The sequence below is a fragment of the Streptomyces sp. NPDC031121 genome, assembly GCF_055570615.1.
In genome coordinates this window covers 56717-113981 of record NZ_JBVIGV010000012.1, presented here as the reverse complement: position 1 = coordinate 113981, position 57265 = coordinate 56717, and the positions used below count along the sequence as shown (strand labels likewise).

Here is a 57265-nt window from a genome sequence, read left to right as displayed (position 1 = left end):
CAGGGGACGCGGCGCGGGTCAGTCGTGCGGGGCCTCCCCGCTCACCCGGTGGTCGGCGTGGCTGAGCGCCTCCAGGACCAGCCGCCGCAGGTGGCCGTCCGTCAGCCGGTAGTGGACGTACCGCCCCTCCTTGCGGGCCTCCACCAGCCGTGCGAGCCGCAGCTTCGCCAGGTGCTGGCTGACGGCCGTCCGCGAGGCGGCGCACTGCTCGGCCAGCGAGCCGACGTCGGACTCGCCCTGGGCGAGCAGCCACAGCAGGTGCAGGCGCGTGGCGTCGGACAGCAGGGCGAAGACGGCCGCCGCCTCGGCCAGCCGCGCACCGTCCGGCGCCCGCAGGTGCGAGGTGTCCGCAGGTGGCAGGGGATTGCTCGGGGGCATGGGGACAGCCTAGTGCTGTGACCGGTTGTCCCGGCCCGCAGCGCTTCCGGGCGACCGGGCCGGCGGGTGCGCCGGCGGCACCCGCCTGCTCGTCATGTGCGCATCTGCGCACCTGACGCTACGGTGGTGGGGAGAGCCCGCCCCGCCGAGCGGAAGGCCCCGCATGCTCCCGGTCCTGCGCAACCGCACCTACCGGCACCTGTTCGCCGCCCAGGTCGTCGCCCTCACGGGCACCGGCCTGGCCACGGTCGCCCTGGGACTCCTCGCCCACGACCTCGCCGGGCCCCGTGCCGGCTCCGTCCTCGGCACCGCCCTGGCGATCAAGATGGTGGCGTACGTGGCCGTCGCACCCGCCGTCGGCGCCCTCGCGCACCGGCTGCCGCGCCGCGCCCTCATGGCGGGCTCCGACCTCGCCCGCGCCGCCGTCGCCCTCTCCCTGCCGTTCGTCGACCGCGTCTGGCAGGTCTACCTGCTGGTCTTCCTGCTCCAGGCGGCCTCCGCCGCCTTCACCCCCACCTTCCAGGCAGTGATACCCGACGTCCTGCCCGACGAGCGCGACTACACCCGGGCCCTCTCCCTCTCCCGCCTCGCCTACGACCTGGAGACCCTGTTCAGCCCCGCCCTGGCCGCCGTCCTCCTCGCCGTCACGACCTACGACCGCCTCTTCCTCGGCACCGTCGCCGGCTTCCTCGCCTCCGCCGTCCTCGTCGTCTCCGCCGCCGTGCCGCGCCCGCCGGCCGCCGCACCGCCCCCCGACACCGCCGGGGCCGGGGGCGGCCGGCACGCCGGGCACGCCCACGCCCGCGCCGCCGCCGGCGTCCGCCTCCTCCTCGCCGCCCCGCAGCTGCGGGCGCTGCTCCTGCTGAACCTGACCGTGGCCGCGGCCGGCTCCCTCGTCACCGTCAACACCGTCGTCTGCGTCCGCGACCTGCTGGGCCGCGGCACGGGCGACGTCGCCCTCGCCCTCGGCGCGTACGGGGCCGGCTCGATGGCCGTCGCCCTGGCCCTGCCCCGCCTCCTCGACCGCGTCTGCGACCGCACCGTGATGCTGCGCGGCGGGGCCGCCCTGGCCGCCGTACTCGCCGCCGCCGGCGCCCTGACCGCGGCCGCGCCCGGATCCTGGCGGTGGCCCGCACTCCTCGCCGCGTGGGCGGCCCTCGGCGCCGCCGGGTCCGCGGTGCTCACCCCCGCGGGCCGCCTGGTGCGCCGGGCGGTTCCGGCCGGGCGGCGCACCGAGGCCTTCGCCGCGCAGTTCTCCCTCTCCCACGCCTGCTGGCTGCTGACCTACCCGCTGGCCGGCTGGGTCGGCGCCACCGCGGGCCTCACCGCGGCCGCCGCCGCCCTCGGGGTGCTCGCCGCCGGCTCCGTGCTCGCCGCCGCCGCACTGTGGTGCCCGTCCGCGGAGCCGGCCGGGCCGCCCGCCGGCCCCGCCCCGCGGCCCGGGCGCGCGCCCGTACCGGCTGCCGGGGGCCCGGCATCCGCAACGGGAAACCCGGCCGCCGGGGCCGGGCGGCTGCACCGCCTCCTCGCCCCCCGCCACGGCCGCTGACCGGTCCGGCCGCCGAGGTTTTCCACAGGCCGCGGCACGGTGTCGCCGCGGGTCGGTAGGCTGCCCGTCATGACCCTTACGGACGCGACCCCCGAGACCGGCGCCGCCCTGGAGGTGCTCCACCGCGTCTTCGGGTACGACTCCTTCCGCGGCGAGCAGCAGCACATCATCGAGCACGTCGCGGGCGGCGGCGACGCCCTGGTGCTGATGCCCACCGGCGGCGGCAAGTCGCTCTGCTACCAGATCCCCGCGCTGGTCCGGCGCGGCACCGGGGTGGTGGTCTCCCCGCTGATCGCCCTCATGCAGGACCAGGTCGACGCGCTGACGGCGCTCGGCGTCCGGGCCGGCTTCCTGAACTCCACCCAGGGCATCGACGAGCGGCGCACCGTCGAGCAGCTCTTCCTCGCGGGCGAGCTCGACCTGCTCTACCTCGCCCCCGAACGGCTCCGCACGGAGGGCACGCAGCGCCTCCTCGACCAGGGCGAGGTCTCCCTCTTCGCCATCGACGAGGCGCACTGCGTCGCCCAGTGGGGCCACGACTTCCGCCCCGACTACCTCGCGCTGTCGATGCTCCACGAGCGCTGGCCCGACGTCCCGCGGATCGCCCTGACCGCGACGGCCACCCCGGCGACGCACGCCGAGATCGCCGCCCGCCTCGGCCTGGAGGACGCCCGGCACTTCGTCGCCAGCTTCGACCGGCCCAACATCCAGTACCGGATCGCCGGGAAGGACAACCCGCTCAAGCAGCTCCTGGAGCTGATCCGCACCGAGCACGAGGGGGACGCCGGCGTCGTCTACTGCCTGTCGCGGTCCTCGGTGGAGAAGACCGCGGCGTCCCTGGTGGAACACGGCATCGACGCCGTCGCCTACCACGCCGGCATGGACGCCGCGACCCGCGCCGCGAACCAGTCCCGCTTCCTGCGCGAGGAGGGCGTCGTCGTCGTGGCGACGATCGCCTTCGGCATGGGCATCGACAAGCCCGACGTGCGCTTCGTCGCCCACCTCGACCTCCCCAAGTCCGTCGAGGGCTACTACCAGGAGACCGGCCGCGCCGGCCGCGACGGCGAACCCGCCACCGCCTGGCTCGCGTACGGCCTCCAGGACGTCGTCCAGCAGCGCAAGATGATCGAGGGCTCCGAGGGCGGCGACGCCCACCGCCGCTCGCTGACCGCACACCTCGACGCCATGCTCGCCCTGTGCGAGACCGTCGACTGCCGCCGGGTCCGGCTGCTCGCCTACTTCGGCCAGGAGTCCGGCCCCTGCGGCAACTGCGACACCTGCCTGACCCCCGCCGAGTCCTGGGACGGCACGGTCGCCGCGCAGAAACTCCTGTCGACGGTGTGGCGGCTCGCCCGCGAGCGCCGGCAGAAGTTCGGCGCCGGCCAGATCATCGACATCCTCCAGGGCAAGAAGACCGCCAAGGTCATCCAGTTCGACCACGACCGGCTGTCCGTCTTCGGCGTCGGGGCGGACCTCGGCACGGCCGAATGGCGCGGTGTCGTCCGCCAGCTCCTCGCCCTCGGCCTGCTCGCCGTCGAGGGCGAGTACGGGACGCTCGTCCTGACCGAGGCCAGCGGGGAGGTCCTCGGCGGCCGCCGGACCGTCCTCCTGCGCAAGGAGAAGGCACCGGCCGGCGGCCAGACCCGCAAGGTATCCGCAGGCCGCGGCGGCAAGGGCGCCCGCGTGCCCGCCGACCTCCCGGCGGCCGCCGTCCCCGTCTTCGAGGCCCTCCGGGCCTGGCGCGCCGCGACCGCCCGCGAACAGGGCGTCCCCGCGTACGTCGTCTTCCACGACGCGACGCTCCGGGAGATCGCCACCCGCCTCCCCGCGACCACGGCGGAACTGGGCACGGTGGGCGGCGTGGGCGAGGCGAAACTCGCCAAGTACGCGGAGGGCATCCTGGCGACCCTGGCCCCCCTGTCCGCGGCGGCCCCGGCAGCCGCAGAGGCCCCGAGTCCGGCCCCCGCAGCCCGCCCGCCGCACGACGACGAGCCCCCGCTGGACGAGGAACCCCCCTTCGACGCGGAGGAAACCGACCCGCCCTGGGACGACTGGGAGTAGGCCGGGCCCCACGTGAGGGACCCCGGGCGCGCCGCGGCCGCGGCGCGCCCGGGGAAGGTTCAGGGGGCCGGGCGGGCCAGGATGGCGCACGGGCGCGCCGCAGAGGCAAGATCGCCTCATGCCCCATCTCGGACTCGTGACCGTGGTCGTACGTGACTACGACGAAGCCATCGCCTTCTATCGGGACGCCCTCGGGTTCGAGCTCCGGGAAGACACCCGGATCGACGACGACAAGCGATGGGTGGTCGTCGCCCCGCCCGGGTCCCGGGAGACGGCCCTGCTCCTGGCCAGGGCCGCGACCGGCGATCAGGAGGCCCGTATCGGAGACCAGACCGGCGGCCGGGTCGGCTGGTTCCTCCACACCGACGCGTTCGACCGCGACCACGCGCGGATGCGGGCGGCCGGCGTCGTGTTCGAGGAGGCGCCCAGGCAGGAGCCGTACGGCATGGTCGCCGTCTTCCGGGACCTGTACGGCAACCGCTGGGACCTGCTCCAACTGCACCCGCCCGGTGACGCCGGACGGTAGCTGCCCCGCACGCTGCCGCTCTGCCGCGTACACGGCCCGCCTCATGCCGGCTGCCGCGAGGCCTGGGCCGGGCCTGTTCGGGCTGGGCCCGATGAGGGCGGAGTGGGCGCCGGCCGCCGGGCGCGCGAAGCCTGCGCCGCTGCTCCCTTCTGCTGGCGGCACGTCAATCTCCTTGGGCCGCAATTTGAGTTGGCCGGTCCGCCGGGGAGCGCGTCCGGCCGGATGCGCGCCGCGTCGGACCGGGCCGCGTCGCGGGTGCCGGTGACCGCATGCCGCTTGCGGCGGGTACCGAGTCTCCCGCCCCCGCCCCCGCCCGCGGGTGCGGGGAGCCCGCCCGACGGTGCCCTGCCGGGCCTCCCGTCGGCCAAAGCGCCTGCCTGTGAGGCGACTTCCGCCCTCCCGTGGCGCACCCCCGAGGCGCTCGGGTCGCCCGGGTGCGGGGCGCTTGGTCCCGGGCCAAGCTGGGGGCATGAGCGACGACCCCCCGGGCCGGCCCGCCACGGAGCTGCGCCTTGCCCTGGCGATGCGCGGAGGCGTCAGCCTCGCCGTGTGGATGGGCGGGGCGTGCTGTGAGACCGCGGCTCTGCGGGCCGCGGCTCCCGGGCGACGCCCGCAGGGCCGCGAGGGCGCCCAGCCGCCCGCCGCCGATGCCGCGGGCGAGCAGGGCGGGCCGGAAGGGGCGGAGGGAGCGCCGGGTGGGGAGGGGCTGTACTCGTCGGACACGCCGGCCGGCCCTGGGGCTGCAGGCAGTGCGGTCCGCCCAGGTGCCGCGGGCGGCGCCGAGGCCGCAGACCCGCCCGCCGGCGGCGGGCGGGGGGTGTACCGGGGGATGCTGGCGGCCTGCGGGTATCGGCATGTCGACATCGATGTGCTGGCGGGGACCAGTGCCGGAGGGCTCAACGGGGTGCTGATGGCCTGCCACCTGGTCTACGGGATGCCGTTCGGGCGGGGCGTACGCGACCTCTGGCTGGGGGTGGGAGATCTCGAGGGGCTGCTGCGGCACTCGCGGCCGTTCCTCGTCCCGGATTCCCTGCTCCGGGGAGACGAGGTCTTCCACCAGGAGCTGTGCAGCGCCCTCGGCCGGCTCGTCGACGAGGCGCCGCCCGGCTGGACGCCGCCCGCCTCGCTGCGGCTGATGCTGACCGCGACCCGGCTGCGGCCCCGCCCGGACCGGGTGCGGCCCACCCTCGGCGCGCCCCTGCCCGTCGGCCGGTCGCAGGCCTACTTCCGGTTCCGCCACCGCGCCGCCCTCACCGACTTCCCGGACGAGTCCACCGGCACCGCCCGGGACGCCGCCCTCGCCCGCCTGGCATACGCGGCGCGCGCCTCGTCGTCGTTCCCCGGCGCCTTCGAGCCGGCCCGGGTGTACGTCGGCCCCGGCTCGAAGCTTGCCTCCGCCGCCCCGGACGCCGTCGACATGCGCGGCGTCAGCAGCGAGACGGGCCGACCGGACCCCGACCTCGACGGCTGCGTCGAACTCGTCGACGGGGGAGTGCTCGACAACATCCCCGTCGCCTGGGCGGTGCGGGCCGTCGCCGCGGCCCCCGCGGTCCGGCCCGCCGAGCGCTGGCTGCTGTTCCTGCAGCCCGTCCCGCCGTTCCCGCCCGCCCCCGCGACGGGCGCGGCGGCCCGGCGCGGGGCCACCCGCCTCGTCCGTGCGGCCGCAGCCTCCTTCGCGGTGAAGGCCGGCGCCGAGTCCCTCCGCGACGACGCCCTCGAACTGGACGCCGCCGAGGCCGCGGCCCGGTACCGGCACTGCGCCGGCGGCGTCCTGCCCCCGCACCTCGACACGCTGGGCGAGACCGCCTTCGCCCGGCTGGGCCGCTACCGGCGCACCGTCGGCGCCGCCGAGGCCGCGCGGCTGATCCGGCTCCTCGCCGACCCGGCCGGAGTGACCGGCCCGGACCCCCTGCCGCTGCCCGCAGGCCCGGACCCGCTGGAACCGCTCGACGCGAAGGGCAGCGGCGCGGCCGAGCTGTTCGCCCGGCTGCGCGACCCCGCCGCCGCGGCCCGGCTCGTCCTGCCCGACGGGCGGGCCGCCCTGCCCCGGCCCGGCCATTCGCCGCTGCCCCTGGCCCGCACGGTGCGCCTGCTCATGGACTGGGTCCGGGCCTGGGAGGACGACGACCCGCGGGCCGACTCCGGAACGGTCCGGGAGCTGCGCCGCCGGCTCTACGCCGCCCGCTTCGCCGTCGCCGCCCTGATCGCTGCCCGGGACCGGCTGCTGCTCGCCGCCTACGGCGAGGCACTGGCCGGCGGGGAGCCGCCCGCCGACGCCGCCGCGCCCTACCGGAGCGCCACCCTCCGCCTGCGACGCCTCCTGACGGATCCTCCGCCACCCGGGGCTGACCCGGCGCAGTGGGAGGCCTGGGCGGTCGGCCTCGCCCGGGACGCCGGCGCCGCCACGGCCTCCGCCCCCACCGCCGACGCGGCCGGCGCGGCTCCTGAAGACCTCGCCGCCGCCCACGCCCCGCTGTGGCCGCTCCTGACCCACCTCGCCGGCCGGATCGGGCGGGCCGCGCCCCCCGGCCTCGACGGCTACGAGCCGCTGAGGGAAGCCGCGACGGCCCCGTACCCCGGGATGGCCGACGCCCTCGCCTTCGCGGAGGTGCTGCTGGGGCCGCTGCGCCCCGACCCGCTCGCCGAGCCCACCGGCATCTCCTTCCGCGCCGTCTCGGCGGCCGAGACCAGCTGGGCGACCCGCCGGGTCCTGGACGGCCTGGGCGAGGCCCCGCCGGCGAAGGACGTCGTCCGCGCCAAGCTCGGCGGCAACCAGCTGAACAACTTCGCGGCCTTCCTCAGCGTCCGCCGGCGGATGGGCGACTGGATGTGGGGCCGCCTCGACGGAGCCGCCTCCCTGGTCTCCGTCGTCGCCACCGACGAACGCCTGCAACGGTTCCTCGCCGCTGCCCCCGCCGCCGCCGGAGCCGGCGCCTCCCGCGCCGCCGACGCCCCCGCCGCCGCGGAAAGCCCCCGCGATCCCTCGGACCTCGTCGACCTGCCGAGGCTGGGCCGCCTCGTCGCCGGGGCGACCGGCCTGGGCGCACGGTTCACCGACGCCTGGGCCGCCGACCTCGCGGCCCGCTCCCCGCAGGCCGTCGGCCCCTGCCAGCGCGTACGCGACGTGCTGACCGAGCTGCGCCAGCGCGAGATCCTCGCGGAGGAGCTTCCGCTCCTCCTCGCACTCGGCGACGGCAACCGGCCGCCCGACCCGCTGCCCGACCCGCCGCCCCTCGACCCCGAGCACGTCGACGAGGCCCTCAAGGCGTTTGCCGCCACCGGGGCCGAAACCGTCGGCGGGCTGCTGCGCGCCCCCGACCCCCGCCGGGCCGCCCTGCGTGCCGGGCTCCTCGCCTGGCCGGCGGTGCAGCCGGCCGGCCGCCGCTGGAGCCGCCTGCCGCAGGGGGCGCTCGGGCTGCTGAAACCGCTGGTCTGGATGCCGCCGCTGAGCGGGGTGCTCGCCCCGTGGAACACCCTGGCCGCCGCCCTGCTGCTGTGGTCGGCCACCGCCTTCGCCACCGGCCGCTGGGGTTCGCTGCTGCCGCACGTCCCGATCTGCCTGTACGCCGCCCTCGCCCTGGCCTGCGGCGTACGCCAGGCCCTGCCGCGGGGCCTGCCGCCCCCGGCCCGCACGGCGCTGCCGCTCGCGGCGGCCGCCCTCCCGCCGGCCGCCCTCGCCGTCCTGCACGGCGCCCACACGCCCGCCCTCGGGCCCGCGGAGCGGACGGTGCTCGTCGGGGCCTGCTCCGCCCTGGCCGCGGCGGCCCTCCTGGCCGCCGGGACGGGCCGGTGGCCGCTGCTCCCGCCGGCGGCGCTGGCCGGGGGCGCCGCGGCCGCCCTCGTGCAGTTCGGCCGGGGCCCGCTCGGCGGCTGGTGGGGCGTGCTCGTCCTGTACACGGTGCTGCTGTGGACGACCTTCGCGCTGCCGTGGCTGTACCCGCGCGACCGGGCGCGTACGGCCCGCGACACAGGGCCGCCGGCCTAAGCCTCGGATAGGGTGAATCGGTACGCATCGGACCCTCCGGGGTGAGGTCGGTGAGGGTGGACACGAAGCAGTCGGCGAGCGGGGGCCCGGACCGGCCCACCGCGGCGGTCGGATACGCGGGGGTGCTCCGCGAGCTGCTGCCGATCGCCCTGTGGCGGGAGGACGCCGACGGGCGCGTCGTGGAGTGGTCGCTCGCCGCCCAGGACCTGCTGGGGCACCGCCCCGAGGACATCCTCGGCCGGTCCGGCGCCGACGTCCTCGTCCCCGACACCAACCACGAGCTCGCCCGCCAGCTCACCCGGCGCGTCCAGGCCGGAGAGACGGTCGTCGGCACCCTCCCCGTCCGCCACCGCGACGGGCACCGCGTCACCATGGAGATGTGGATCGTCCCCGCCGTCGACCGGCAGGGCCGCACCGGCGCCCTCCTCATCGCGGTGGAGACCAGCGAGGTCCTGCGGATGCGGGACTCCCTCGCCGCCCTCCAGAGCCTGTTCACCCAGTCGCCCATCGGGCTCGCGACCCTCGGCCCCGACCTGCGGTTCCTGCGCGTCAACGACGCCCTCGCCCGCATGAACGGCGTCAGCCCCGCCGACCACCTCGGCAAACGGCTCACCGAGGTCGTCCCCGGCGTCAACGCCGCCGCCCTGGAGGCGACCATGCAGCGGGTCCTCGAACGAGGCACCGCCGTCGTCGACGTCCGCCGCACCGGCCGCACCCCCGCCGACCCCGACCACGACCGGACCTGGTCCTGCTCCTACGCCCCGCTCCTCGACGGCGCCGGCCGCCCCCTCGGCCTGATCGCCTCCCTCATCGACATCACCGACAGCCAGCGGGCCCAGCTCGACGCCGAACGCGCCCGCCGCCGCTTCGCCGTCCTCGCCGAGGCCGGCACCCGCATCGGCACCACCCTCGACCTGCGGCAGACGGCCGAGGAGACCGCCCAGGTGCTCGTCCCGCGGCTCGCCGACTCCGCCGACGTCCAGCTCCTCGAAGCCGTCCTCGACGACGACGGCGCCGGCACCCACCGCGGCGTACTGCGCCGCCTCGCCGCCGTCTTCCCCGACCCCGCCGCCCCCACCAGGCGGCTCCTCCCCGGACAGACCTTCCGGATCCCCGCCGGGACCGTGTACGAGCAGGTCATCGCCGACGGCCGGCCCATGAACCTCTACCGCTCCGACATCCCCGCCCTCATCTCCGACCCGCGTGCCGAGGCCCTCCGCTCCTACCTCGCCGGCCTCGGGTCCGCCCGCCTCATCCCGCTCGTCGCCCGCGGCACCGTCCTCGGCGCCGTCACCGTCACCCGGCTGGCCTCCCGCGAACCCTTCGACGAGGAGGACTGCATCCTCATCGACGAGGTCGTCGCCCGCGCCGCGCTCAACATCGACAACGCCCGCATGTACACCAACCAGCGGCGCGCCGCCCTCACCCTCCAGCGCAGCCTCACCAACAGCCCCCTGCCCGACGTCACCGGCCTCGAACTGACCGGCCGCTACCTGCCCGCCAGCGACCACGACGTCGGCGGCGACTGGTACGACGCCATCCGCCTCCCCGGCGGCCGCACCGGCCTCGTCATCGGCGACGTCATGGGCCACGGCGTCCACGCCGCCGCCGTCATGGGCCAGCTCCGCACCGCCGTCCGCACCCTCGCCCGGCACGGCGTGCCCCCCGACCGGCTGCTGCGCTCCCTCGACGCCGTCGTCGCGGACCTCGGCGCCGACGAGATGGCCACCTGCGTGTACGCCGTCCACGACCCGGTGTCCGGCGGCTGCACCATCGCCCGCGCCGGCCACCCCCCGCCGGCCGTCGCCACCGGCGACGGCCGGGTCACCTTCCTCGACGGCCCGCCCGGCACCCCCCTCGGCACCGGGAACCGCGAATTCCGCACCGAGCGCATCGCCCTGCCGCCCGGCAGCCTCCTCGTCCTGTACACCGACGGGCTCATCGAAGCCCGCGACCGCGACCTCGACGAGGGCATGGCCCAGCTCGGCTGGGCCCTGCGCGACCCGCAGGGGCCCCTGGACCGGCTGTGCGACGCGATCCTCTCCGCCCTGCTGCCCGCCGCCCCCCAGGACGACGTCGCCCTCCTCCTCACCCGGACGACGGCCGGCCCGCCGCCCCCCACCTGACCCGCACCCGCGGCGGCAGCCGGGCCGCCGCCCGCTCCTCCGCCCCGCCCGTCACCAGGCCAGGTCCTCCAGCGCGTCCGGATCCGGCGCCGGACCCGGCGGCTCCACCGCCGTGAGCGGCAGCTCCGCCCAGATCACCTTCCCGCGCTCCGTGTACCGCGTCCCCCACCGGTCCGCGTACTGCGCCACGAGGAACAGCCCGCGGCCGCCCTCGTCGGTCGTCGCCGCGTACCGCAGGTGCGGCGAGGTGCTGCTCGCGTCGGACACCTCGCAGATCAGGCTGCGGTCGCGCAGCATCCGCACCCGGATCGGCGTGTTCCCGTACCGGATCGCGTTCGTGACCAGCTCGCTCAGGATCAGCTCCGCCGTGAACGCCACCTCGTCCAGCCCCCACTCGGCCAGCTTCGCCGCACTCGCCCCCCGCACCCGCGACACTGCCGCCGGATCCGGCGGAACCTCCCACTCCGCGATCCGGTCGGCCTCCAGCCGCCGCGTGTCCGCGATCAGCAGCGCGATGTCGTCACTCGGCGACGGGAACAGCAGCGCCGCCAGCACGTCCGCGCACTCCTCGTCCGGCGTACGCCGACCCGGCCGCCCCAGCACCTCGCCCAGCATCGCCAGCCCCGTGTCGAAGTCCCGGTCCCGGTCCTCCAGCAGCCCGTCCGTGAACAGCGCCAGCCGGCTCGACTCCGGCAGCCGCAGCTCCACCGCCTCGAACGGCATCCCGCCCACCCCCAGCGGCAGCCCGACCGGCACCTCCGGGAACTCCACCCGCCCGTCCGGCCACACCAGCGCCGGCCCCGGATGCCCGGCGCTCGCCATCGTGCACCGCCCCGACACCGGGTCGTACACCGCGTACAGGCACGTCGCCCCCGTGATCCCCGTCGGCTCCGCGGACCCGTCACCGCCGTAGCCGGACCCCGCCGCACCCGACTCGTTCTGGTCGATCCGGTCGATCAGCTCGTCCAGATGGCCCAGCAGCTCGTCCGGCGCCATGTCCAGCGTCGAGAAGTTGTGCACGGCCGTCCGCAGCCGCCCCATCGTCGCCGCCGCATGCACCCCGTGCCCCACCACGTCCCCCACGATCAGCGCCACCCGCGCCCCCGCCAGCGGGATCACGTCGAACCAGTCCCCGCCCACCCCCGCCTTCGCCGGCAGGTACCGGAACGCCGCATCCACCGCGTTCTGCTCCGGCAGCACCCGCGGCAGCAGGCTCTGCTGGAGCGTCACCGCCGTCGCATGCTCCCGCGTGTACCGGCGGGCGTTGTCGATGGAGACCGCCGCCCGCGCCCCCAGCTCCTCCGCGAACGACAGGTCCTCCTCGTCGAACGCCTCCGGCGTGTCCGCCCGCCAGAAGTTCGCCATCCCGAGCACCACACCCCGCGCCTGCAACGGCACCGAGATCAGCGAGTGCAGCCCGTAGTCCAACGCCGCCCGCGTCCCCGACTCGTCCTGCGCCCGCCACCCCATCGCCGCGTGCAGGTCCGCCGCCAGCACCGCCCGGCCCGCGTCCAGGGCCGCCGCCATCGGCGCCGTCGGCACCTCGAACCGGATCATGTCCCCGACCGGCTGGAGCGGCTGGTCGCTGCGCACCCCGCTCATCGCCGTACGCCGCATCCGCGTGTGCACCCCCGCCGCGAGCGCCGGATCCTCCCCGTGCAGCACCGGCTCCAGCAGCTCCACCGTCACGAAGTCCGCGAACCGGGGGACGGCCACCTCCGTCAGCTCCTCCGCCGTCCGCGCCACATCCAGCGTCGTCCCGATCCGCACCCCCGCCTCGTACAGCATCTGCAGCCGCTCCCGGGCCACCTCCGCACGCCCCGACAGCGCCGCCAGCTCCGTCGAGTCGCGCAGCGTCATCACACTGCCCGACGGATGCCCCCGGTACGGCTTCGTCGGCCGCACGTTCACCGCCAGCAGCCGGTCGCCCGCCAGGTGCACCTCGTCCGTCGCGATCCGCCCCGACAGCAGCAGCGCCGTCGTGCCCGGATCCAGCCCCAGATCGGAGACGTGCCGCTGCTCCGCGTCCTCCGGGAGGTCCAGCAGCCGCCGCGCCTCGTCGTTGGCCAGCAGCAGCCGGTGGTCGGCGCTGATGATCAGGACGCCCTCGCGGACCGCGTGCAGCACCGCCTCGTGGTGCTCGTTCATCCGCGCCATCTCCGCCGCCCCCAGCCCCCGCGTCTGGCGCCGCAGCCGCCGGCTGACCAGCGCCGCACCGCCCGTACCGAGCAGCAGGGCACCCGCGGCCGCGCCCAGCAGCAGCGGCAGCTGGCCCTCCACGGTGTCGGCGACGTTGCCGACCTCTATGCCGGTGGAGACCAGCCCGACCACCGCCCCGTCCGCGTCCCGTACGGGCACCACGGCGCGCACCGCGTCGCTGGGCTCCCCGCGGAACGTCTCGGTGAACGCCATGCCGCCGGTGGCGCGCGACAGGTCCCCGGAGGCCCGCCGGCCGATCAGCTCGGGCCGCGAGTCGGTGTAGCGGACGCCGTCGGGGGTCATCACCGCGACGAAGTCCACCCCGGACGCCTTGCGCGCGGTCTCCGCGAGCGGCTGCAGCACGGCCGTCGGATCCGGCGAGGCCAGGGCGGCGGGCAGCCCCGGCGCCTGCGCGAAGGCCGCGGCGGCGGCCAGGGAGCGGTTGCGTGCGTCGCGCTCACTGTCGTAGCGGGCCTGGAGCAACAAGGCGAGCGCGGCGGCGGCGATCACCAGCAGCACGATCACCGCCTGCAGCGCGAAGACCTGGCCGGCGACGCTGTGCGCACCCCGGGTGAAGCGCGCGACGAGTCCCGGGCTCTGCCCGGTCGGCTGCCGGGGCGGCGATCCCCTGGGTCGACCAAATCGTCCCGCCATGAGCCATTTCTAACACTGACCCGCCGATTCGCGCGTGGCCACGGCGGCGCGGAGGCGGGCGCGCGGGCGGGCGGGGGGCCCGGGAGGCGGGGCGGGCGCCGTCCGGGCGGGGCGGTGGGAGCGGTGCTCCGGGCGGGGGGACGGATGGGTCGGTGGGGCGGGCGGAAGGGGAGGGGGCTTCGGTGGGTCGGGGGTGGGGACTGGCGGGCAGCGCCCGCCCTCCTTCACTCCCGCCCGGCGGAACCGCCCTTCCCCATCCCGGCCGCGCCCCGCGCCCCGCCAGGGGGACGCAGGGCCGAAGCGGGCAGCCGCGCCGCCCGCTTCCGTCAGAGCATCTCCGCCGCGATGTTCGCCGCCACGCGTTCCAGCAGCGGGCCCGCGTTGGCGATGCAGGTTGCCGGGTCGGGCTCGATTTCCGTCAGCGGGTATGCCCGGCGGATGCCGGCCGCGCGGAGTGCCGACTGGTCCAGCAGGAGCCGCCCGCACACCGCGACGACCTCCTTGCCCGCGGCACGCGCCGCCGCGGCGACGCCCGCCGGGGCCTTGCCGTGCAGGGTCTGCTCGTCCAGCGAGCCCTCGCCGGTGATGACGAGCGTCGCCCGTTCCAGGGCGGGGGCGAAGCCCAGCACGTCCAGCATCAGCTCGATGCCGGGCCGGAAGCCCGCGCCGAGCAGCAGCGCGCCGTAGCCGATGCCGCCCGCGCCTCCGGCGCCGGGCGAGGCCGCGAGTTCCGCGGCCTTCGGGCCGATCGCCTGCTCCAGTACGCGCGCGTAGTGGGCGAGCGCCGCGTCGAGCGCCTCCACGTCCTCGGGCGTGGCGCCCTTCTGCGGCCCGTACACCGCCGCGCAGCCCTTGGGGCCGGTCAGCGGGTTGTCCACGTCGCTCGCCAGGACGAAGTCGACCTCCGCGAAGCGCGGGTCGATGCCCGACAGGTCGGCCGAGGCGAGTTCGGCCAGGGCGCCGCCTCCCGGGCCGACCGGTCGGCCGTCCGCGTCCAGGAACACCGCGCCCAGGGCGGCGAGCATGCCCGCTCCGCCGTCGGTGGTGGCGCTGCCGCCCACGCCGAAGACGATCGTGCGCGCCCCGGCGTCCAGGGCGGCCTTCAGGACCTCGCCGGACCCGTACGTGGTCGCCGTCAGCGGGGCGAAGACGCCCGGGGGGAGCAGCTGGAGGCCGGAGGCCTCCGCCATCTCGACCACGGCCGTGCCGTCGCGCAGGGCGAAGGCGGCCGTGACCGGTTCGCCGAGCGGCCCGGTGACCCGAACCTCCCGGCGTTCGAAACCGGCCGCCACGGCGGCCGCGACCGTGCCGTCGCCGCCGTCCGCGACGGGGAGGGTCTCGACCTCCACGCCCGGTACGGCCCTGCGAAGGCCGGCCGTCACCCGCTCGGCGACCTGAACGGCCGTGAGCGAGCCCTTGAACTTGTCCGCGGCGATCAGCACGCGCGCGGCCTCAGATACTGCTCCGTCCGTCACCTTGCCATCCCTTGCTTTCGAACAGTGCAGTCGCGCCCACCCCGAGCCTATCCGGAGGATCCTCTAAAGCCCATGCGTGGCCTGGGCCACACCCGGGCCGGACCCGGTGACGAATACCGACGAAAGGGCTCATGTCGGACCCGTCGGTCCTCTCATCCGCCCTCCCCGCCCCCCGCCTTCGGCCGTGGCCCGGTCGGTAGGGTGGCCGCGTGACCACCACGGATGACTACGCCGCGTACATTGCGAGCCTGCCCCGCGTCCTGGCGGGCGCCGCCGCGCTGTACCGGGACGCGGAGGGCCGCGTCCTGATCGTCGAGCCGAACTACCGGGAGGGCTGGGCGCTGCCAGGCGGCACGATCGAGTCCGACGCGGGGGAGTCCCCGCGGGCCGCCGCCCGGCGCGAGAGCGCCGAGGAGATCGGCCTCGACAGGCCGCTCGGCCGGCTGCTGGCCGTGGACTGGACGGTGGGCCCCGGTCGGCCCCCGCTGGTCGCATACCTCTTCGACGGCGGAGTCCTCGACGCCGACGACCTCGCGTCGATCCGGCTGCAGGAGGAGGAGCTGCTGTCCTGGCGGCTCGTCGCCCCCGCGGAACTCCCCGACCACCTGCTCGGGCCGCTCGGCCGGCGGGCCCGGGAGGCGTGCCGGGTGCTGGAGTCGGGCGAGGGCGCGGTGGAGCTGGAGAACGGCCGCCGCCCGCAGGCCTCCTGACGCCGGGTCGGTGACACGGCGCTTACACACGGCAGGACACAATCAAGCGATGATCACCATGTACGCCTGGCCGAGCACGGCCGACGGGCCGGACGCCCTGCCCATGGTCCACTTCACCACCGACCGCCAGGAGAGCGGCGAGGTCACCGCCGACGGCACCCCGGTCTGGCTGTTCGACACCGCGATACGCGAGGGCGGCTGGGCCCTCTTCAGCGACTTCGAGGGCTGGTCGGCCCCCGCCGAGGGCTGGCAGGCCTTCTACCGCCGCGAGGACGACCTGCTCGCCGTGTCCGGGCCCGGCCCCTGCGAGGGCTGGTACCAGGGCAACCTGGGGGCCGACGCGGACTGGGTGGAGGCGGCCGCCGCCCAGCAGAGCGTCGTCCTGCTCGCCGCCCCCGTCCAGCACCCCTCCCTCTTCGGCTACGCCGTGGAGGCGGGCGCCGCCTTCGCCCTGCTGGTGCCGCTGGCCGTCGTCTAGTGATCTGGTTCGGAGATGCGTGAGCAGTAGCGGCAGATGCGGTCGAGGATCTGGTCGGCGGTCTTGGTCCACTTGAAGGGCCGGGCGTCGTCGTTCCAGACCTTGGTCCAGTTCTCGAGTGCGGTCTTGAGGTCGTCGAGGGAGCAGAAGACTCCGCGTTCGAGGCAGCGTCGTTGCAGCTCGGCGAACCACCGCTCGACCTGGTTGATCCAGGACGAGTAGGTGGGGGTGAAGTGCAGCTGGAAGCGGGGGTGCGCGAGGAGCCACTTGTGCACCACGGGCGCTTTGTGGGCGGAGAGGTTGTCGCAGATGACGTGGACCGCCAGGCCCTTGTCGGTCTGGCGGTCGATCTCGTCGAGGAAGTCGCGGAAGTCCACGGCCCGGTGCTGGGCGGACAGTTTCGTGATCACCTTGCCCGTCGCGGTGTTCAGGGCGGCGAACAGGTCGACGGTGCCGTGGCGGACGTAGTCGAAGCTGCGACGCTCGGGCACTCCCGGGATTATCGGCAGGACCGGCGCGGTCCGCTCCAGAGCCTGGATCTGTGGTTTCTCGTCCACGGCGAAGACGACGGCGTTCGCCGGCGGGGCGAGGTAGAGGCCGACGACGTCGCGGATCTTGTCGATCAGGAACGGATCCGGGGAGACCTTGAAGGTCTCGGTCCGCCACGGTTGGAGGCCGAAGGCGTGCCAGATCCGCAACACGCTGGCAGGGGAAATGCCCACGACCTTGGCCAGTTCCCGCTTGGACCAGTGCGTCCCACCGGGAGGGGTCTCCTCCAGGGTGCGGACCACCACGTCTTCGACCTGGGCGTCGGTGATGGTCCGCGGCACCCCGGGCCGCGGTTCGTCCGCCAGCCCGTCGAGGCGGTCCCGCAGGAACCTCGTGCGCCACTTGGCGACGGTGCCCCGGTTGATCCCCAGCCGGGCGGCGACCGCCAGGTTGGGGCCGCCCTCCGCGCACGCCAGCACGATCCTCGCCCGCAGGGCCAGACCCTGCGCGGTCGTCCGGCGCTTGACCCAGTTGCTCAACACCTGCCGCTCGGTCTCACTCAGGACCAGCGGCTCCAGCCTGCTGTCACCCACAACCGACAGCAGACCGAAGCCAACCGGCACCCGTCAGGCAAACCCACGAATTGGTGCGCAAAGCGACTCACGTGGTGCCCAGCGAACTCACAACCAGCTCACTAGGGGTGCTGCGACAGTCCTGTGCGGTGCCCCGGGTGCCCGGTGCGTGCGCTCGGCGTGCCGGGACGAGGCCCTCGTACCGGGCGTACTCGGGGCTTCGGCCGGCGCGGCGGGAGTGCGTGCCGGGCGTCGTGGGGCCGTGCGGGACTGTCGCCACACCCCTGGCGCCGGAGCCCGGTCGCTCGGCCGCCGCCGGCCGGCCCCTCCCTCCGCCCCGCCGGTCAGAAGAGGGCCTCCGCGGCGGGGGCGGCGGCCGTCTTGCCGGACTCGTGCTGCAGCAGGCGGACCTTGCGGTCCAGGCCGCCGCCGTAGCCCGTCATGCCGCCCGAGGCGCCGATCACGCGGTGGCAGGGGACGATGATGCCGATCGGGTTCTTCCCGTTGGCGAGGCCGACGGCGCGGGACGCGTTCGGCTTGCCGAGTCGGGCCGCGAGCTCCCCGTACGACCAGGTCTGCCCGTACGGGATCTGCACCAGCTGGTCCCACACACTGCGCTGGAACTCGGTGCCCTCCATGCGCATCGGCAGGTCGAAGCGGGTCAGCTCCCCGGCGAAGTACGCGGCCAGCTGCCGCACGACCTCCGGGAACGGCTCCTCCTCGGCCGAGACCCGCGCGCCGAAGCTCTCCTCGGCGGGCCGGTGCCGCTGCCCGACCATGTAGAGCCCGCACAGGACGCCGTCCGAGGCGACCAGCGTGAGCGGCCCGTACGGGCTGTCGACGGCTGTGTGCTGCTTGGTGTGCGTCATGGCGCCGTGTGCTCCTCAGGCGGGCAGGTGGTTGATCGGGTGGTTGTCGGTGGCCCACAGGTACTGGACGGCGTACGCGCGCCAGGGCCGCCAAGCGGCCGCGCGGGCGGTGAGCGCGGCGGGCGTGGACGGCAGGCCGAGCTGTTTCGCGGCGCGCCGCAGGCCGAGGTCGGAGGGCAGGAAGGCATCGGGGTCGCCGAGCGCCCGCATCGCGATGACCTCGGTGGTCCACGGGCCGAAGCCGGGCAGGGCGGCGAGCCGGGCGCGGGCGTCCTCCCAGTCGCTGTCGACGCCCAGCGGCAGGGAGCCGTCGGCGAGGGCGGTGACGAGGGTGGTCAGGGTGGTGCGGCGGCTGCGCGGCAGGGCGAGCGCCTCCGGGTCGAGGCCGGCGAGGGCCTCTGGGGTGGGGAAGAGGCGGGTGAGCCCGCCGGCCGGGTCGGGGTCGGCGACGGGTTCGCCGTGGGCGGCGACGAGGCGCGCGGCGTGGGTGCGGGCCGCCGCGGTCGACACCTGCTGGCCCAGCACCGCCCGTACGGCGAATTCGGCGGCGTCGACCGTGCGCGGCACCCGGCGGCCGGGGGCCTTGTCGACGAGCGGCGCCAGCAGCGGGTCGGAGCGCAGCTGCCCGTCGACGGCCTCCGGGTCGGCGTCGAGGTCGAGGAGGCGGCGGCAGCGGCTGATGGCGATGGTGAGGTCGCGCAGGTCGGTGAGGGCGAGCTGGCAGCCGATGTGGTCGGGCTGCGGGGTGAGGGCGGCGACGCCGGTGCCGTAGGGCAGCCGCAGGGTGCGCCGGTAGGCGCCGGCCCGCCACTCCTCGACGCCGGGGACGGCGGTCGCGGCGAGGTGCCCGAAGAGGTTGTCCGGATTGAGCGGGGCGCGGAACGGCAGCCGAAGGCTGATCGTGCCCGGGATGCGGGGGCCCTGGCGGGCGGCGCAGGCGGCGCGGGCGCGCAGCTCGCCGGGGGCGAGGGCGAAGACCTCGCGGACGGTCTCGTTGAAGGTGCGGATGGAGGAGAAACCGGCGGCGAAGGCGATGTCGCCCATCGGCAGCTCGGAGGTCTCGATCAGCAGGCGGGCGGTCTGGGCGCGCTGGGCGCGGGCGAGTGCGAGCGGTCCGGCCCCGAGTTCGGCGTTCAGCTGCCGTTCCACCTGGCGGGTGGAGTAGCCGAGGCGGGAGGCGAGCCCGGGGACGCCCTCGCGGTCCACCACGCCGTCCTGGATGAGCCGTACGGCGCGGGCGACGGCGTCGGCGCGGGCGTTCCACTCGGGGGAGCCGGGCGAGGTGTCGGGCCGGCAGCGCTTGCAGGCGCGGTATCCGGCCTGCTGGCAGGCGGCCGCGCTCGGAAGGAAGGTCATGTTCTCGACCTTGGGCGGTACGGCCGGGCAGCTGGGCCGGCAGTAGATCCGCGTCGTCCGCACGGCGGTGAAGAACCAGCCGTCGAAGCGTGCGTCCTTCGACTGCACGGCCCTGACGCAGCGCTCGGTGTCGGTGTACATGGCTCCCAGCATTCCGGCCCGGCCGGCGCCGGGCTGGCGGTTTTCCGACATCAAGGCTACGCGGCCTGCCCCCGCCCGGGCCCCGTACGGACGGCCGCAGCCCCCGCCCCGCCCCCGCCGGGTACGCGAAGGGCCCCCGCTGCCTGGCGGCTGCGGGGGCCCTCGTCGGTGGTGCGGTGCCGTGGGCTACGGGAGCTGGGCTGCCCGGGCCTCGCGGCGGTTGTGCCGGAAGGTGTTGGCCCGGCGGGTGGTGGCGAACAGCGGGATGGTCGCCGCCAGGGCGATCTGCAGGGCGCAGCCGGTCTGCAGCAGCAGCTGGCCGCCGGGCGCGTCGAACGCCCACGCCGCGAGCAGGCCCATGGCGCTGATGATCCAGCTGAGCATCGCGACCGCGAGGACGCCTCGCGGCTTGGGGTACTCGACGCGGCTCACCATCAGCCACGCGACGCCGACGATCGCCAGCAGGGTCGGCGGGAAGGGCAGCTCCAGCAGCACGATCGAGACGACCGTGAGGGCGCCGAAGGGGCTGGGCATGCCCTGGAACATGCCGTCCTTCATCGTCACGCAGCTGAACCGGGCGAGTCGGAGCACGACCGCCAGCAGGACGACGATCGCCGCGAGCGCGGAGACCTTCTGGTGCGCGTCGTCGGCGACCATGCCGTACACGAGCACGAAGTACGCCGGCGCGAGCCCGAAGCTGATCAGGTCGGACAGGTTGTCCAGCTCGGCGCCCATCGGGGAGCTGCGCAGCTTGCGGGCGACGATGCCGTCGAAGAGGTCGAAGACCGCAGCGAGCAGCATCAGTATCACCGCGGTCGCCGCGCTGTGCCGGGCCATGCCGGACTCGCCGCTGCCGGTGAGGTGCGGGATGAGGATCCCGGTGGTGGTGAAGTACACCGCCATGAACCCGCACGTGGCGTTGCCGAGGGTGAGGGTGTCCGCTATCGACAGCCGCAGCGAGAGCGGCATGTCGTCCTCGGCGGCCTCCTCCTCGGCGGCCTCGGGCACCCAGCCTGTGGCGGGGGTCTCCGGGTCAGTCACGGTCAATTCGGGTCACCCCCGCGGTGGTGGTCTGACCGACCTCGACCGCGACCTCGACGCCCTCGGGGAGGTAGATGTCGACGCGGGAGCCGAAGCGGATCAGGCCGATGCGCTCGCCCTGCTCCACCTTGGTGCCGGCCGGCAGGTACGGGACGATACGGCGCGCCACGGCTCCGGCGATCTGCACCATCTCGATGTCGCCGAGCTCGGTGTCGAAGTGCCAGACGACGCGCTCGTTGTTCTCGCTCTCCTTGTTGAACGCCGGGACGAACCCGCCGGGGATGTGCTCCACGGACGTCACCGTGCCCGCGAGGGGCGCGCGGTTGACGTGGACGTTCAGCGGGCTCATGAAGATCGCGACGCGGGTGCGCCCGTCCTTCCACGGCATGATGCTCTGCACCACGCCGTCGGCGGGCGAGATGACGCGGCCCTCGGCGATCTCCCGCTCGGGGTCGCGGAAGAACCACAGCATGCCCGCGGCGAGAGCGGTGGCGGGCACGGCGGCCGCGGCCCAGCGTCCGGACGTGCGGGCCCGGGCGAGGCTGAGCGCCGCGGTGGCGACGGTCGGCAGAAGCCACGGCGATGCTCCGCGCGCGAGGCGTACGCCGAAGAGGCTGTCGCGAGGTGCAGAGGTTTGGCTGTGGGGCATGGATGACCTTCGTAGCGGTGGATTGCCGCGCCGCAAACAGGGGGACGGGACGGCGGCTTTACTGGAATGCTATCGGTTGCGCGCGACAACTGGGCAAGCCAGAAGCCGAGTCGATGCCCGCCAGCCAGTGACTGCCAGTGATCCTTTTGCGGCGGACCCCTGGAGGATCCGCCGCAAAAGGGACTTTCAGCCCTGGAGTCGGTACTCCTCGAGCAGGCGTCGCCCAATGATCATTTTCTGGATCTCGGCAGTACCTTCACCGATCAGCAGCATCGGCGCCTCCCGGTAGAGGCGCTCGATCTCGTACTCCTTCGAGAAGCCGTAGCCGCCGTGGATGCGGAACGCGTCCTCCACGACCTCCTTGCAGTATTCGGAGGCGAGGTACTTCGCCATCCCCGCTTCGAGGTCGTTTCGTTCCCCGGAGTCCTTTTTGCGAGCTGCGTTGACCATCATCACATGAGCGGCTTCCACCTTGGTAGCCATCTCGGCCAGCTTGAACTGGATGGCCTGGTGCTCGGCGATCGGCTTGCCGAAGGTGTGGCGCTGCTGCGCGTACGAGACGCCCAGCTCGAAGGCGCGCTGCGCGACGCCGCAGCCACGCGCCGCCACGTTGACCCGCCCGACCTCGACGCCGTCCATCATCTGGTAGAAGCCGCGGCCGGTCTGACCGCCGAGGACCCGATTGGCCGGAATGCGCAGTCCGTCCATGATGAGCTCGGTCGTGTCGACGCCCTTGTAGCCCATCTTGTCGATCTTCCCGGGGATGGTGAGGCCCGGCCGGACCTCGCCGAAGCCCGGCTCCTTCTCCACCAGGAAGGTCGTCATCGACTTGTGGGGCGCCGTCCCCTCGGGGTGTCCTTCGTCACTCCGGCACAGGACGGCCACCAGCGTCGAGGTGCCGCCGTTGGTCAGCCACATCTTCTGGCCGTTCAGGACGTACTCGTCGCCGTCCCTGACCGCCTTCGACGTGATCGCCGACACATCCGAGCCCAGCCCCGGCTCGGACATCGAGAACGCGCCCCGCACCTCGCCCAGCGCCATCCGCGGCAGGAAGTGGTCCTTCTGCTCCTGCGTGCCGTGCTGCTTGAGCATGTACGCGACGATGAAGTGCGTGTTGATGATGCCCGAGACGGACATCCAGCCGCGGGCTATCTCCTCCACGCACAGCGCGTACGTGAGCAGCGACTCACCGAGACCGCCGTACTCCTCGGGGATCATCAGCCCGAAGAGCCCGAGCTCCTTCAGCCCGTCGACGATCTGCTGCGGGTACTCGTCGCGGTGCTCCAGCTCGGTCGCGACCGGGATGATCTCCTTGTCCACGAACTCGCGGACGGTCTTGAGGATCTCCTGCTGGACGTCGGTGAGGCCGGCGGTCCGGGCGAGACGCGTCATGGCTTACTTCCCCTGTTCCTTCAGCTCGGGCCGGCCGGGCTGCTCGCCGCCGCGCTCCTTGGTGTACGTCTCGGTCGGGACCATCACCTTGCGCCGGAAGACGCAGACGAGGGTGCCGTCCTGCTTGTAGCCCTTGGTCTCGACGTGGACGATCCCGCGGTCGCTCTTCGACTTCGAGGGCGTCTTGTCCAGGACCGTCGTCTCGCCGTAGATCGTGTCGCCGTGGAAGGTCGGGGCGACGTGCCGCAGCGACTCGATCTCCAGGTTGGCGATGGCCTTGCCGGAGACGTCCGGCACGGACATGCCGAGCAGGAGCGAGTAGATGTAGTTGCCCACCACCACGTTGCGGCCGAAGTCCGTCGTCTTCTCGGCGTAGTTCGCGTCCATGTGGAGCGGGTGGTGGTTCATGGTGAGGAGGCAGAAGAGGTGGTCGTCGTACTCCGTGACCGTCTTCCCGGGCCAGTGCTTGTAGACGGCCCCGACCTCGAACTCCTCGTACGTGCGTCCGAACTGCATCGGGTCAGGCCTCCGGGATCTCGAACTTGCTGGTGCGCTGCATGCCGGCCGCCCGGCCCTTGCCGGCGATGACCAGGGCCATCTTGCGGCTGGCCTCGTCGATCATCTCGTCGCCGAGCATCGCCGAGCCCTTCTTGCCGCCCGCCTCGGACGTGCACCACTCGTACGCGTCCAGGATCAGCTCGGCGTGGTCGTAGTCCTCCTGCGAGGGGGAGAAGACCTCGTTGGCCGCCTCGACCTGGCCCGGGTGCAGCACCCACTTGCCGTCGAAGCCGAGCGCGGCGGCGCGGCCGGCGACCCCGCGGAAGCCGTCGACGTTCTTGATCTGGAGGTAGGGGCCGTCGATCGCCTGGAGGTCGTTGGCGCGGGCCGCCATCAGGATCTTCATCAGGATGTAGTGGTAGGCGTCCGCCGGGTAGCCGGGCGGCTGCTCGCCCACGACCAGCGACTTCATGTTGATGGACGCCATGAAGTCGGCCGGCCCGAAGATGATCGTCTCGATGCGCGGGGAGGCCTGCGCGATCGCGTTGACGTTGTTCAGGCCCTGCGCGTTCTCGATCTGCGCCTCGATGCCGATCCGGCCGACCTCGAAGCCCATGGTCTTCTCGATCTGCGTCAGCAGGAGGTCGAGCGCGACGACCTGCTCGGCGCTCTGCACCTTCGGCAGCATGATGCAGTCCAGGTTCTGGCCGGCGCCCTCCACCACCGTGACCACGTCGCGGTAGGTCCAGTGCGTGGTCCAGTCGTTCACCCGCACGACCCGGGTCTTGCCGGTCCAGTCGCCCTCGTTCAGGAACTTGACGATGGTGTGGCGGGCCTCCGGCTTGGCCAGCGGGGCGCAGGCGTCCTCCAGGTCCAGGAAGACCTGGTCGGCGGGCAGGCCCTGGGCCTTCTCCAGGAAGCGGGGGTTCGAGCCCGGGACGGCCAGGCAGGAGCGGCGGGGCCGCAGCCGGTTCACCGGGGCCGGGCCGGAAGGGGCGCCGTGGCCGGCGGGGGTGGTGGCGGGTGCCGGGTGGGCGGTCATGCGGGGACCTCCGTGCTGATGAGGGGGCTGAGCTTGTTGGCCTTGCGGATCTCGTCGACGATACGGCCGATGATCTCCGTGATACCGAAGTCCTTGGGGGTGAACACGGCGGCGACTCCGGCCGCCGTGAGTGCTTCCGCGTCCGTCTGGGGAATGATGCCGCCCAGCACCACGGGGATGTCGCCCGCCCCCGCCGTGCGCAGGCGCTCCAGGACGTCCGGGACGAGGGCACTGTGCGAGCCGGACAGGATGGACAGTCCCACGCAGTGGACGTCCTCCGCCAGCGCCGCCGCGGAGATCTCCTCCGGCGTCAGCCGGATGCCCTGGTAGACCACCTCGAAGCCGGCGTCGCGGGCGCGGACGGCGATCTGCTCGGCGCCGTTGGAGTGCCCGTCCAGGCCGGGCTTGCCGACCAGCAGGCGCAGCCGGCCGCTGCCGAGCTCCTCGGCGGTGCGGGCGACCTTCTCGCGGACGAGCGCGAGCGGGGTGCCCTCCTCGGCGGTCACGGCCACGGGCGCCGAGGAGACCCCGGTCGGGGCCCGGAACTCGCCGAAGACCTCGCGCAGGGCGTTCGCCCACTCGCCGGTGGTGACGCCGGCGCGGGCGCACTCCAGGGTGGCCTCCATCAGGTTCTCGGTGCCCGCCGCGGCCTGCTTCAGCCGGTCCAGGGCCTGGGAGACGGTCGGGAAGACGAACGGGTCGCCGCCGCCCTGCCGGTCCGAGGACTCCTGGCGCTCGGCGCGCCAGAGGCGGATCCGCTCGACGATCGTGTCCTCCACCGCCCCGTCCACCGTCATGATCGCGGTGTCCAGGTCGGCGGTCAGCGGGTTCGGCTCGGTCTGCTGGAAGCAGTTCACGCCGACGATCTTGTCCTCGCCGGCCTCGATCCGGGCGCGGCGCTCGGCGTGCGAGGAGACCAGCTGCGACTTCAGGTAGCCGGACTCGACGGCCGCCATGGCGCCGCCCATCTCCTGGATCCGGTCGATCTCGGCGAGGCACTCGGCGACCAGCGAGTCGACCTTCGCCTCGATGACGTGCGAGCCGGCGAAGATGTCGTCGTACTCCAGCAGGTCGCTCTCGTGGGCGAGGACCTGCTGGATGCGCAGCGACCACTGCTGGTCCCACGGCCGGGGCAGGCCGAGGGCCTCGTTCCAGGCGGGCAGCTGCACGGCGCGGGCGCGGGCGTCCTTGGACAGGGTGACCGCGAGCATCTCCAGCACGATGCGCTGGACGTTGTTCTCGGGCTGTGCCTCCGTCAGGCCCAGGGAGTTGACCTGGACGCCGTAGCGGAACCGCCGCTGCTTGGGGTCGGCGATGCCGTACCGCTCGCGGGTGATCGTGTCCCAGATGCGGCCGAAGGCCCGCATCTTGCACATCTCCTCGATGAAGCGGACGCCCGCGTTGACGAAGAAGGAGATGCGGGCGACCACCTCGCCGAAGCGCTCCTCGGGCACCTGCCCCGAGTCCCGCACCGAGTCCAGGACGGCGATGGCCGTGGCCATCGCGTAGCTGATCTCCTGGACCGGCGTGGCGCCCGCCTCCTGCAGGTGGTAGCTGCAGATGTTGATCGGGTTCCACTTGGGGATGTGGTTGACCGTGTAGGCGATCATGTCGGTCGTCAGGCGGAGGGAGGGCCCGGGCGGGAAGACGTGCGTCCCGCGCGAGAGGTACTCCTTGACGATGTCGTTCTGGGTGGTGCCCTGGAGCTTGGAGATGTCCGCGCCCTGCTCCTCGGCGGCCACCTGGTAGAGCGCCAGCAGCCACATGGCGGTGGCGTTGATCGTCATCGAGGTGTTCATCTGCTCCAGGGGGATGTCCTGGAACAGCCGCCGCATGTCGCCCAGGTGGGAGACGGGGACCCCGACCCGGCCGACCTCGCCGCGGGCGAGGATGTGGTCGGGGTCGTAGCCGGTCTGCGTCGGAAGGTCGAACGCGACCGAGAGGCCGGTCTGGCCCTTGGCGAGGTTGCGGCGGTAGAGCTCGTTGGACGCCTCGGCCGTGGAGTGGCCGGCGTACGTCCGCATGAGCCACGGACGGTCTTTCTGGCGCTCTGTCATCTCAGGCTGTCCCTTTGGCCCTTGATCGGTCCGACGACGGTTCGGGTCGGTCAGACGTTCCGGAAGCGGTTGATGGCGTCGACGTGCTGGGCGCGGAGCTCGTGGTCGCGGACGCCGAGGCCTTCCTCGGGGGCCAGGCAGAGCACGCCGACCTTGCCCTGGTGGACGTTGCGGTGCACGTCGTGGGCGGCCTGGCCGGTCTCCTCCAGGGAGTAGACCTTCGACAGGGTGGGGTGGATCTTGCCCTTGGCGATCAGGCGGTTGGCCTCCCACGCCTCGCGGTAGTTGGCGAAGTGCGAGCCGATGATCCGCTTCAGCGACATCCACAGGTAGCGGTTGTCGTACTCGTGCATGTAGCCCGAGGTGGAGGCGCAGGTGGTGATGGTGCCGCCCTTGCGGGTGACGTAGACGCTCGCGCCGAAGGTCTCGCGGCCGGGGTGCTCGAAGACGATGTCGATGTCCTCGCCGCCGGTCAGCTCGCGGATCTTCGAGCCGAAGCGCTTCCACTCGCGCGGGTCCTGGGTGCGCTCGTCCTTCCAGAACTTGTAGCCCTCGGCGTTGCGGTCGATGACCGCCTCGGCGCCCATGGAGCGGCAGATGTCGGCCTTCTCGGGGGAGGAGACGACGCAGATCGGGTTGGCGCCGCCGGCGAGGGCGAACTGGGTGGCGTAGGAGCCGAGGCCGCCGCTGGCGCCCCAGATCAGGACGTTGTCGCCCTGCTTCATGCCGGCGCCGTTGCCGGAGACGAGCTGGCGGTAGGCGGTGGAGTTGACCAGGCCGGGGGCGGCGGCCTCCTCCCAGCTGAGGTGGGCCGGCTTGGGCATCAGCTGGTTCGACTTGACCAGGGCGATCTCCGCGAGGCCGCCGAAGTTGGTCTCGAAGCCCCAGATGCGCTGCTCGGGGTCGAGCATCGTGTCGTTGTGGCCGTCGGAGGACTCCAGCTCGACGGACAGGCAGTGCGCGACGACCTCGTCGCCCGGCTTCCAGGAGTTGACGCCCGGGCCGGTGCGCAGGACGACGCCGGCCAGGTCGGAGCCGATGACGTGGTACGGCAGGTCGTGGCGCTTGGCGAGGTCGGAGACCCGGCCGTAGCGCTCCAGGAAGCCGAAGGTGGACAGCGGCTCGAAGATCGAGGTCCACACGGAGTTGTAGTTGACCGACGACGCCATGACGGCGACGAGGGCCTCGCCCGGGCCGAGCTCCGGCACCGGGACCTGGTCCAGGTGCAGGGACTTGCGCGGGTCCTTCTCGCGGGTGGTGAGTCCGGCGAACATCTCCGTCTCGTCCTTGTGGACGGTGATGGCGCGGTAGGACTCGGGGACCGGCAGGGCAGCGAAGTCCTCGGCCGTCGCGGACTGCGACTGGATCGCGTCCAGGATGTCCTTCACGGTGTTGCCTCCTGGGGGTGCGCCCCGGCGGGGCCGGGGGGAGCGCTGATGAGGGTGCGCTGGGGATGCGCGGGTGGCGTGTGTGGTGGGTGCTGCTGTGCCGTCGGTCCGGCCGGAGCGGTGGTGCGGGTGACGCCGGTGGTGCGGCGTGCATGCCTGGTGACGCAGGCGTCCGGGGCGCGTTCCGTGGCCGAGTGGGCCGGGACCGCGGGGACATCCGGACGTCTTCAACGTATGGCACCCCGTGTCACCCGGCAAGGCACGGCGTGCCAAAACTTTCTCTCATTTGCCGATTGACCTGCGCAGATGAGCGATGATCGATCAGAGTTACCGATGAGTAGGGGCAACTCGGACAAACGGAAGCGGCCGCTCCCGTGAAGGGAGCGGCCGCTGTGACGCGTATCGCTTCAAGTGGTCCCGGAGGCCCCCGGGGCACCGCCTAGGCGTTGCGCAAAGCCTCCTCGATCGTCCGCATGACCTCCTCCAGCGGGGCGTCCGTACGCGCCACCGCCACCAGCACCTCGTCCTGGGCGCGCACCGCCGCGGGCGGCGCGTCCGCGCCGGAGCCGGCGGGGGAGGGCACGGCCGCCAGGGCCCGACCGGCCCCGATGCCCGTCCCGAAGGTCTTGCGCACGATCGCGAACGCGTGGTCCAGCTGCGCCTCCACGTCCCCCTGGCCGCCCGAGCGCAGCCACCGCCGCAGCACGTGGTTGTGGGCCGTCACCACCGCGGACGCGGCCACCTCCGCCAGCAGCGGGTCGTCGTTGCCGTCGTGGTGCTCCGCCTCGTCGAAATGGGCCAGCAGGTAGCGGGTGAACAGCCGCTCGTACCGGGCGACGGAGGCGATCTCCCGCTCCCGCAGCGCCGGCACCTCCCGCGTCAGCCGGTAGCGCTCCACCGACACCGCCGGGGAGGCCGCGTACATCTTCATGACCTCCTTGATCCCGCGGCACACCGTGTCGAGCGGGTGCTCGTGGGCGGGGGCCGCGTCCAGCACGGCCTCGGCGCGGGTCAGGGTGTCGTCGTGGTCCGGGAAGATCGCCTCTTCCTTGGACCGGAAGTGCCGGAAGAAGGTCCTGCGCGCCACCCCCGCGGCCGCGGCGATCTCGTCGACCGTGGTCGCCTCGTACCCCTTCGTCGCGAACAGCTCCATCGCGGCGGTCGCGAGCTCGCGGCGCATCTTCAGGCGCTGGGCGGCCGCCTTGGTGCCGGCCGCGCTCTCCGGGCTGTCGGAGGCCGTGGCGGCGCGGGACGAGGTCTTGGCGGGCTGGGACATAGAGCGAAAGTACTTCATCCGCGCCGGGGCGCGCGCCTGAGGGGGGTGGGACGGAGGTGGAGGATGCGGGGGAGGGCCCGCACTGGGCTCGGAGGGAACGGCCCGCCGTGAGGGTCCGGCGGACCCGAGCAGCCCTCCCCACGCATCCGGCTCGGGTGCCCTCCGCTTACCGGCGGGCGTACTCACGGAATCCGCGGCCCGTCTTCCGGCCCAGGCAGCCGGCCGCGACCAGGTGCTCCAGCAGCGGGGACGGGGCCAGACCCGGGTCGCGGAACTCCTTGTGGAGGACCTTCTCGATCGCCAGGGAGACATCGAGGCCGACCACGTCGAGGAGCTCGAACGGGCCCATCGGGTAGCCGCCGCCCAGCCGCATCGCCGCGTCGATGTCGTCGATGCAGGCGTAGTGCTGCTCGACCATCTTGACCGCGTTGTTCAGGTACGGGAACAGCAGCGCGTTCACGATGAACCCGGCCCGGTCCCCGCAGTCGACCGGGTGCTTGCGGATCCGCGTGCAGACGGCGCGGACGGTGGCGTGGACGTCGTCCGAGGTGAGGACGGTCCGGACCACCTCGACGAGCTTCATCGCCGGCGCCGGGTTGAAGAAGTGCATGCCGACCACGTCCTGCGGGCGCGACGTCGCCCGGGCGCAGGCGATGACCGGCAGCGAGGACGTCGTGGTGGCCAGCACCGCGCCCGGCCGGCAGACCTTGTCGAGGGCGGCGAACAGCTCCTGCTTGACCGCCAGGTCCTCGGCGACCGCCTCGACCGCCAGGTCGACCTCCGCGAAAGCGTCCAGCGAACCGGCCGGCGCGATCCGCGCGAGGGTCTCCTGCGCCGCCTCCTCCGTCAGCCGGCCCTTGGACACCGCACGGTCCAGGGACTTGCCGATCGCCGCCTTCGCCGCCTCCGCCTTCTCCAGGCTGCGGCCCGCGAGGACCACCTCGTACCCGGCCTGCGCGAAGACCTGCGCGATCCCGCCCGCCATGGTCCCCGAGCCGGCCACGCCGACCCGCGAGACCGGCCGGCCCTCGCCGAGGCCCGCGCCGTCCAGCGGCGTCTGCGCGTCCCGCACGACGACCTGGCTGCCCGGGGCCTCGTACGTGTAGAAGCCGCGCCCGGACTTCTGGCCGGTCAGCCCGGCCTCCGCCAGATGTCCGAGGATCGGGGCGGGCGCGTGCAGCCGGTCGCCCGACGCCTCGTACATGGCCTCCAGGACGGTCCGCGCCGTGTCCACGCCGATCATGTCCAGCAGCGCCAGCGGGCCCATCGGCAGGCCGCAGCCGAGCCGCATCGCCGCGTCGATGTCCTCCCGGGAGGCGTACTTCGACTCGTACATCGCGGCGGCCTGGTTCAGGTAGCCGAACAGCAGGCCGTCGGCGACGAAACCGGGCCGGTCGCCGAGCGACACGGGCTCCTTGCCGAGCTCCCGCGCCAGGGCGGTGACCGCCTCCACGGCCGGCGGGGCCGTCAGGACGCTGGAGACCACCTCGACCAGCTTCATCGCGGGGGCCGGGTGGAAGAAGTGCAGGCCCAGGACCCGCTCCGGGCGCAGCGACTCGGCGGCGAGCCGGGTCACCGACAGGGCGTTCGTGCCCGTCGCGAGGATCGCGTCGGGGCGCACGACCGCGTCGAGCTCGGTGAAGATCCGGTGCTTGAGGTCGTAGTCCTCCGGCACGACCTCGACGACGAGGTCGGCGCCGGCGGCGGCCGCCAGCTCGCCGAAGGTCCGCAGCCGGGCCAGCACGGCCTCGCGCTCCTCCTCCGACAGGTCGCCGCGGGCGACCGAGCGGGCGGTCGCGGCGGCGAGGGACTCGGTGGCGCGGCGGGCGGCGGCCTCGCTGATGTCGATGCCGATGACCTCGCGGCCGGCACGGGCGAGCACCTCGGCGATGCCGGTGCCCATCGTGCCGAGGCCGACGACGGCGATGGTCTGCAGAGCGGGCTGACCGGACGTGGACGGAAGGTCCATCGCGGGACTCCAGTGGATGAGGGTGACGACTGGGGGCGGCGCGCGGCGCACGACACGCGGCCGGGGGAACACGGGGATTCCGCACAGGAAGCCGAAGCAGGGGCGGAGCGGAGGACGGCGGACCCTGTCCCGGGGCCGCGCCGCAAGCAGAGCGCCGTCCGCGGAAGGCGGCACGGGCGCACAGGGCGGTGCGAAGGGCGCCTCGCCGCCCGCAGGGACGGCCGGGGCACCGGACCGACTGGCACGGGGCGGCTGCGTCACCAGGCCTGCCCCGAACGTGTGAAGGCAGATTAACCCGCCGGTAACTCGTTGGCCAGAGCAAGGGAGATGCCGGACGGTGTGACGTACGCCGCGCCGCAGGCGCGGCGGGGCCGCGGCCGGCCGGGCGATCACCGCAAACGCCCCCGGGGCCGGCCCGCCAAGCCCTAGGGTGGGCCGGTGACCGACGTACCGGACGTACTGGAGCGCCTCCGGGCGGAAGCGGCGGGATCGCCCCGGTACGGGGAACTCCTCGACGCCGGACCCGACGACCTCGCGGCGGCCCTCACCCGCGCCGGCCTGCCCCTGTGGGCGCGGGAACTCGCCGCCTACCGGCTGGGCCTCGCCCGCGACGCCCGCGCGTTCGAACCGCTGGTGCTGCTCCTGAACCACCGCGACCCGCCGCGCTGCGCCGCCGCCGCCCACGCCCTGGCCGCGCTGGGCGACCAGCGGACCGCCCGCGCGGCGGCCGCCCTGGCCACCAACGAGCTGCGCACGGCGTACGCGCTCCACCCGGTCCGCCTCCTGGCGGCGCTGCGCGCGCCGGAGTCCGCGCCCGCCCTGATCCGCACCCTGTCGCGGCTGCTCTCCCCCCACGACCCGTACTGGCGGGTGGCCCTCGCCTGCGTGGAGGGCCTCGGCGAGCTGGCCGACGCGCGCGCCCGCGAGGTCCTCACCCGCGCCCAGGAGCACCCCCGCCTGGCGCCGGCGGCCACCCGCGCCCTCCGCGCACTGCCCTGAGCCGCCCCGGGGTCAGGGGCTGTCCGGTTCCGGGACGACGGCGAAGGCCTCCACCTCGACGAGCAGCTCGGGGCGGACGAGCGCGGCCACCTGCACCGCCGAGGAGGCCGGGAGCCGGCCGGCCGGCATCACCTCGTCGCGGGCCGCCCGCAGGGCCGGCAGGTGCGCCGTGTCCGTCACGAAGTACGTCAGCTTCACGACGTCGTCGAAACCGGCCCCGGCCGCAGCCAGGCACCGGCGCAGGTTCTCGAACACCTGCCGGGCCTGCGCGGCGGCGTCGCCGGCGCCGACCACCTCGCCCCGCTCGTCGAACGCGCACTGGCCGGACACGGCGACGAACCGCCCGGAGCCCCAGACGACGTGGCTGTACTGCGGGCTCGGGGCCATGCCCTCGGGCGCGGGGACACGGGTGATGTGCGGGGCGGCGGAGGCGCCGGCTGCCGTGGTCGTCATGGGCGCGATTGTGCCCGCCCGGTGATCAGCTCCGGAAGCCCAGGAGCCCGTGGAGGACCGCCCCGCCCGCCGACGGCGCCGCCTCGCGCGTACCGGCGGCCGGCTGCGGCGCGGGCTGCGCGGCGCACGTCGCGTCCGCCGCGGCGCCCGTCCGCAGGTAGGCGGCCACCTTCTCGTCCAGGCAGGCGTTCCCGCCCATCGACACCCCGTGGTTGCCGCCGCCGGCCTCCACGACCAGCGCCGACCCCTTCAGCTTGCCCCGCATGGCCAGGGCGCCGCCGAACGGCGTCGCCGCGTCCTCGGTGGCCTGGAGCAGAAGCGCCGGAGGGAGGTCGGCGTTGGCCACGTCCGGGGCCTTGAGGGGCCCCGTCTTCCAGAACGCGCAGGGGGCGTTGTACCAGGCGTTGTTCCAGGTCATGAAGGGGGCCGCGGCGTGGGTCCGCCACATGTCGGCCCGCCAGCGGTTCCAGTCCGCCGGCCAGGCCGAGTCGCGGCACTGCACCGCCGTGTAGACGCTGTACCCGTTGCCCGCCGTCGGCGCGACCGCCCCGAACTTCTCGTACGCCGCCACCATCGGCGCCGCCTGCCCGTCCGCCGCGTACTTCGAGAACGCCTCGGCCAGGACCGGCCAGTAGCCGTCGTAGTAGCCGCCCGGCATGTAGGTGTCCTCCAGCTCCGACGGGCCCACCTTGCCGCCGGCCGGCTCCGCGGCCAGGGCCGCGCGCATCGCGTACCAGCGCTCCTCCACCTCGTCCGGGTCGCTCCCGAGCCGGTAGACGGCGTCGTGCTCCGCGACCCAGGACAGGAACGCCCGGTGGCGGGCGTCGAAGGCCCGGTCCTGGGCGAGGTTGTCCTCGTACCAGACCCCGTCGGGATCGACCACCGAGTCCAGGACCATCCGGTGCACCCGGCCCGGGTGCAGCTTGGCGTACACCGCGCCGAGGTAGGTGCCGTAGGAGTAGCCGAAGTAGCTGAGCTTCGGCGCGCCGAGCGCCGCGCGGATCGCCTCCATGTCGCGGGCCGCCGAGACCGTGTCGATGTACGGCAGGACGTCCCCGTGCCTGGCCTGGCAGGCCTCGGCGAAGGCCCGCACCCGGTCCAGGTTGGCCTGCTCGGCCTGCAGGGTGCGGGGCACGGAGTCCGGGCGTACGGGGTCGAAGTGCCCGGCGGCGCAGTCGAGGGCGGGCTCGCTGCGGCCGACGCCGCGCGGGTCGAAGCCGATGACGTCGTACTGGGCGGCGACGTCCTTGGGCAGGGCGGAGGCGAGGTACGGGGCGAGGTTGCGGCCGCTGCCGCCCGGGCCGCCCGGGTTGACCAGCAGCGGGCCCTGGCTCCTGGCGGCGGTGTGCGGGACGCGCGTCAGGGCGAGGGTGATCCGGCGGCCCTGCGGGTCGGCGTGGTCGAGGGGGACCTGGAGGGAGGCGCACTGCAGGGACGGGTACCGGGTGGTCGCGCAGCCCGTCCACCGCAGGGCGGCGGCCGGCGCGGCGGCTTCCCCGGGGCCGGCGGCGGGCACGGCTCCTGCCGGTGCCGCCGCGGCCGCGGCCGCCGCGGCGGCGGTGGCGACCGCCACCGCGGCGGCGGCACGCTTCTTCAGGGGACTGCGCTTGTTCAACGGGTGCAGCATGGGGCCTCCCAGCCGAGGGTTCTGGGCGGAATCGTCCCGGAAACCCCGGCCGGGAAGGCGCCACTCGACGCCCGATTGGCCCGATGGGATGAGCCCCGCACGCCCGTCCGCGCTCACCGCGCCGCACATCGCACCGGAGCCCCGGCCGGCCCCCTCGCGCGGGGCAGGTGCCCCGCCCCGATTTTGGGGCTCCGCCCCCGAGGTGGTTGGCTTGCCGGCGTCGAGGCAACACAACTGCTGGAGGATCAGGTATGGCGCAGGTCGAGGCCACCACGGAGCGGATCATCGCGGCCGACGCGGAGACCGTGTTCGACACGCTGGCCGACTACACCGGTACCCGGCGCAAGCTGCTGCCCGAGCACTTCAGCGAGTACGAGGTGCGCGAGGGCGGCGACGGCGAGGGGACCCTCGTCCACTGGAAGCTCCAGGCCACCAGCAAGCGCGTCCGCGACTGCCTGCTCGACGTCAGCGAGCCGACCGACGGCCAGCTCGTGGAGAAGGACCGCAACTCCTCCATGGTCACCACCTGGACCGTCACCCCGGCCGGCGAGGGCAAGTCCAAGGCCGTGGTGACCACCGTCTGGAACGGCGCCGGCGGCATCGGCGGCTTCTTCGAGCGCACCTTCGCCCCCAAGGGCCTCGGCCGCATCTACGACACCGTCCTCGAGAACCTGGCGAACGAGGTCGAGTAGCGAACTCGGGCCCGGGACCGGCCCGTTGCAGGCCCGCCGCCTTCCGTCCGGGGCCGCGGCCGCGGGCGGGGCAGTGCCCCGGTGGCTCACCGGATCGGGTGGAATTCCCGGCACGGGTGAGCCGCCGGCGCCCGGGCGTGGTCCGCGGCCGCGGCGGCCCCGGAGGGCTAGGCTGGACGCCTGCGCGGGCGGGCGGGCCGCCCGGTCAGCCGGCGCCGCGCGCAGCCGACCGCCCAGGGGGCCCGATGAAGATCCTCGTCTCGGCCGACATGGAAGGCGCCACCGGCGTCACCTGGCCCGCCGACGTCCTGCCCGGCACTCCCCAGTGGGAGCGCTGCCGACCGATGTTCACCTCCGACGTGAACGCGGCCGTCCTCGGCTTCTTCGACGGCGGGGCCGACGAGGTGCTCGTCAACGAAGCACACTGGACCATGCGGAACCTGCTCCTCGAACAGCTCGACGAGCGGGCCGAGATGCTCACCGGCCGCCACAAGTCCCTCTCCATGGTGGAGGGCGTCCAGCACGGCGACGTCGACGGCATCGCCTTCGTCGGCTACCACTGCGGCGCCGGCTCCGAGGGCGTCCTCGCCCACACCTACCTCGCCAACTCCCTCACCGGCGTCTGGCTCGACGGCGTCCGCGCCAGCGAGGGCATGCTCAACGCCCGCGTCGTCGCCGAGTTCGGCGTTCCCGTCGTCCTCGTCACCGGCGACGACCTGACCTGCGCCGACGCCGCCGGGTACGCCCCGGACGCGCTGACCGTCGCCGTCAAGGACCACGTCTCCCGGTACGCCGCCGTCTGCCGCACCCCCGCCCGCACCGCCGCCGACATCCGGGCCGCCGCCAAGGCCGCCGCCGCCCTGGCCGTCCGCCGCGACCCGGTCCGCCGCGGCCCCCACACCGTGGAGATGGAGTTCGACGCGGAGCACCTGGCGATGGCCGCCACCGTCGTCCCCGGCGTCGAACGCGCCGGCGAGCGCAGGGCCGCGTACACCAGTGGGACGATGTACGAGGGGATCCGCACGTTCAAGGCGGTCACGACGGTCGTCTCCGCGGCCGTGGAGGAGCAGTATGGCTGACATGCCCGCTGTCACCCCCCAGTGCCCGGCCGCGCACACCCCGGCCGCGGAGCCGCCGGTCGAGGAGTCCCCGGTCGACCGGACCGCCCTCGACGAGGCCGTCGCCTTCACCTCGGACCTCATCCGCATCGACACCTCCAACAGGGGAGGCGGCGACTGCCGCGAGCGCCCCGCCGCCGAGTACGTCGCCGAGCGCCTCGCCGCGGCGGGCCTGGAGCCCGTCCTGCTGGAGCGCACCCCGGGCCGCACCAACGTCGTGGCCCGCATCCGCGGCAGCGACCCCGGCGCGGACGCCCTCCTCGTCCACGGCCACCTCGACGTGGTGCCCGCCGACCCCGCCGAGTGGAGCACCGACCCCTTCTCGGGGGAGGTCCGCGACGGGGTCGTGTGGGGCCGCGGCGCCGTCGACATGAAGAACACGGACGCCATGGTCCTGGCCGTGGTGCGCGCCTGGGCCCGCGCCGGCGCCGCCCCCCGCCGGGACATCGTCCTCGCGTACACCGCCGACGAGGAGGACAGCGCCGTCGACGGGGCGGGCTACCTCGCCGACCGCCACGCCGGCCTCTTCGAGGGCTGTACGGAGGGGCTCGGCGAGTCCGGGGCCTTCACCGTGCACAACGGCCCCCGCCAGCCCCTCTACCCGATCGCGGCCGGCGAACGCGGCACCGCCTGGCTCAAGCTGACCGCCCGCGGCACGACCGGGCACGGCTCGAAGCCCAACCCCGCCAACGCCGTCAGCCGGCTCGCCGCCGCCGTGGCCAGGATCGGCGAGCACACCTGGCCCGTCCGCCTCACCGACACCGTCGCCGCCTGCATCACGGAACTCGCCGCCCTGCAGGGCCTCCAGGTCGACCCGCGCGCCCGCGGCACCGACCTCGACGAGCTGCTGCACAAGCTCGGCCCGGCCGCGGCGCTCGTCGAGGCGACCCTGCGCAACAGCGCCAACCCGACCATGATGAGCGCCGGCTACAAGGTCAACGTCATCCCCGGCACCGCCACCGCCTACGTCGACGGCCGCACGCTGCCCGGCGGCGAGCAGGAGTTCCTCGCCACCCTGAACGAGCTGACCGGGCCCGACGTCGCCTGGGAGTTCCACCACCGCCAGCCCGCCCTCCAGGCACCCGTCGACAACCGGACGTTCGCCGTTCTGCGCGAGTCCGTCGAGCGCTTCGCACCCGACGGGCGGGTCGTCCCCTTCTGCATGGCCGGCGGCACCGACGCCAAGCAGTTCTCCCGCCTCGGCATCGCCGGCTACGGCTTCTCCCCGCTCAGACTCCCGCCCGGCTTCGACTACTGGTCCCTCTTCCACGGCGTCGACGAGCGCGTCCCGGTCGACGCCCTGCACTTCGGCGTCCGCGTCCTCGACCGCGCGCTGCGGACCCTGTGATGGGCGCCGCCCGGGAGGACCCCCCGGCCGCAGCCCCGCACGCCGCAGCCCCGCAGGCCGCCCCCGTCCGGGAGCAGCCGTACGGCAGCTGGCCCTCGCCCATCGACGCCGCTCTCGCCGCCTCCCTCGACGGCCGCCCCGAATACCTCGGCACCCTCGGCGGCGAGGTCTGGTGGACCGAGCCGCGCCCCGCCGAAGGCGGCCGCCGCACCCTGGTCCGGCGCCCCGCCGCCGGCGGCCCGCCCCGCGCGGCCCTGCCCGCCCCGTGGAACGTCCGCAGCGCGTTCACCGAGTACGGCGGCCGCCCCTGGGCGGGTGCCGAGCGGCCCAGCGGCGGCCCGCTCCTCGTCTTCGTCCACTTCGCCGACCAGCGCCTGTACGCCTGCGAGCCGGACGCGCCCGGCGGCCCCGCCCCCCGCCCCCTCACCCCGCCGTCCCCGCCCGGCCGCCCCCTGCGCTGGGCCGACCCGGTCCTGCGCGGCGGCGAGGCCTGGTGCGTCCTGGAGGAGTTCACCGGGCCCGCACCCACCGACGTCCGCCGCGTCCTGGCCGCCGTACCGCTGGACGGGTCGGCGGCCGGGGACCGCTCCCGCGTGCGGGAACTCACAGACGACCGGCACCGCTTCAGCACCGGGCCGCGCCTGTCGCCCGACGGCCGGCACGCGGTGCGGCTGGTCTGGGACCACCCCCGGATGCCCTGGGACGGCACCGAGGCGGAACTCTCCCGGATCACCGACGACGGCACCCTCGCCGACCCGCGCACCGTCCTCGGCGGCCCGGACGAGGCCGTCGCCCAGGTCGACTGGGCGCAGGACGGCACCCTGCTCGCGGTCAGCGACCGCAGCGGCTGGTGGAACCCGTACCGCGTCGACCCGGAGACCGGCGCGGCGGTGAACCTGTGCCCGCGGGAGGAGGAGTTCGGGGGCGCGCTGTGGCGGCCGGGGCTGAACTGGCTCGTCCCGCTGCCCGGGGCCGGCACGCGCACCGGCGGTCCGGCGGGCGGCCTCGTCGCCGTCCTGCACGGGCAGGGCTCCTGCGTCCTCGGCGTGCTGGACCCCGAGACCGGCGACCTCGTCGACGCCGCCGGGCCGTGGACGGCCTGGCAGCCGACGCTGGCCGCGCACGGCGACCTCGTGTACGGGGTCGCGGCCAGCCCCCGCACCGCCTACGAGGTGGTCGAGCTGGACACGCGCACCGGCCACGCCCGGGTGGTGGGTGCGCAGGCCCCCGCCCCGGTGGACCCGGCCTACTACCCGGAGCCGCAGACCCGCACGTTCCTCGGCCCGGACGACCGGGAGATCCACGCCCACGTCTACCCGCCGTACCATCCCGCGCGGCGGGCCCCCGCCGACGAGCTGCCGCCGTTCGCGGTGTGGGCGCACGGCGGCCCCACCGAGCACGTCCCGCCCGTCCTCGACCTGCACATCGCCTACTTCACCTCCCGCGGCATCGGAGTCGTCGAGGTCAACTACGGCGGCTCCACGGGCTACGGGCGCGCCTACCGGGAGCGGCTGCGCGAGCAGTGGGGCGTGGTCGACGTGGAGGACTGCGCGGCCGTGGCCCGGGCGCTCGCGGACGAGGGGACCGCGGACCCGGCCCGCCTCGCCATCCGCGGCGGCAGCGCGGGCGGCTGGACGGCCGCGGCGTCGCTGGCCTCGACGTCCCTGTACGCCTGCGCGGCGATCCGCTACCCGGTCCTGGACCTGCGCGGCTTCGCGGAGGAGACCCACGATCTGGAGTCCCGCTACGTCGAGGGGCTGGCCGGGCCGCCGCAGACCCTCGCCGTGGTCTGCCGGGAGCGCTCGCCCGTGGCCCGCGCCGACCGGATCACCGCCCCGTTCGTGCTGCTCCAGGGTCTGGACGACGCGGTGTGCCCGCCCGCGCAGGCGGAGCGGCTGCTGGCGGCGCTGCGCGGCAGGTCGGTGCCGCACGCGTACCTGGCCTTCGAGGGCGAGGGGCACGGGTTCCGCCGGGCGGAGACGATGGTCCGGGCGCTTGAGGCGGAACTGTCGCTGTACGCGCAGGTGTTCGGCATCGAGCGGACGGACGTGCCGCGGCTGCGGCTGGAGGCGGACTGACGGCGGCCCGCCGGCCCGCCCCGGCCGCGGTGCTCAGGCGGGGGAGTGCTGCCAGACGCGGAGCGGGCCCAGCGGGGCGAAGCCGTGCCGGGCGGCCGTCTCCAGGTCCTCCCCGCTCTCGTAGCCGACGACCGGAAGGCCGGGCCACAGGGCGGCGATCCGGTCGAGGGCGCCCGACCAGGCCTCGTCGGCGGGAACGCCCCCGGCCGTGAACACGTTGGAGATGCCGGCCACCCCGGCGGCCGCGCTCGCGACGGCCCCGGCGGCGATCCGGCCGTCGCCGGTCCGGCCCGCCAGGAAGGCGATGCCGTCCGTGAGCAGCCCGGGGCGGAAGAGGCCGGCCGGCTCCCCGCCGCTCCAGGCGGCCTCCCACCGCGCCAGTTCGGCGGGGCTGCCGGCCCGGGACCAGTGCAGGGAGCCGGGGCCGGCGGGCGGCCCGGCCGGGCGGTGGATCCACTGCGCCTCGAACAGCACCTCGAAGCCGGCGGGGGCCAGGTCGAGGACGGCGAAGGAGTCCTTGACCGAGCAGCCCGGCGCGTCCGTGTCGACGGCGGCGGCCAGCTCGGCGGCCGAGGCGCCGCGGGCCAGGGCCACGGCGTCCGGATAGTACGGCGGCGTGCGGCGCGGGCTGGTCCAGGCGTCGGCGGTGAAGGCGCCGCCGGGGCAGACCGCGGCGCACCACTCGGCGTTGTTGCGGACGGCGGCTTCCAGCAGCCCGCCGCCCGCGGGGGAGTAGGTGATCACAGCGGGATCCTGCCACGGCAACTACGCTGCGGGGATGCCGTTTTCCCCGTACCTCGTCGAAGGAGACCGGGTCGCGCTGCGGTCCTACCGGGCCGCCGACGGGCCCGAGTTCACCGCCCGCGTGCGCGAGAGCCGCGGACTGCACCACCCGTGGCTGTTCCCGCCGGACACGCTGGAGGCGTACGAGCCGTACGCGGCGCGGCTGTCCGGCGGCGACGGCGGCCGGGTCGGGTTCCTGGTGTGCGAGCGGGCGTCCGGCGCCATCGCCGGCTTCGTCAACGTCAACAACATCGTCCGCGGGTCCTTCCGGTGCGGGGCCCTGGGGTACGGGGCGTTCGCGCACGCCGCGGGACGCGGGCTGCTCGGCGAGGGCCTCGACCTGGTCCTCGCCCACGCCTTCGCCCCCCTCGCCGGCGGCGCCCCGGAGGGCGACGCGCGCGACACGGCGGGCCGGTCCGGCGCGGCCGGTCTCGGGCTGCACCGCCTGGAAGCCAACATCCAGCCGGGCAACACCGCCTCCATCGGGCTCGTCCGCAGCCGCGGCTTCCGACTGGAGGGCTTTTCCCCGGACTTCCTCCTCGTCGACGGAGCCTGGCGCGACCACGAGCGCTGGGCGATCACCGCGGGGGCCGCAGGGGCCTCTGGTCCGGGCGCCCGCAATGGCGCAGGATGATCCCATGCGAAGCCTCGTCCTGCTCGACGCACCCTCCAACCTCGGCCTGCGGCCGCCCACACCGGGCACCGTGCCCGGCGTGTACAAGCTGGCCGGCGCCCTGCGCGAGCAGGGCCTGCTGAGCCGGCTCGGCGCCCGGGAGGGCGGCGTCGTGGTGCCGCCCCGCTACGACCGGGGCGACTGGCGGGTGGGCGACGGCGTCTTCCACGCCGGGCCGCTCGCCGCGTACACCGTCGCCCTCGCCGACCGCATCGAGAAGCACCTCGCGGCCGGCGAGTTCCCGATCGTCCTCGGCGGCGACTGCTCCATCCAGCTGGGCGCCTCCCTGGCGCTGCGCCGGCTCGGCCGGTACGGGCTGGCGGCCATCGACGGCTCGGCCGACTTCCGCCACCCCGGCAACGAGGCCGTCAACGGGCCCGTCGGCGCGGCCGGCGGCGAGGAGCTCGCCCTCGCCACCGGCCGCGGCCAGGCCGACCTCACCGACCTGGAGGGCCGGGGCCCGTACCTGCGGGAGGAGGACGTCCGCCTCTTCGGGCTGCGCGACGGCGACGCCGACCTCCCCGAACTGCGCGCCGCCGGCATCCGCACCGCCACCGTCGGCGACATCCGCGCCCGCGGCGCCGCGGCCGCGGCCCGGGCGGCGCTGGGCGGACTGCACCCGCCCGTCACCGCCGGCTTCTGGGTGCATTTGGACGCCGACGTCCTCGACCCCTCGGTGATGCCCGCCGTCGACAGCCCCGATCCCGACGGCCTGCTCCCCGCCGAACTGGCCGACCTGCTGCGGGTCCTGATCGGCTCCCCGCGCTGCGTCGGACTCAACGTCACCATCTACGACCCCGACCTGGACCCCGACGGCCGGGCCGGCGCCCTCCTCGCGGACCTCGTCGTGGGGGCGTTCGCACAGCAGTCCGGGTGACGGCCGGCGCGTCCTGACGGCCCGCCCTCCCCGCCCCCGCGCTCGTCCGCCTCACGGGACGGGGATCCCGGAATGCGGACGCGGTGTGGCAGGCCGCACCGGGGGCGAGGAGAGTGGGCCCCGGGGGCGTCGGGCCGCGTCGGAGGCGGTGGGAGCATGCCGGAGCCACTCCTCGAACAGCACGCCGAGGCGCTCCGGCTCTTCGGAGCGCGGGTCCGCGCCGTGGCGGCCCGCCAGTGGGGCCTGCCCACGCCCTGCACCGAGTGGAGCGTGCGCGACCTCGTCAACCACGTCACCGCCGAACAGCTGTGGGTGCCTCCGCTGGTCACGGAGGGCTGCACCGTCGCCGAAGTCGGCGACCGCTTCGTCGGCGACGTCCTCGGCGACGACCCCGCCGCCGCCTGGGAACGGGCCGCGCGGGCGGCCCACACGGCCTTCGCCTCCCCCTGGGCGCTGGAGCGGATCGTCTCCCTCTCCTACGGGCCCTCGAAGGCGGCCGCGTACTGCGCGGAACTCACCGCCGACTGCGTCGTCCACGCCTGGGACCTCGCGCGCGCCGTCGGAGGCGACGACCGGCTGCCCGCCGGACTCGTCCGGTTCGCCCTCGACGAGATCACCCCGTACGCCGACGGGCTCGCCGCCGGAGGCATGTACAGGCCCCCGCTGGAGCCCCCGCCGGGCGCGGACGACCAGACCAGGCTCCTCGCCCTCACCGGCCGCAAGGCATGAGTGCGCCGGGTGCCCGCCCACAACAGGCGCATCCCGGCGATCGACCGTATAAAGGGCAGGGTCGAGCGGGGCAGCCTACGCGACGGGGAAGGCAGGGCGACGTGGCCGGGATGCAGCGCACCGCGGAAGGCCGGGGCCCGGTCCGGTTCGGGCCGCCCGCGCCGGCGCCCGGCCTGCCGGTGCTGCCCGAACTCACCGACGTCCTCGCCGCGGCCGCGGCCCGCTCGGACCCCGAGCCGCCCGGCGGCGCCCCGCACCTGCTGGAGGCGGCCGCCCGGCACTGGCAGCGGCGCGGCCTCCCCACCGCCCCCGACGAGGTCGCCGCCGGGCCCGGAGCGCCCGCGCTGCTGCTCGCGCTGCTCGGCGCGCACGGCGGCGACGTGATGCTGCCCCGGCCCTGCCCCGCCTGGTGGACCCCGCAGATCCGGCTGCTGGGGCGCCGCGCCTACCACGTGCCGACCCCGGCCGAGTGCGGCGGCGTACCGGACCCGTACGCCCTGCTGGAGACGGTGCGCCGGGTGCGCGCGGAAGGCGGCGACCCGCGGGTGCTGCTGCTGTCCGTCGCCGACGACCCGACCGCGACCGTACCGCCGCCCGAGCTGCTGCGGGAGGCCTGCGAGGCCGCCGAGTCCGCCGGGCTGTTCGTCGTCAGCGACGAGACCTGGCGCGACACCGTGCACGTCCCGCACCGCACCCTCGTCCTCAATCCGGCCGAGATGCTGCCCGGCGGGGCCGCCGTCCTGCTGGACCTGTCGGGCGCCCTGCTGCCCGCCGGGTGGCCCGCCGCCGTGGCCCGCCTCCCCGGCACCCCGCGCGGCACCTGGCTGCGGGCCCGGACCCTCGACGTGCTCGCCGCGACGGGCGCGCTCGTCGCCGGGCCCGTCGCCGCCGCGGCCGCGCACGCCCTGGACGAGCCGCCCGCCGTCGCCGACCGGGCCCGCCGGGCCGCGGCCCTGCACGGCGCGGTCGCCGGCGCCGTCCACCGCACGCTCCTCGCCGCCGGGGCCCTCGCCCGGCCCCCGCAGGCAGGCCGCCACGTCTACGCCGACCTGGACCCGCTGCGCGCCGGCCTCGCCCGGCACGGCATCCGCGACGCGATGGAGCTGGAGGACTGGCTCGGCGCCCGGCTCGGCGCCCCCGCCCCGGGCGGGCAGCGCTTCGCCGACGACCTCGGGTCGCTCCGGGTCCGCCTGTCCACCGGCCCACTGCTCGGCGCCACCCCCGGCGAGCGCCTCGCCGCCCTCACCTCCCGCGACCCGCTCGCCCTGCCGGCCATACGCGCCTCCCTCGACCGCCTCGGCACGGTCCTCGCCGGGCCGCCGCCATGACCACGCCCCGCCCGTACGCCCGCACCCCGGCCCGCCCGCCGCGGAACGCCGGGCCGCGGGCCCCGGCACCCGGCCGACGCCCCGACCGCATCCCGACCGCCGACCGCCACGACGAGCCCCATCCGCCGTGAACGGAGACTTCCTGATGAGGGATCAGACCGGCGCTCCCCCCGCCGCCCCGCGCCGCCCCCCGCAGCCACCCGGCACCGCGCCGCATCCGGGATTCCGCCCCGCCCGGCCCACCGCGGAGCCGGATCCCGCACCGCGGCCGCCCGCCGGCCCCGCCCCCGCCCCGCCGGCCCCGCGCCCCCTCGGCGAGCGCCGCCTGTGGCCCCGCTCCTTCGCCGACCGGCTCACCACCCCGATGCCGGGCCTGCGCGCCTACGCCCGCCTCGCCCGCGAAGGCGCCTTCCGGCCCGGCCCCGACGGGCTGGCCGGCATCCCCGACCTGCCCTGCGCGCCGGCCCCGCTGCCCGTCCTGGCGCCCGGCACGTCCTGCGTCACCTGGGCCGGCCACGCCAGCTGGGTCGTGCGGACCGGCGGCCTGACCGTGCTCACCGACCCCGTCTGGTCGCGCCGTATCCTCGCCACACCCGCCCGCATGACGCCCGTCGGCGTCCCCTGGGAGGACCTCCCGCCGGTCGACGCCGTCGTCATCAGCCACAACCACTACGACCACCTCGACGCCCCCACCCTGCGCCGGCTGCCCCGGCACACCCCGCTCTTCGTGCCCGCCGGGCTCGGCCGCTGGTGCCGCCGCCGCGGCTTCACCCGCGTCACCGAGCTCGACTGGTGGGAGGCGGCCGAACTGGACGGCGTACGCTTCGACTTCGTCCCCGCCCACCACTGGTCCAAGCGCACCCTGCTCGACACCTGCCGCAGCCTGTGGGGCGGCTGGATCCTCACCGACACCCGCTCGCCGGCCCCGCACAAGCTGTACTTCGCCGGGGACACCGGCTACGGCCACTGGTTCTCCGAGATCGGCCGCCGCCATCCCGGCATCGACCTGGCCCTGCTGCCGATCGGCGCGTACGCCCCGCGCTGGTGGCTGCGCGACGTCCACGCCGACCCCGAAGAGGCCGTCCGGGCCTGCACCGACGTCGGGGCCCGCCGCATGGCGCCCATGCACTGGGGGACGTTCGTGCTCTCCGCCGAACCCGTCACGGAGCCGCTGGAGCGCGTCCGGGCCGCCTGGGACCGCGCCGGCCTCGCCCGCGAGGACCTGTGGGACCTGTCGATCGGCGCGTCCCGCTGCTGGTGACCCCGCCCCGTCCGGTCGGCCCGTACGCCGTGCCCGGCGCTCCCGGCCCGCCTGTGTACGGGATGCCCGGCCCGTACGCCTGCTCGGCCCGTACGCCCGCCCGTGGACTGCGGTGTTCCCCGGCCCCGTACGCCCGCCGCGGCTCCCGCAAGGCCACCCCGCGGATGTCACCCCGCGGATGTCACCCCGCGCCCCCGCCCCGCAGCCGCCGCCACAGCCCGGGCACCGCGCCCGCCAGCAGCGCCAGGACGACCGCGGCCACCACGCCCTGCCAGGGCTCCGCGAACAGCGACCCGCCGAGGATCCCGATGAGCCCGTACGCCGCCGCCCACGCCGCGCACGCGGGCGCGTCACCGCGCGCGAACCGGCGCAGCGGCCATTGGGCCAGCAGGCAGGCCGCCATCACCGGGATCCGGCCGGCCGGCACCAGCCGCGACACCACCAGCACCTGCACCCCCCGCCGCTCCAGGCCCGCCCGCGCCTGCTCCAGCCGCTCCGGCGCGGTCCGCGCCCGCAGCCGCTCCAACCCCCGCGACCCGCCCGGCGACCGCACCCCGCGCCCGCCCAGCCAGTACAGGGCCAGGTCCCCGGCGAACGCGGCCAGCGCGGCCACACCGATCACCAGCAGCACCCCCAGCGGCGGCGAGGACCGGTGGAACGCCACCACCGCCGCCGAACTCACCAGCGCCCCCGTCGGCACCACCGGAACCAGCGCTCCCAGAGCCACCAGCAGGAACAGCGCCGGATACCCCACCGCCTGCTCGGCGGTCTCCGCCGGCACCGCGCCCGCCGCCCGCACCCAGCCCCCGGCCGCCGCCGCGACACCGCCCCTCACGGGAACCGCACCCGCTCGCCGTGGCCCGGCACCCGGACCGCCGAACCCGGCGCCAGCCGCCCCGCCAGCCGGGCGAACTCCTGCCCCGGCGCATGGAACTCGTGCGGCCGCACCGCATCCATCCCGATCGGCCAGTACGTCCCGTAGTGCACCGGCACCGCCGCGGCCGGCGCCAGCGCCGCCAGCGCCCGCGCCGCACCCGCCGCGTCCAGATGCCCCGGCCCCAGGTACGGGCCCCAGCCGCCCACCGGCAGCAGCGCCACGTCGACCGGCCCCACCTCCCCTGCCATCGCCGCGAACAGGCCCGTGTCCCCGGCGAAGTACGTCCGCCCGGCGCCCTCCACCACGAAGCCCAGCGCCCGCACCCGCTGCGGCCCCCACGGCAGCCGCCGCCCGTCGTGCCGCGCGCTGACCGCCCGCACCCGCACTCCCCGCCCGATCCCGACGACATCCCCCGGCACCGCCTCCGTCACGGCGAGCCCGCGCGCCCCGGCCAACCGCGCCAGGCCCGGCACCGCCCGCAGCGCGCCCCCCGGCACCACCAGCCGCGTGCCGGGCGCGAGCCGGGCCAGGGACGGCAGGTGCAGGTGGTCGGCGTGCAGGTGCGACACCACCGCCACGTCCGCCACGGCCGCATCGGGCGGCGGCAGCACCCCGCGCCGCCGCCGCAGGTGCGCCAGCCGCGGTGCGAACAGCGGGTCCGTCAGCACCCGCACCCCGGAGTCCTCCACCGTGCAGGCGGCATGACCCCACCAGGTGATCTCCACCGGCACCCGGCCTCCCCGTCGCAGTCGCAGGCCCCCGCACCGAGACTAAGCCCGCCACCCGGAGCCTGCCCCGGCACGGCGCCCGCCGATCCGACCCCGCAGCCCCCTCCTCCACGGCCGCGGATCGGAGTAGGGTCGGGCGGCATGGATGAGCTGCGCGTGGCCGCGATCGCCAGCCTGGCCCCGCTCGAGGACCTCGACACCGACCCCTTCGCGGTCGACACCCGGAGCCAGCACGCCATGTGCGCCCGCTGGGCCGCCGACCAGGGGTACGTCGTCACGAAGGAGTTCCTCGTCTACGGGCTGCGCGCCGACCACTGCGGCCTGTGGTGCGACGTGGAGGCCGGCCAGGTCGACCTGTTCGTCGCCCCCAACCGCCGTGTGCTCGCCCGCGCCCTGAGCTCCGTGGAGGAGTTCGCCGCCGAGTGCCGGCGGCGCGGCGTCCGGCTGGAGACCGCCGGGCTCGACGAGCCGTACTACACCGCGGCGATGAAGGCGGAGGTGCACCGGCGGCTGTCCATGCCGACCGCCGGCTACGACGGCACCTGACGCCGACCGCACCCCGGCCCGCACCGGCCCGCCCTTTCGCGCCCCGCCGCCCGCGCCCCGCGCACACCCGCGCGGCCGTCGTCCGCTCCCGCCCGGCCGCCGCCAACGGGCCGCTCCCGCCCCGCCTGTGCGACGCTGGAGGCGGCGGCGGGGGACCGCGGCCGGGGCGCGGGCCCCCGCAGGGCCCGCGGCGCCGGCCGGGGGAGACACGAGGCGGTGCGGCGTGCGGCGAGGACGGTGGCGGACGGCGGGCGGCGCCGCGGTGCGCGTGCTCACCGTCTGGGCGGTCTCCACCCTGACGATGCTCGTCCTGGCCGGGATCCTGCCGGACTTCCGGCTCCAGTCCGGCGACGGCGCCAGCATCACGCAGGCCGGCCTCGCCGCGGCCTGGGGCGCGGGCGCCTTCGGCCTCCTGAGCGCGCTCGTGTGGCCCGTCCTCGTACGGGCCCTGCTGCTCGTACCGGCCCTCGTCCTCGGCCTGCTCGTCTTCTTCCTCAACGGCTCCCTGCTGCTGATGGCGCTCAGCCTGGTCCCCTCCGGGCAGGGCCAGGCCGCCCCCGAGACCGCGGTCGTCGTCGCGGCCGCCATGTCCGCCGTCGCCTCGGCCACCTCCACCGCCCTCGCGGTCCGCGACGACGAGGCCTACCGCAGGCGCCTGTACCGGCTCGCCGACCGCCGGCGGCGCCGGCAGCGCCGCGCGGCCGCGCCCGGCCGGGAGCCGCCGCCGGGCCTGCTCTTCCTCCAGCTCGACGGGGTGGGCTGCCGCGTGCTGCGCGAGGCGGCCGCGAGCGGCACGATGCCGACGGCCGCGGCCTGGCTGGCCGCCGGCCACCGCGTCATGCCCTGGCGCACCGACTGGTCCAGCCAGACCGGCGCCAGCCAGCTCGGCATCCTGCACGGAACCACCCACGACGTGCCGGCGTTCCGCTGGTACGAGAAGGACACCGGCGAGGTGATGGTCTGCAACCGGCCCACCAGCGCCGCGGAACTCCAGCGTCGGGCCGTCGCCCGCACCGGCGACGGCGGGCTCCTCGCTCTCGACGGGGCCAGCCGGGGCAACCTGTTCACCGGCGGCGCCGACCAACTCGCGCTGGTGCTGTCGGTGTCGGCCCGCCGCGGACGTGCCAACCGCGCCGGCTACTTCGCGTACTTCTCCGACCCGGCCAACGCCGTCCGCACCGCGCTGTCCTTCACCGCCGAAGTCGGGCGCGAGATCGGCCAGTCGGTGCGGGCGAGGCTGCGCGGCGACCGGCCCCGCGTGTCCCGGGGCGGCCTGTACCCGCTGATCCGGGCCTTCGCGACCGTCGTCGAGCGGGACGTCGTCGTGGCCGCCGTCATCGGCGACATGCTCGCCGGCCGGGCCGCCGTCTACGCCGACCTCGTGGGCTACGACGAGGTCGCCCACCACTCGGGCCCGCGCGGGCGCGACACCGACCGGGTCCTGGCCCGACTGGACCGCAGCCTGGCCCTGATCGCGCGCGTCGCCGAGCACGCCCCGCGCGCCTACCGGATCGTGCTGCTGTCCGACCACGGGCAGAGCCCGGGGGAGACCTTCCTCGGCCGGTACGGCCTCACCCTCAAGGACCTGGTCCGGGCCGGCTGCGGACTGCCCGTCCCCCGCCGGGCGGGCCGCACCCCGAGCGGCGCCGAGGCCCGCGCCGCCGTCCTCGCGGCCCTGCACCGGCCCGTCGAGGAGGGCGAGGAGGCCCGGCGGCCCGGCCGCACCGACCCGGTCGTGCTGGCCTCGGGGAACCTGGCGGTGATCTCCTTCCCCGACGTGCCCGGCCGGGCCACCCGGGAGTGGATCGAGCGCTCCCACCCCGCCCTCCTGCCGACCCTCGCCAACCATCCCGGCATCGGCTTCCTGCTGGTCGACGGCCACGTCCTGGGACCCGGAGGCGCCTGCGCCCCGGTGTCCGACCCCGGCGCCGTGCAGGAGCTGCTCGCCGCGTACGGGCCGGGCGCGGCCGAGGCGGTCCGCCGCACCGACGCCTTCCCGCACGTCCCCGACATCATGGTCAACTCGGCGTACGACCCGGCCACCGGGGAGGTGCACGCCTTCGAGGAGCAGATCGGATCCCACGGCGGCCTGGGCGGGGAGCAGGGGCAGGCCTTCCTGATGTGGCCTGCGGACCTGCCGGACCCGGAGCCCGGACTGGTCGGCGCCGAGGCCGTGCACCGGGTCCTGCGGGGCTGGCTGCGGGAGGCGGACGGGCCGCAGGTCCCGATCGGCCCGGCCGCGCCGGCGAAAGCGGAGGATGCGCCACCGCCGAAGGATCCGCGGCCGCAGGCGCCGCCACACGGAATCCTTCCGCCCGCAGGGGTGCCCGTGCCGGACGAAAGCCGTTGATTTGGCGGCGCGGGCGGTGTGCCGCAGCATGTGTCGACCTGTCCGGCATGTGAAACACCCGAGGCGCGACCCGTGAGCACCACCCCTGCCATAACCCCGCCCGCCCCGACCGCGGCCCCCGGATCCCCGGCCGCCGAGGCCCGCGAGACCGACGGGGGGAGCGGGGGCCCGCACGCCCGCCGCTTCGGCCTCCCCATCGCGACCTGCCTGGTCATGGGGAACATCATCGGCGGCGGGATCTTCCTCCTGCCCGCCTCGGTGGCCCCCTTCGGCACCATCAGCCTCGTCGCCTTCGGCATCCTCACCCTCGGCGCGATCGCCCTCGCCCTGGTCTTCGGCCGCCTCGCCGAGCGCCTCCCCCACACCGGCGGCCCCTACGTCTACGCACGGGCCGCGTTCGGCGACTTCGCCGGCTTCCTCGCCGCCTGGACGTACTGGATCACCTCCTGGGTCTCCAACGCGGCCCTCGCCGTCGCCTCCGTCGGCTACCTGTCCGTCCTCTTCCCGGCCGTCGGCGACCACACCTGGTCGATGTGCCTGGCCGCCCTCGCCGTGCAGTGGCTGCCCGCGCTCGCCAACCTGGCCGGCACCCGCTGGGTGGGCACCGTCCAAGTCGTCGCGACCGTCCTGAAGTTCGCCCCGCTGCTGCTCGTCGCCGTCGGCGGCCTGTTCTTCTTCGACCCCGCCAACCTCGGCCCGTTCCAGGCCACCGGCCAGAGCCCCGTCGGCGCGCTGTCCGCCTCCGCCGCCATCCTGCTCTTCAGCTACCTCGGCGTGGAGTCCGCCGCCGTCAGCGCCGGCGAGGTCCGCGACCCGGCCCGCAACGTCGGCCGCGCCACCGTCCTCGGCACCATCGGCGCCGCCGTCGTCTACCTCCTGGGCACCCTCGCCGTCTTCGGCCTCGTCGCCCACGACCGGCTCGTCTCCTCCGAGGCGCCCTTCACCGACGCCGTGAACGCCATGTTCGGCGGCACCTGGGGCGGCACCGTCGTCGCCTGCGCCGCCGTCGTCTCCATGCTCGGCGCCCTCAACGGCTGGACCCTGCTCAGCGCCCAGACACCGTACGCCGCCGCCAAGGACGGCCTCTTCCCGAAGGCCTTCGAGACCAAGCGGCGCGGCGTGCCCGTCACCGGCGTCGTCGTCACCGTCCTGCTGGCCTCCGCCCTGACCGTCTACAACTACACGGCCGGCTCCGCGGGCGTCTTCGAGAGCCTCGTCCTGATCACCACCTTCACCGCGACCGTCCCCTACCTGCTCTCCACCGCCGCGCAGATCCACCTGCTGCTCACCGGCCGCTCCGAGCAGGTACACCGCGGCCGGCTCGTCCGCGACGGCGCCGTCGCCGCCCTCGCCTTCGCCTTCTCCATGTGGCTGGTGGCGGGCGCCGGATACGCCGCCGTCTACCAGGGCGTCCTCTTCCTCTTCGCGGGCGTCCCCGTCTACGCCGTGATGGCCGCCAGGAAGTCCCGCGCGACGGCCTCCTGAGCGCCCCCACCCCAAGCCGAAGGGCCCGGCAAACCCCCGAGGGGGTCGCCGGGCCCTTGCGTGCGCGCCGGTGCCGCCGTGACTAGTCGAGGTAGTCGCGCAGGACCTGGGAGCGGGACGGGTGGCGCAGCTTCGACATGGTCTTCGACTCGATCTGGCGGATGCGCTCGCGGGTGACCCCGTACACGCGGCCGATCTCGTCGAGGGTCTTCGGCTGGCCGTCGTTCAGGCCGTACCGCATGGACACGACACCCGCCTCGCGCTCGGACAGCGTGCCCAGGATGGACTGGAGCTGCTCCTGCAGGAAGGTGAAGGACACCGCGTCGGCCGGGACGACCGCCTCGGAGTCCTCGATGAGGTCGCCGAACTCGCTGTCGCCCTCCTCGCCCAGCGGGGTGTGCAGGGAGATCGGCTCACGGCCGTACTTCTGGACCTCGATGACCTTCTCCGGGGTCATGTCGAGCTCCTTGCCCAGCTCCTCCGGCGTGGGCTCGCGGCCGAGGTCCTGGAGCATCTGCCGCTGCACACGGGCGAGCTTGTTGATGATCTCGACCATGTGGACGGGGATGCGGATGGTGCGCGACTGGTCGGCCATGGCGCGGGTGATCGCCTGCCGGATCCACCACGTCGCGTACGTGGAGAACTTGAAGCCCTTGGTGTAGTCGAACTTCTCCACGGCGCGGATCAGGCCGACGTTGCCCTCCTGGATCAGGTCCAGGAAGAGCATGCCGCGGCCCGTGTACCGCTTGGCCAGCGAGACCACGAGGCGGAGGTTGGCCTCCAGCAGGTGGTTCTTCGCCCGGCGGCCGTCCTCGACGAGGATCTCCAGCTCGCGCCGGTACGCGGGCTTGAGGTCCTCCTCCTCTTCGAGCTTGTACTCGGAGAACAGGCCGGCCTCGATCCGCTTGGCGAGCTCGACCTCCTGCTCGGCGTTGAGCAGCGGCACCTTGCCGATCAGCTTCAGGTAGTCCTTGACCGGGTCGGCGGTGGCACCGGCCACCATCACCGTCTGCGCCGGGGCGTCGTCCTCGTCCTCGTCGGACAGCACGAAGCCCTGGCCGCTCGCCGGGGTCTCCTCCTCGACCTCGTCGACGAGCTCCTCGGTCGCCCAGTCCTCGCCCTCGACGGCCGGGTTCTCGGCGTCGTCGGCGTCCTTCGCGGTGGTCTTCTTCGCCGTCGTCTTCTTGGCGGCCGTCTTCTTCGCGGCGGCCTTCTTGACCGTCCGCTTCTTCGGCTCGGCGGCGGCAGCGGCCGCCGGGGCCTCGGCGGCGTCGGCCGGCGAAGCCGATATCGCCGCCGCCGGGGCGGCAGCGGCGGCCGCGGCGGAGGCCGCCGTCGCGGCGGCGGCGGCCGCGGCGGTCGCGGCCTTGCTCCGCGCGCCGATCGGCCGCGGCGCGGCCACGGCCTTCTTCGTCACGGTCCGGGCGGGGGCGGAGGCAGCCTTGCGGGGCTTCTTCGCGGCAGCCTTCGTGGCGGGGGCCGCGCTGACGTGGAGGGCGACACCCTCCTCGTCCAGGACCTGGTTCAGGCTGCGCAGGACCCGCTTCCACTGGTCCACCGGGATGCGGCCGGCCTCGAAGGCCTGGCGCACGTCGTCACCGTTGATGTGACCCTGCTCGCGGCCGCGCTCGACGAGAGCGACCAGGGCCTCCGATTCGGCGATCTCCGGAGGGAACGTACGGGACGGGCTGAGCGACACAAGGAGCCTCTCGTTGCGAACAGACAGGAAGTGGGCGGGACATCATCGCGCGGACTCGGGAAACAGACCCGACGGGGTCTGTATTCCGGGCCGCGCGAGGACACCTGTCGGTTCATCGCCTGCCCGAGTCGATTCGTTACGCGCTGAATTGAGTGAGCTGCGCCACGCTGTGTGCGGGCAACCTTTCGCCCGCAGAACCGTCCGCGCCACTCGCCCGCAAACCCTTCCCCGCCACCCGGCCGCGGAACCGGGCTCGGGCGGCCGTCCGCCGTTCGACTACAGTGGTCGCGGGCCGTGACTGGCGTTCGGGTGGATCACCACCGGGGAGCGGCCCGGCGTACGACCGTACGCCCGTGCGTACCCCGCGTACGCCGACTGCCGCGCGCCTGGGCGAACCGCGATCCCGCAGCGACGCCCAGGAGACCCCTATGACGACTGCCCAGACCGCCCGGCTCATGGACGGCACCGCCCTCGCCCGCCGCATCTCCGAGCAGACCGCCCTCCACGCCGCGAACCTCGCCCGGCGCACCGGAACCGCCCCCTGCCTGGCGACCGTGCTGGTCGGCGAGGACCCCGCCTCCGTCACCTACGTCCGGATGAAGCAGAACCGCTGCGCCAAGGCCGGCATCACCTCCCGGCACGTGGCGCTGCCCGCGGAGACGACGACCGAGGAGCTCGTCGCCACCATCACCGCCCTCTCCGAGGACCCGGAGATCAGCGGCATCCTGCTCCAGCACCCGGTGCCGCACCACATCGACGAGCGCGCCGCCTTCGAGGCCATCGCCCCCGGCAAGGACGTCGACGGCGTCACCATGCACTCCTTCGCCGCCATGGGCTTCGGCCTGCCCGGCTTCGTCTCCTGCACCCCCGGCGGCATCATGCGCCTGCTCGCCGCGTACGACGTCGACCTGACCGGCAAGCACGCCGTCGTCGTCGGCCGCAGCGCCATCCTCGGCAAGCCCGCCGGCATGCTGCTGCTGGAGCAGAACGCCACCGTCACCTACTGCCACTCCCGCACCAAGGACCTGTCCTCGATCGTCCGGCAGGCCGACGTCCTGGTCGCCGCCGTCGGCAAGGCCGAGTTCATCCGCGGCGACGACATCAAGCCCGGCGCCGTCGTCCTGGACGCCGGCTACAACGAGGGCAACGTCGGCGACGTCCACTTCGAGTCCGCCGCCGCCCGCGCCTCCCTGATCACCCCCGTGCCCGGCGGCGTCGGCCCGATGACCATCGCCGTCCTGCTGGAGCAGACCGTGCAGGCCGCCGCCGCCCAGGCCGGCCTCGCCCTCGCGGACCTCTGACCGCCGCGGGCCGCTGCCGCGCCCGCACCCCCCGTACCGCCGGAACGCCCCGGATCCCTCACCCCGGGGCGTTCCGGCCTTCCCGCGCCCGGGGAGCAGTCTCCGGTTCCGCCGGCGCGCGCCGCACCGCAGCCACGATCGGCGAGGAGCTGAACTCCCGGGCCAGCTCCGCCAGCGGCCGCGAATCCAGCCGGTGGGGGTCGTCGGGCCCCCGGTCCGCCGGCTCCCGGTGCTCCCCGACGCACCCCGCCATGTCGGCGGCGGCACGCCTGCGCACGGCAGCCGCGAGCATCGCCGCGTCCGCCACGACCGATGCCTGCGGCTCCCCGATCCCCTCGGCGCGCGCGGCCTCGTACGCCGTGAGCCGCACCCCGGGGTCGAACCAGCAGCCCAGCGCCAGGATCCCGTCGTCGATGACCGACTCGCGGTGGATCAGCCGGATCCCGATCGGGGACCACCAGGTCAGCGGCACCGTCATCACGCTCGGGGAGGCGAAGCCCCGCAGCTCCTTCCACAGCGGGCGCAGCGTCCGGTAGCGGCTGTAGTCCCGCCAGGCGGGCGAGCCGCCGACCAGCGGGACGATGAACCCCGAGCCCACCATCAGCGCCGCCGCCGCCGCGAACGGCGGGGCCACGTACGTCGACAGCGCGTCCCAGTCGCGGCCCGCCCAGCGCGCGCCGACCGCCGCCCACTTCGAGACCAGGTAGCACAGATCGAGGACCCCGCCCAGCACGATCAACGCCAGCCCGGTGCGCAGCGGACGCAGCCGGCGCAGCGAGGGGCCCACCCGCCGCAGCCACTTCCAGCACAGCACCGTCATCGCCGAACTGGCCGCCGTGTGCGCCAGCAGGTAGGAGACGATCATCTCGCGGACCCACGGCGTGTTCGCGTAGTACGTGTCGAGGTCCCGCAGCCGCTCGACGGGCGCCTCGCCCTGGACGAACAGCAGCACGATCAGCAGCGTGACCGCCCCGAACACGGCGACCGTCAGCCGCGTGGCCCGCCGCACCGCCGCCGGCGGCCCGCCGCTCCAGTGCAGCACCAGCACGACGCACGACCCCGAGAACGCCGTCAGCGCCCCGTACACCAGAGGCGCCGAGAAGTTGGTGATCCCGGTGAGGCGGTTGACCGCCGCGATCGTCGGGGGCGCCGCCAGGAACATCACGAGGCAGCCGGCGAACAGCACCGCGCACACCGCCCGCATCAGCGGCTGGTCCCAGCCGCGCCGCAGTGTCGGCGCCTTGATCAGCAGCGCCAGGATCATCACCGACCCCGGCACGTAGAGGATGAGCCCGTCCGTCATCGGGCCCGGCCGGCACGGCCCACCGGATCGACCGGGTCCACGGGGCCGGCGGCTTCGGCTTCGGCTTCGGCGTCGGCGCGGTCCGCGGGCCGGGAGGGCTCCGCGGCCCGGACGGCCCGTACGGGGTCCGCGTCCAGCCCCGCGACGGCCCGCTCCGCGGCCGTCAGCGGCGGGGCCTTCAGCGCCCCCCGGTCGGAGGCGCGCAGCACGTGCCACACCACCGACGGGCCCAGCCAGTGCGTCGGCGGACTGCTCATCGTGATGACCTGGAGGAACGCCGCCGTCAGCGCCTCCCGCGTGGTCGCCCCCGTCATCAGCCGGCTCACGTACGCGTTGAGCAGGCCCGTACCGGTCCGCGGCCGCATGCCCGTCGCCCCCGGGTACAGGATGTCCTGCGACGTCGCCAGCTCCCAGGCGGTCGCCACCTGCGGGGCCAGCGCCCGCTGCGCCTCCCGGCCGATCGACGGGTGGGCGAGCCCCTTGGCCCGCAGCAGCGCCCGTACCGCCAGCAGCCCTTGGGCGGCGACCGTCATGCCCTGCCCGTACAGCGGGTTGAAGGTGGCCACCGAGTCCCCGACCGCGAAGAACCCGTCGGGCAGGTCCGCCTTCTCGAAGTAGACGCGGCGGTTCGCGGTGCCCTGGGTGACGGCGACGTCCGTGAGCGGCCTGCGCCGTTCGAGGAGCTCGCCGACGATCGGGTCGCGGACGCTCTTGGCGAACGGGACGAACAGCTCCGGGTCCCCGGTCGGCTGCCCGCCTCGGGTCCCCGACAGCGTCGCCTGCCACCGGCCGCCCTCGACCGGCACGATCGTCGCGGTCCGGCCCGGGACGGGCACCCGCGGGTCCGACTGCACGTTGACGATGGGGAAGCCCCTCTCGTGCGCCCCCGGCGGCGCCTCGAACATCCGCGTCGCGTACACCAGCCCCGAGTCGACCTCCGCCTGCCGGATCCCGCCCACGCCGAGCTCCCGCAGCCACGCCCGGGAGCGCGAGCCGCGCCCGCTCGCGTCGACCACGAGGTCCGCGGTGACCAGCCGCCCCGCCGCCTCCGGGGTGTCGACGCGGACGCCGGTGACCCGCGCCGCCGTCCCCTCCAGGGCCCGCACCCGGCTCCGCTGGAGGGTCGCCACCCCGCGCAGGCCCGTCACCCGGGCGCGGACGACCGCGTCGAGGAGGTCCCGGCTGCACGAGATGGTGAACTGCTTCTCCCGGCACCGCGGGATCCAGCCCTGCGCCGTCATGGTGACCAGCTCGGCGGGCAGGCTGCGGCGCATCGCGCCCGCGGCGATCCACTCCTGCGTGATCCCCGGCAGGATCTTCTCGATCGCCCGCGCGCCGCCCGACCACAGGACGTGCACGTGCCGGGCCTGCGGAAGCCCGCGCCGCGGCACCGGGCCGTCGGGCAGCACGTCCGCGTCGATGATCGTGACCGTCGCGTGCTCGGCGAGCACGGCAGCGGCGAGGAGCCCGGCCATGCTGCCGCCGATGACGACGGCGTGGCGGGGCTGGGGGTAAGGGGCCATGGGGGCGCTGCTCTCTGTCGGGGCCGGCGGTCAGCGGCGCGGGGGGTGCGTCGGCGGCGTCGGCATCGGTGGCGGTACGGGGCGCGGCGCCTTGGGCCTGCGGCCTGCCGCGCCCTGCCTCACCGCGCCCTGCCTCACCGCGCCCATCCCAGCGCCGTTCCGATCCGCTCGATCTGCTCGCACTGCGCCTGCCGCGGCGGCTCCAGGAACCCCTTGAGGATCTTCCCGAGGTGCAGCCCGAACGTTTCGGCCCGGATCTCCGCCGGATCCTGCCGGTCCGCACGCGCGGCCGCCTGCCGTACGACACTCCCCAGCCCGGCCTGCGAGTTCAGCAGCTCCGCCAGGTCCCCGTGGCGGCCCGCGATCCGCGCGGCGACCGCCATGCCCGGGCCGTGGCTGTCACAGGTGCCCTCCTCCAGGTGCCACAGTTCGTGGCAGGCGATGACGAGCTGGTGCTCGGGCCGGGTCCGCTCCTCTATGACGAGCAGGTCGCGGTCGGCCATCTCCAGCCACAGCCCGCTGGCCGTGTCCGGCGGGAACCCGGCGAACCGGAAGTTCACCGGCCGGCCGCCGCGCCTGCGCCCGTACGCCGCGCACAGGCTCCCGA

The 57265-nt window shown here is 75.1% G+C and carries 45 protein-coding genes and 1 riboswitch (1 of these 46 only partly in view); of the genes, 21 read left to right on the top strand and 24 right to left on the bottom strand.

Going from position 1 to position 57265, the window contains the following annotated elements:
- Positions 1 to 18: 18 nt before the first annotated feature.
- Positions 19 to 378: an ArsR/SmtB family transcription factor gene (locus tag ACZ462_RS23200; protein ID WP_114054952.1), complete on the bottom strand. Its 360-nt coding sequence runs from the start codon at positions 376 to 378 to the stop codon at positions 19 to 21.
- Between the two features lie 163 nt (positions 379 to 541).
- Here ACZ462_RS23200 and ACZ462_RS23195 point away from each other — a divergent pair, with 163 nt between their 5' ends.
- From ACZ462_RS23195 to ACZ462_RS23175, 5 genes are all read left to right on the top strand, one after another.
- Complete coding sequence (locus tag ACZ462_RS23195; RefSeq protein ID WP_467804673.1) at positions 542 to 1927, top strand: MFS transporter; 1386 nt, start codon at positions 542 to 544, stop codon at positions 1925 to 1927.
- Positions 1928 to 1996: 69 nt separating this feature from the next.
- Entirely contained in the window at positions 1997 to 3988 is a 1992-nt protein-coding gene (gene recQ, locus ACZ462_RS23190; protein ID WP_467804674.1) for a DNA helicase RecQ, read from the top strand.
- 118 nt (positions 3989 to 4106) lie between these two features.
- Positions 4107 to 4514, top strand: coding sequence for a VOC family protein (locus ACZ462_RS23185; protein WP_467804675.1), 408 nt, complete (start codon positions 4107 to 4109; stop codon positions 4512 to 4514).
- A 469-nt stretch (positions 4515 to 4983) separates the two neighbouring features.
- Positions 4984 to 8499, top strand: coding sequence for a patatin-like protein (locus ACZ462_RS23180; protein ID WP_467804676.1), 3516 nt, complete (start codon positions 4984 to 4986; stop codon positions 8497 to 8499).
- A gap of 56 nt (positions 8500 to 8555) precedes the next feature.
- Positions 8556 to 10625 carry a SpoIIE family protein phosphatase gene (locus ACZ462_RS23175; protein WP_467804677.1) on the top strand — a complete coding sequence of 690 codons (2070 nt, stop codon included), beginning with the start codon at positions 8556 to 8558 and terminating at the stop codon, positions 10623 to 10625.
- Between the two features lie 51 nt (positions 10626 to 10676).
- On the opposite strand, the gene ACZ462_RS23170 is transcribed toward ACZ462_RS23175, so the two are convergent.
- Positions 10677 to 13478: a SpoIIE family protein phosphatase gene (locus tag ACZ462_RS23170; protein WP_467804678.1), complete on the bottom strand. Its 2802-nt coding sequence runs from the start codon at positions 13476 to 13478 to the stop codon at positions 10677 to 10679.
- A 326-nt stretch (positions 13479 to 13804) separates the two neighbouring features.
- Positions 13805 to 14953: a glycerate kinase gene (locus ACZ462_RS23165; protein WP_467804679.1), complete on the bottom strand. Its 1149-nt coding sequence runs from the start codon at positions 14951 to 14953 to the stop codon at positions 13805 to 13807.
- A 209-nt stretch (positions 14954 to 15162) separates the two neighbouring features.
- Between ACZ462_RS23165 and ACZ462_RS23160 the strand changes: the two genes are divergently transcribed.
- Both ACZ462_RS23160 and ACZ462_RS23155 read left to right on the top strand, forming a co-directional pair.
- Positions 15163 to 15663 (top strand): NUDIX domain-containing protein, encoded by a 501-nt coding sequence (locus ACZ462_RS23160; protein WP_467804680.1) that lies wholly within the window; start codon positions 15163 to 15165, stop codon positions 15661 to 15663.
- Positions 15664 to 15712: 49 nt separating this feature from the next.
- Positions 15713 to 16141: a hypothetical protein gene (locus ACZ462_RS23155; protein ID WP_467804681.1), complete on the top strand. Its 429-nt coding sequence runs from the start codon at positions 15713 to 15715 to the stop codon at positions 16139 to 16141.
- Here the strand turns inward: ACZ462_RS23155 and ACZ462_RS23150 are convergent.
- From ACZ462_RS23150 to ACZ462_RS23095, 12 genes are all read right to left on the bottom strand, one after another.
- Positions 16138 to 17223, bottom strand: a complete 1086-nt coding sequence (locus tag ACZ462_RS23150; protein WP_467804682.1) for an IS630 family transposase — start codon at positions 17221 to 17223, stop codon at positions 16138 to 16140. The two genes, ACZ462_RS23155 and ACZ462_RS23150, sit on opposite strands and share 4 nt — an antisense overlap.
- A 323-nt stretch (positions 17224 to 17546) precedes the next feature.
- Positions 17547 to 18071, bottom strand: coding sequence for a methylated-DNA--[protein]-cysteine S-methyltransferase (locus tag ACZ462_RS23145; protein ID WP_467804684.1), 525 nt, complete (start codon positions 18069 to 18071; stop codon positions 17547 to 17549).
- 15 nt (positions 18072 to 18086) lie between these two features.
- Positions 18087 to 19568 carry an AlkA N-terminal domain-containing protein gene (locus ACZ462_RS23140; protein WP_467804685.1) on the bottom strand — a complete coding sequence of 494 codons (1482 nt, stop codon included), beginning with the start codon at positions 19566 to 19568 and terminating at the stop codon, positions 18087 to 18089.
- Positions 19569 to 19754: 186 nt separating this feature from the next.
- Positions 19755 to 20576 (bottom strand): CDP-diacylglycerol--serine O-phosphatidyltransferase, encoded by an 822-nt coding sequence (pssA, locus tag ACZ462_RS23135; RefSeq protein WP_467804789.1) that lies wholly within the window; start codon positions 20574 to 20576, stop codon positions 19755 to 19757.
- A gap of 25 nt (positions 20577 to 20601) precedes the next feature.
- A complete protein-coding gene (locus ACZ462_RS23130) occupies positions 20602 to 21258 on the bottom strand; it encodes a phosphatidylserine decarboxylase (protein WP_467804686.1) in 657 nt (218 codons plus the stop codon).
- 186 nt (positions 21259 to 21444) lie between these two features.
- Positions 21445 to 22650 carry an acyl-CoA dehydrogenase family protein gene (locus ACZ462_RS23125; RefSeq protein WP_467804687.1) on the bottom strand — a complete coding sequence of 402 codons (1206 nt, stop codon included), beginning with the start codon at positions 22648 to 22650 and terminating at the stop codon, positions 21445 to 21447.
- A 3-nt stretch (positions 22651 to 22653) separates the two neighbouring features.
- Complete coding sequence (locus tag ACZ462_RS23120) at positions 22654 to 23166, bottom strand: MaoC family dehydratase (protein ID WP_125544020.1); 513 nt, start codon at positions 23164 to 23166, stop codon at positions 22654 to 22656.
- A 4-nt stretch (positions 23167 to 23170) separates the two neighbouring features.
- Positions 23171 to 24190 (bottom strand): HpcH/HpaI aldolase/citrate lyase family protein, encoded by a 1020-nt coding sequence (locus ACZ462_RS23115; protein ID WP_467804688.1) that lies wholly within the window; start codon positions 24188 to 24190, stop codon positions 23171 to 23173.
- On the bottom strand, positions 24187 to 26247 hold the full coding sequence (locus ACZ462_RS23110; RefSeq protein ID WP_467804689.1) for a protein meaA: 2061 nt from the start codon (positions 26245 to 26247) through the stop codon (positions 24187 to 24189). The genes ACZ462_RS23115 and ACZ462_RS23110 overlap by 4 nt, the downstream gene beginning before the upstream one ends.
- Before the next feature lie 50 nt (positions 26248 to 26297).
- Positions 26298 to 27635, bottom strand: a complete 1338-nt coding sequence (gene ccrA / locus ACZ462_RS23105; protein ID WP_467804691.1) for a crotonyl-CoA carboxylase/reductase — start codon at positions 27633 to 27635, stop codon at positions 26298 to 26300.
- A 439-nt stretch (positions 27636 to 28074) separates the two neighbouring features.
- Complete coding sequence (locus tag ACZ462_RS23100) at positions 28075 to 28911, bottom strand: TetR family transcriptional regulator (RefSeq protein WP_467804692.1); 837 nt, start codon at positions 28909 to 28911, stop codon at positions 28075 to 28077.
- Between the two features lie 166 nt (positions 28912 to 29077).
- Complete coding sequence (locus ACZ462_RS23095; protein ID WP_467804693.1) at positions 29078 to 30880, bottom strand: 3-hydroxyacyl-CoA dehydrogenase family protein; 1803 nt, start codon at positions 30878 to 30880, stop codon at positions 29078 to 29080.
- A gap of 438 nt (positions 30881 to 31318) precedes the next feature.
- Between ACZ462_RS23095 and ACZ462_RS23090 the strand changes: the two genes are divergently transcribed.
- Complete coding sequence (locus ACZ462_RS23090; protein WP_467804695.1) at positions 31319 to 31879, top strand: adenylosuccinate lyase; 561 nt, start codon at positions 31319 to 31321, stop codon at positions 31877 to 31879.
- 12 nt (positions 31880 to 31891) lie between these two features.
- On the opposite strand, the gene ACZ462_RS23085 is transcribed toward ACZ462_RS23090, so the two are convergent.
- Both ACZ462_RS23085 and ACZ462_RS23080 read right to left on the bottom strand, forming a co-directional pair.
- On the bottom strand, positions 31892 to 32332 hold the full coding sequence (locus ACZ462_RS23085) for a RidA family protein (protein ID WP_467804696.1): 441 nt from the start codon (positions 32330 to 32332) through the stop codon (positions 31892 to 31894).
- Positions 32333 to 32357: 25 nt separating this feature from the next.
- A complete protein-coding gene (locus tag ACZ462_RS23080; protein WP_467804698.1) occupies positions 32358 to 33959 on the bottom strand; it encodes an alpha/beta hydrolase in 1602 nt (533 codons plus the stop codon).
- Positions 33960 to 34210: 251 nt separating this feature from the next.
- Here ACZ462_RS23080 and ACZ462_RS23075 point away from each other — a divergent pair, with 251 nt between their 5' ends.
- The 4 genes from ACZ462_RS23075 (at position 34211) to ACZ462_RS23060 (ending at position 39195) form a co-directional block, all read left to right on the top strand.
- Positions 34211 to 34651: an SRPBCC family protein gene (locus ACZ462_RS23075; RefSeq protein ID WP_467804699.1), complete on the top strand. Its 441-nt coding sequence runs from the start codon at positions 34211 to 34213 to the stop codon at positions 34649 to 34651.
- A 245-nt stretch (positions 34652 to 34896) separates the two neighbouring features.
- Positions 34897 to 35730: a M55 family metallopeptidase gene (locus ACZ462_RS23070; RefSeq protein ID WP_467804700.1), complete on the top strand. Its 834-nt coding sequence runs from the start codon at positions 34897 to 34899 to the stop codon at positions 35728 to 35730.
- Entirely contained in the window at positions 35723 to 37117 is a 1395-nt protein-coding gene (locus ACZ462_RS23065; RefSeq protein WP_467804702.1) for a M20/M25/M40 family metallo-hydrolase, read from the top strand. Before ACZ462_RS23070 ends, ACZ462_RS23065 begins: the two co-directional genes overlap by 8 nt.
- A complete protein-coding gene (locus ACZ462_RS23060) occupies positions 37117 to 39195 on the top strand; it encodes a S9 family peptidase (protein ID WP_467804703.1) in 2079 nt (692 codons plus the stop codon). The genes ACZ462_RS23065 and ACZ462_RS23060 overlap by 1 nt, the downstream gene beginning before the upstream one ends.
- A 33-nt stretch (positions 39196 to 39228) precedes the next feature.
- On the opposite strand, the gene ACZ462_RS23055 is transcribed toward ACZ462_RS23060, so the two are convergent.
- On the bottom strand, positions 39229 to 39939 hold the full coding sequence (locus ACZ462_RS23055; protein ID WP_467804704.1) for a hypothetical protein: 711 nt from the start codon (positions 39937 to 39939) through the stop codon (positions 39229 to 39231).
- Positions 39940 to 39973: 34 nt separating this feature from the next.
- Between ACZ462_RS23055 and ACZ462_RS23050 the strand changes: the two genes are divergently transcribed.
- From ACZ462_RS23050 to ACZ462_RS23030, 5 genes are all read left to right on the top strand, one after another.
- The gene (locus ACZ462_RS23050) at positions 39974 to 40612 is read left to right on the top strand and encodes a GNAT family N-acetyltransferase (RefSeq protein ID WP_467804705.1); all 639 of its coding nucleotides are present in this window, start codon (positions 39974 to 39976) and stop codon (positions 40610 to 40612) included.
- A gap of 4 nt (positions 40613 to 40616) precedes the next feature.
- Positions 40617 to 41528, top strand: a complete 912-nt coding sequence (locus ACZ462_RS23045) for an arginase family protein (RefSeq protein ID WP_467804707.1) — start codon at positions 40617 to 40619, stop codon at positions 41526 to 41528.
- A 156-nt stretch (positions 41529 to 41684) separates the two neighbouring features.
- Positions 41685 to 42257: a TIGR03086 family metal-binding protein gene (locus ACZ462_RS23040; RefSeq protein ID WP_467804708.1), complete on the top strand. Its 573-nt coding sequence runs from the start codon at positions 41685 to 41687 to the stop codon at positions 42255 to 42257.
- Between the two features lie 110 nt (positions 42258 to 42367).
- Positions 42368 to 43585, top strand: a complete 1218-nt coding sequence (locus ACZ462_RS23035; RefSeq protein ID WP_467804790.1) for an aminotransferase class I/II-fold pyridoxal phosphate-dependent enzyme — start codon at positions 42368 to 42370, stop codon at positions 43583 to 43585.
- A gap of 145 nt (positions 43586 to 43730) precedes the next feature.
- Positions 43731 to 44846, top strand: a complete 1116-nt coding sequence (locus tag ACZ462_RS23030; RefSeq protein WP_467804709.1) for an MBL fold metallo-hydrolase — start codon at positions 43731 to 43733, stop codon at positions 44844 to 44846.
- 181 nt (positions 44847 to 45027) lie between these two features.
- Here the strand turns inward: ACZ462_RS23030 and ACZ462_RS23025 are convergent, their stop codons facing one another.
- On the bottom strand, positions 45028 to 45681 hold the full coding sequence (locus ACZ462_RS23025) for a DedA family protein (RefSeq protein ID WP_467804710.1): 654 nt from the start codon (positions 45679 to 45681) through the stop codon (positions 45028 to 45030).
- The gene (locus ACZ462_RS23020) at positions 45678 to 46454 is read right to left on the bottom strand and encodes an MBL fold metallo-hydrolase (RefSeq protein WP_467804711.1); all 777 of its coding nucleotides are present in this window, start codon (positions 46452 to 46454) and stop codon (positions 45678 to 45680) included. The genes ACZ462_RS23025 and ACZ462_RS23020 overlap by 4 nt, the downstream gene beginning before the upstream one ends.
- A 138-nt stretch (positions 46455 to 46592) precedes the next feature.
- Between ACZ462_RS23020 and ACZ462_RS23015 the strand changes: the two genes are divergently transcribed.
- The 3 genes from ACZ462_RS23015 (at position 46593) to ACZ462_RS23005 (ending at position 50832) form a co-directional block, all read left to right on the top strand.
- On the top strand, positions 46593 to 46997 hold the full coding sequence (locus tag ACZ462_RS23015) for a recombinase family protein (protein WP_467804712.1): 405 nt from the start codon (positions 46593 to 46595) through the stop codon (positions 46995 to 46997).
- A gap of 223 nt (positions 46998 to 47220) precedes the next feature.
- Positions 47221 to 49347: a phage holin family protein gene (locus ACZ462_RS23010; RefSeq protein WP_467804713.1), complete on the top strand. Its 2127-nt coding sequence runs from the start codon at positions 47221 to 47223 to the stop codon at positions 49345 to 49347.
- A gap of 72 nt (positions 49348 to 49419) precedes the next feature.
- Positions 49420 to 50832: an amino acid permease gene (locus tag ACZ462_RS23005; protein WP_467804715.1), complete on the top strand. Its 1413-nt coding sequence runs from the start codon at positions 49420 to 49422 to the stop codon at positions 50830 to 50832.
- An 82-nt stretch (positions 50833 to 50914) separates the two neighbouring features.
- Here ACZ462_RS23005 and ACZ462_RS23000 read toward each other — a convergent pair whose 3' ends face one another.
- Positions 50915 to 52531, bottom strand: coding sequence for an RNA polymerase sigma factor (locus ACZ462_RS23000; protein ID WP_467804716.1), 1617 nt, complete (start codon positions 52529 to 52531; stop codon positions 50915 to 50917).
- Between the two features lie 284 nt (positions 52532 to 52815).
- A riboswitch (ZMP/ZTP riboswitch) is annotated at positions 52816 to 52930 on the top strand.
- A 29-nt stretch (positions 52931 to 52959) separates the two neighbouring features.
- On the opposite strand from ACZ462_RS23000, the gene ACZ462_RS22995 reads away from it, so the two are divergent.
- The gene (locus tag ACZ462_RS22995; RefSeq protein ID WP_467804717.1) at positions 52960 to 53832 is read left to right on the top strand and encodes a bifunctional 5,10-methylenetetrahydrofolate dehydrogenase/5,10-methenyltetrahydrofolate cyclohydrolase; all 873 of its coding nucleotides are present in this window, start codon (positions 52960 to 52962) and stop codon (positions 53830 to 53832) included.
- 58 nt (positions 53833 to 53890) lie between these two features.
- Here ACZ462_RS22995 and ACZ462_RS22990 read toward each other — a convergent pair whose 3' ends face one another.
- From ACZ462_RS22990 to ACZ462_RS22980, 3 genes are all read right to left on the bottom strand, one after another.
- Entirely contained in the window at positions 53891 to 55135 is a 1245-nt protein-coding gene (locus ACZ462_RS22990) for an MAB_1171c family putative transporter (RefSeq protein WP_467804719.1), read from the bottom strand.
- On the bottom strand, positions 55132 to 56658 hold the full coding sequence (locus ACZ462_RS22985) for an NAD(P)/FAD-dependent oxidoreductase (protein ID WP_467804720.1): 1527 nt from the start codon (positions 56656 to 56658) through the stop codon (positions 55132 to 55134). The genes ACZ462_RS22990 and ACZ462_RS22985 overlap by 4 nt, the downstream gene beginning before the upstream one ends.
- Before the next feature lie 134 nt (positions 56659 to 56792).
- Positions 56793 to 57265 carry the 3' portion of a toxin-antitoxin system, toxin component gene (locus ACZ462_RS22980; protein ID WP_114054990.1) on the bottom strand. The gene runs 88 nt beyond the window's last position, so the window shows 473 of its 561 coding nt (coding positions 89-561); the start codon falls outside the window, past its right edge; the stop codon is at positions 56793 to 56795.

What these genes read in the sequence shown, in the direction of transcription:
- recQ (WP_467804674.1), top strand. Translation starts at nt 1,997, where the DNA reads ATGACCCTTACGGACGCGACCCCCGAGACCGGCGCCGCCCTGGAGGTG.
- ACZ462_RS23200 (WP_114054952.1), bottom strand. Translation starts at nt 378, where the DNA reads ATGCCCCCGAGCAATCCCCTGCCACCTGCGGACACCTCGCACCTGCGG.
- ACZ462_RS23195 (WP_467804673.1), top strand. Translation starts at nt 542, where the DNA reads ATGCTCCCGGTCCTGCGCAACCGCACCTACCGGCACCTGTTCGCCGCC.
- ACZ462_RS23030 (WP_467804709.1), top strand. Translation starts at nt 43,731, where the DNA reads ATGAGGGATCAGACCGGCGCTCCCCCCGCCGCCCCGCGCCGCCCCCCG.
- ACZ462_RS23045 (WP_467804707.1), top strand. Translation starts at nt 40,617, where the DNA reads ATGCGAAGCCTCGTCCTGCTCGACGCACCCTCCAACCTCGGCCTGCGG.
- ACZ462_RS23095 (WP_467804693.1), bottom strand. Translation starts at nt 30,880, where the DNA reads ATGGACCTTCCGTCCACGTCCGGTCAGCCCGCTCTGCAGACCATCGCC.
- ACZ462_RS23130 (WP_467804686.1), bottom strand. Translation starts at nt 21,258, where the DNA reads ATGCCCCACAGCCAAACCTCTGCACCTCGCGACAGCCTCTTCGGCGTA.
- ACZ462_RS23180 (WP_467804676.1), top strand. Translation starts at nt 4,984, where the DNA reads ATGAGCGACGACCCCCCGGGCCGGCCCGCCACGGAGCTGCGCCTTGCC.
- ACZ462_RS23080 (WP_467804698.1), bottom strand. Translation starts at nt 33,959, where the DNA reads ATGCTGCACCCGTTGAACAAGCGCAGTCCCCTGAAGAAGCGTGCCGCC.
- ACZ462_RS23035 (WP_467804790.1), top strand. Translation starts at nt 42,368, where the DNA reads ATGCAGCGCACCGCGGAAGGCCGGGGCCCGGTCCGGTTCGGGCCGCCC.
- ACZ462_RS23110 (WP_467804689.1), bottom strand. Translation starts at nt 26,247, where the DNA reads ATGACAGAGCGCCAGAAAGACCGTCCGTGGCTCATGCGGACGTACGCC.
- ACZ462_RS23185 (WP_467804675.1), top strand. Translation starts at nt 4,107, where the DNA reads ATGCCCCATCTCGGACTCGTGACCGTGGTCGTACGTGACTACGACGAA.
- ACZ462_RS22995 (WP_467804717.1), top strand. Translation starts at nt 52,960, where the DNA reads ATGACGACTGCCCAGACCGCCCGGCTCATGGACGGCACCGCCCTCGCC.
- ACZ462_RS23170 (WP_467804678.1), bottom strand. Translation starts at nt 13,478, where the DNA reads ATGGCGGGACGATTTGGTCGACCCAGGGGATCGCCGCCCCGGCAGCCG.
- ACZ462_RS23145 (WP_467804684.1), bottom strand. Translation starts at nt 18,071, where the DNA reads ATGACGCACACCAAGCAGCACACAGCCGTCGACAGCCCGTACGGGCCG.
- ACZ462_RS23060 (WP_467804703.1), top strand. Translation starts at nt 37,117, where the DNA reads ATGGGCGCCGCCCGGGAGGACCCCCCGGCCGCAGCCCCGCACGCCGCA.
- ACZ462_RS23120 (WP_125544020.1), bottom strand. Translation starts at nt 23,166, where the DNA reads ATGCAGTTCGGACGCACGTACGAGGAGTTCGAGGTCGGGGCCGTCTAC.
- ACZ462_RS23050 (WP_467804705.1), top strand. Translation starts at nt 39,974, where the DNA reads ATGCCGTTTTCCCCGTACCTCGTCGAAGGAGACCGGGTCGCGCTGCGG.
- ACZ462_RS23140 (WP_467804685.1), bottom strand. Translation starts at nt 19,568, where the DNA reads ATGTACACCGACACCGAGCGCTGCGTCAGGGCCGTGCAGTCGAAGGAC.
- ACZ462_RS22985 (WP_467804720.1), bottom strand. Translation starts at nt 56,658, where the DNA reads ATGGCCCCTTACCCCCAGCCCCGCCACGCCGTCGTCATCGGCGGCAGC.
- ACZ462_RS23100 (WP_467804692.1), bottom strand. Translation starts at nt 28,911, where the DNA reads ATGTCCCAGCCCGCCAAGACCTCGTCCCGCGCCGCCACGGCCTCCGAC.
- ACZ462_RS23125 (WP_467804687.1), bottom strand. Translation starts at nt 22,650, where the DNA reads ATGACGCGTCTCGCCCGGACCGCCGGCCTCACCGACGTCCAGCAGGAG.
- ACZ462_RS23115 (WP_467804688.1), bottom strand. Translation starts at nt 24,190, where the DNA reads ATGACCGCCCACCCGGCACCCGCCACCACCCCCGCCGGCCACGGCGCC.
- ACZ462_RS23070 (WP_467804700.1), top strand. Translation starts at nt 34,897, where the DNA reads ATGAAGATCCTCGTCTCGGCCGACATGGAAGGCGCCACCGGCGTCACC.
- ACZ462_RS22990 (WP_467804719.1), bottom strand. Translation starts at nt 55,135, where the DNA reads ATGACGGACGGGCTCATCCTCTACGTGCCGGGGTCGGTGATGATCCTG.
- ACZ462_RS23015 (WP_467804712.1), top strand. Translation starts at nt 46,593, where the DNA reads ATGGATGAGCTGCGCGTGGCCGCGATCGCCAGCCTGGCCCCGCTCGAG.
- ACZ462_RS23155 (WP_467804681.1), top strand. Translation starts at nt 15,713, where the DNA reads ATGATCACCATGTACGCCTGGCCGAGCACGGCCGACGGGCCGGACGCC.
- ACZ462_RS23065 (WP_467804702.1), top strand. Translation starts at nt 35,723, where the DNA reads ATGGCTGACATGCCCGCTGTCACCCCCCAGTGCCCGGCCGCGCACACC.
- ACZ462_RS23085 (WP_467804696.1), bottom strand. Translation starts at nt 32,332, where the DNA reads ATGACGACCACGGCAGCCGGCGCCTCCGCCGCCCCGCACATCACCCGT.
- ACZ462_RS23075 (WP_467804699.1), top strand. Translation starts at nt 34,211, where the DNA reads ATGGCGCAGGTCGAGGCCACCACGGAGCGGATCATCGCGGCCGACGCG.
- ACZ462_RS23040 (WP_467804708.1), top strand. Translation starts at nt 41,685, where the DNA reads ATGCCGGAGCCACTCCTCGAACAGCACGCCGAGGCGCTCCGGCTCTTC.